This is a genomic window from Gluconacetobacter liquefaciens, assembly GCF_003350405.1.
In the GTDB taxonomy this organism is placed as follows: Bacteria; Pseudomonadota; Alphaproteobacteria; order Acetobacterales; family Acetobacteraceae; genus Gluconacetobacter; species Gluconacetobacter liquefaciens.
In genome coordinates, this window is the sequence record NZ_QQAW01000005.1 from 168,287 (window position 1) to 225,957 (window position 57,671).

At 64.9% G+C, this 57,671-nt stretch carries 48 protein-coding genes (1 of these 48 cut by a window edge); 23 read left to right on the forward strand and 25 right to left on the reverse strand.

Annotated elements, in window-relative coordinates; genetic code table 11:
* Positions 1 to 75: 75 nt before the first annotated feature.
* Complete coding sequence (locus C7453_RS10605) at positions 76 to 1,101, forward strand: isoaspartyl peptidase/L-asparaginase family protein (RefSeq protein ID WP_211311047.1); 1,026 nt, start codon at positions 76 to 78, stop codon at positions 1,099 to 1,101.
* Positions 1,102 to 1,147: 46 nt separating this feature from the next.
* On the opposite strand, the gene pgm is transcribed toward C7453_RS10605, so the two are convergent.
* Both pgm and C7453_RS10615 read right to left on the reverse strand, forming a co-directional pair.
* The gene (gene pgm, locus C7453_RS10610) at positions 1,148 to 2,806 is read right to left on the reverse strand and encodes a phosphoglucomutase (alpha-D-glucose-1,6-bisphosphate-dependent) (RefSeq protein ID WP_114727514.1); all 1,659 of its coding nucleotides are present in this window, start codon (positions 2,804 to 2,806) and stop codon (positions 1,148 to 1,150) included.
* A 296-nt stretch (positions 2,807 to 3,102) separates the two neighbouring features.
* Positions 3,103 to 3,768 carry a preprotein translocase subunit YajC gene (locus C7453_RS10615; protein WP_245948972.1) on the reverse strand — a complete coding sequence of 222 codons (666 nt, stop codon included), beginning with the start codon at positions 3,766 to 3,768 and terminating at the stop codon, positions 3,103 to 3,105.
* Positions 3,769 to 3,892: 124 nt separating this feature from the next.
* Between C7453_RS10615 and C7453_RS10620 the strand changes: the two genes are divergently transcribed.
* A complete protein-coding gene (locus C7453_RS10620; RefSeq protein WP_114727515.1) occupies positions 3,893 to 4,246 on the forward strand; it encodes an ArsC family reductase in 354 nt (117 codons plus the stop codon).
* 74 nt (positions 4,247 to 4,320) lie between these two features.
* On the opposite strand, the gene C7453_RS10625 is transcribed toward C7453_RS10620, so the two are convergent.
* Together C7453_RS10625 and hpnR are read right to left on the reverse strand one after the other, a co-directional pair.
* Positions 4,321 to 4,530 carry a heavy-metal-associated domain-containing protein gene (locus tag C7453_RS10625; protein ID WP_114727516.1) on the reverse strand — a complete coding sequence of 70 codons (210 nt, stop codon included), beginning with the start codon at positions 4,528 to 4,530 and terminating at the stop codon, positions 4,321 to 4,323.
* Positions 4,531 to 4,708: 178 nt separating this feature from the next.
* Positions 4,709 to 6,250, reverse strand: a complete 1,542-nt coding sequence (gene hpnR, locus C7453_RS10630) for a hopanoid C-3 methylase HpnR (RefSeq protein ID WP_114727517.1) — start codon at positions 6,248 to 6,250, stop codon at positions 4,709 to 4,711.
* A 444-nt stretch (positions 6,251 to 6,694) separates the two neighbouring features.
* Here hpnR and C7453_RS10635 point away from each other — a divergent pair, with 444 nt between their 5' ends.
* Positions 6,695 to 6,991, forward strand: a complete 297-nt coding sequence (locus C7453_RS10635; RefSeq protein WP_114727518.1) for a hypothetical protein — start codon at positions 6,695 to 6,697, stop codon at positions 6,989 to 6,991.
* Between the two features lie 50 nt (positions 6,992 to 7,041).
* Here C7453_RS10635 and C7453_RS10640 read toward each other — a convergent pair whose 3' ends face one another.
* Together C7453_RS10640 and C7453_RS10645 are read right to left on the reverse strand one after the other, a co-directional pair.
* Positions 7,042 to 8,859, reverse strand: coding sequence for a cation:proton antiporter domain-containing protein (locus C7453_RS10640; RefSeq protein WP_114727519.1), 1,818 nt, complete (start codon positions 8,857 to 8,859; stop codon positions 7,042 to 7,044).
* Positions 8,860 to 9,575: 716 nt separating this feature from the next.
* Entirely contained in the window at positions 9,576 to 10,616 is a 1,041-nt protein-coding gene (locus tag C7453_RS10645; RefSeq protein WP_114727520.1) for an L-idonate 5-dehydrogenase, read from the reverse strand.
* 142 nt (positions 10,617 to 10,758) lie between these two features.
* Between C7453_RS10645 and C7453_RS18955 the strand changes: the two genes are divergently transcribed.
* Positions 10,759 to 10,998: a hypothetical protein gene (locus C7453_RS18955; RefSeq protein WP_170143194.1), complete on the forward strand. Its 240-nt coding sequence runs from the start codon at positions 10,759 to 10,761 to the stop codon at positions 10,996 to 10,998.
* 136 nt (positions 10,999 to 11,134) lie between these two features.
* Entirely contained in the window at positions 11,135 to 13,552 is a 2,418-nt protein-coding gene (locus tag C7453_RS10650) for a TonB-dependent receptor (protein ID WP_170143195.1), read from the forward strand.
* Positions 13,553 to 13,606: 54 nt separating this feature from the next.
* Here C7453_RS10650 and C7453_RS10655 read toward each other — a convergent pair whose 3' ends face one another.
* The 5 genes from C7453_RS10655 to C7453_RS10675 are packed head-to-tail and all read right to left on the reverse strand — an operon-like array spanning position 13,607 to position 19,635.
* On the reverse strand, positions 13,607 to 14,584 hold the full coding sequence (locus C7453_RS10655; RefSeq protein WP_114727522.1) for an aldo/keto reductase: 978 nt from the start codon (positions 14,582 to 14,584) through the stop codon (positions 13,607 to 13,609).
* A 17-nt stretch (positions 14,585 to 14,601) separates the two neighbouring features.
* Complete coding sequence (locus C7453_RS10660; protein ID WP_245948973.1) at positions 14,602 to 16,131, reverse strand: dipeptide ABC transporter ATP-binding protein; 1,530 nt, start codon at positions 16,129 to 16,131, stop codon at positions 14,602 to 14,604.
* 53 nt (positions 16,132 to 16,184) lie between these two features.
* Positions 16,185 to 17,051 (reverse strand): ABC transporter permease, encoded by an 867-nt coding sequence (locus tag C7453_RS10665; RefSeq protein WP_114727524.1) that lies wholly within the window; start codon positions 17,049 to 17,051, stop codon positions 16,185 to 16,187.
* Positions 17,048 to 17,986 carry an ABC transporter permease gene (locus C7453_RS10670; RefSeq protein ID WP_211311048.1) on the reverse strand — a complete coding sequence of 313 codons (939 nt, stop codon included), beginning with the start codon at positions 17,984 to 17,986 and terminating at the stop codon, positions 17,048 to 17,050. The genes C7453_RS10665 and C7453_RS10670 overlap by 4 nt, the downstream gene beginning before the upstream one ends.
* Entirely contained in the window at positions 17,983 to 19,635 is a 1,653-nt protein-coding gene (locus C7453_RS10675) for an ABC transporter substrate-binding protein (RefSeq protein WP_114727646.1), read from the reverse strand. The genes C7453_RS10670 and C7453_RS10675 overlap by 4 nt, the downstream gene beginning before the upstream one ends.
* Before the next feature lie 406 nt (positions 19,636 to 20,041).
* On the opposite strand from C7453_RS10675, the gene C7453_RS10680 reads away from it, so the two are divergent.
* The 7 genes from C7453_RS10680 to C7453_RS10710 all read left to right on the forward strand — a co-directional run bounded on the left by C7453_RS10680 (position 20,042) and on the right by C7453_RS10710 (position 29,695).
* Positions 20,042 to 21,280, forward strand: a complete 1,239-nt coding sequence (locus tag C7453_RS10680; RefSeq protein WP_114727526.1) for an acyl-CoA dehydrogenase family protein — start codon at positions 20,042 to 20,044, stop codon at positions 21,278 to 21,280.
* Positions 21,277 to 22,716 carry an LLM class flavin-dependent oxidoreductase gene (locus C7453_RS10685; protein WP_114727527.1) on the forward strand — a complete coding sequence of 480 codons (1,440 nt, stop codon included), beginning with the start codon at positions 21,277 to 21,279 and terminating at the stop codon, positions 22,714 to 22,716. The genes C7453_RS10680 and C7453_RS10685 overlap by 4 nt, the downstream gene beginning before the upstream one ends.
* A 1-nt stretch (position 22,717) precedes the next feature.
* Positions 22,718 to 23,893, forward strand: a complete 1,176-nt coding sequence (gene ssuD, locus C7453_RS10690) for an FMNH2-dependent alkanesulfonate monooxygenase (protein WP_114727528.1) — start codon at positions 22,718 to 22,720, stop codon at positions 23,891 to 23,893.
* Positions 23,894 to 23,918: 25 nt separating this feature from the next.
* Positions 23,919 to 24,452, forward strand: a complete 534-nt coding sequence (locus tag C7453_RS10695) for a flavin reductase (protein WP_114727529.1) — start codon at positions 23,919 to 23,921, stop codon at positions 24,450 to 24,452.
* A 169-nt stretch (positions 24,453 to 24,621) separates the two neighbouring features.
* Positions 24,622 to 26,883 (forward strand): TonB-dependent receptor family protein, encoded by a 2,262-nt coding sequence (locus tag C7453_RS10700; RefSeq protein ID WP_245948974.1) that lies wholly within the window; start codon positions 24,622 to 24,624, stop codon positions 26,881 to 26,883.
* An 11-nt stretch (positions 26,884 to 26,894) separates the two neighbouring features.
* Complete coding sequence (locus C7453_RS10705; RefSeq protein WP_174787996.1) at positions 26,895 to 28,265, forward strand: LLM class flavin-dependent oxidoreductase; 1,371 nt, start codon at positions 26,895 to 26,897, stop codon at positions 28,263 to 28,265.
* Positions 28,262 to 29,695, forward strand: a complete 1,434-nt coding sequence (locus tag C7453_RS10710; RefSeq protein ID WP_114727530.1) for an FAD/NAD(P)-binding protein — start codon at positions 28,262 to 28,264, stop codon at positions 29,693 to 29,695. The genes C7453_RS10705 and C7453_RS10710 overlap by 4 nt, the downstream gene beginning before the upstream one ends.
* Before the next feature lie 43 nt (positions 29,696 to 29,738).
* On the opposite strand, the gene C7453_RS10715 is transcribed toward C7453_RS10710, so the two are convergent.
* The 4 genes from C7453_RS10715 to C7453_RS10730 all read right to left on the reverse strand — a co-directional run bounded on the left by C7453_RS10715 (position 29,739) and on the right by C7453_RS10730 (position 35,339).
* Positions 29,739 to 30,923 (reverse strand): PepSY-associated TM helix domain-containing protein, encoded by a 1,185-nt coding sequence (locus tag C7453_RS10715; RefSeq protein WP_114727531.1) that lies wholly within the window; start codon positions 30,921 to 30,923, stop codon positions 29,739 to 29,741.
* Positions 30,924 to 30,978: 55 nt separating this feature from the next.
* The gene (locus C7453_RS10720; protein WP_114727532.1) at positions 30,979 to 33,426 is read right to left on the reverse strand and encodes a TonB-dependent siderophore receptor; all 2,448 of its coding nucleotides are present in this window, start codon (positions 33,424 to 33,426) and stop codon (positions 30,979 to 30,981) included.
* 247 nt (positions 33,427 to 33,673) lie between these two features.
* On the reverse strand, positions 33,674 to 34,681 hold the full coding sequence (locus C7453_RS10725) for a FecR family protein (RefSeq protein ID WP_170143196.1): 1,008 nt from the start codon (positions 34,679 to 34,681) through the stop codon (positions 33,674 to 33,676).
* A 109-nt stretch (positions 34,682 to 34,790) separates the two neighbouring features.
* Positions 34,791 to 35,339, reverse strand: coding sequence for a sigma-70 family RNA polymerase sigma factor (locus C7453_RS10730; protein WP_245948992.1), 549 nt, complete (start codon positions 35,337 to 35,339; stop codon positions 34,791 to 34,793).
* Between the two features lie 377 nt (positions 35,340 to 35,716).
* Between C7453_RS10730 and C7453_RS10735 the strand changes: the two genes are divergently transcribed.
* The 4 genes from C7453_RS10735 to C7453_RS10750 all read left to right on the forward strand — a co-directional run bounded on the left by C7453_RS10735 (position 35,717) and on the right by C7453_RS10750 (position 39,323).
* A complete protein-coding gene (locus C7453_RS10735; protein WP_114727535.1) occupies positions 35,717 to 35,941 on the forward strand; it encodes a hypothetical protein in 225 nt (74 codons plus the stop codon).
* A gap of 381 nt (positions 35,942 to 36,322) precedes the next feature.
* Positions 36,323 to 37,042, forward strand: coding sequence for a response regulator (locus tag C7453_RS10740; protein WP_114727649.1), 720 nt, complete (start codon positions 36,323 to 36,325; stop codon positions 37,040 to 37,042).
* Complete coding sequence (locus tag C7453_RS10745; RefSeq protein ID WP_114727536.1) at positions 37,039 to 38,481, forward strand: sensor histidine kinase; 1,443 nt, start codon at positions 37,039 to 37,041, stop codon at positions 38,479 to 38,481. The genes C7453_RS10740 and C7453_RS10745 overlap by 4 nt, the downstream gene beginning before the upstream one ends.
* Before the next feature lie 92 nt (positions 38,482 to 38,573).
* Complete coding sequence (locus C7453_RS10750; RefSeq protein ID WP_245948975.1) at positions 38,574 to 39,323, forward strand: DUF3313 family protein; 750 nt, start codon at positions 38,574 to 38,576, stop codon at positions 39,321 to 39,323.
* A gap of 84 nt (positions 39,324 to 39,407) precedes the next feature.
* On the opposite strand, the gene C7453_RS10755 is transcribed toward C7453_RS10750, so the two are convergent.
* Positions 39,408 to 41,504 carry an AsmA family protein gene (locus C7453_RS10755; protein ID WP_114727537.1) on the reverse strand — a complete coding sequence of 699 codons (2,097 nt, stop codon included), beginning with the start codon at positions 41,502 to 41,504 and terminating at the stop codon, positions 39,408 to 39,410.
* A gap of 227 nt (positions 41,505 to 41,731) precedes the next feature.
* On the opposite strand from C7453_RS10755, the gene C7453_RS10760 reads away from it, so the two are divergent.
* Positions 41,732 to 42,301: an NADPH-dependent FMN reductase gene (locus C7453_RS10760; protein ID WP_114727651.1), complete on the forward strand. Its 570-nt coding sequence runs from the start codon at positions 41,732 to 41,734 to the stop codon at positions 42,299 to 42,301.
* A gap of 50 nt (positions 42,302 to 42,351) precedes the next feature.
* On the opposite strand, the gene C7453_RS10765 is transcribed toward C7453_RS10760, so the two are convergent.
* The 6 genes from C7453_RS10765 to pncA form a co-directional block, all read right to left on the reverse strand.
* A complete protein-coding gene (locus C7453_RS10765) occupies positions 42,352 to 43,224 on the reverse strand; it encodes an aromatic ring-hydroxylating oxygenase subunit alpha (RefSeq protein ID WP_114727538.1) in 873 nt (290 codons plus the stop codon).
* Between the two features lie 10 nt (positions 43,225 to 43,234).
* Positions 43,235 to 44,173 (reverse strand): ABC transporter permease, encoded by a 939-nt coding sequence (locus tag C7453_RS10770; RefSeq protein ID WP_114727539.1) that lies wholly within the window; start codon positions 44,171 to 44,173, stop codon positions 43,235 to 43,237.
* On the reverse strand, positions 44,170 to 45,255 hold the full coding sequence (locus tag C7453_RS10775) for an ABC transporter permease (protein WP_114727540.1): 1,086 nt from the start codon (positions 45,253 to 45,255) through the stop codon (positions 44,170 to 44,172). The genes C7453_RS10770 and C7453_RS10775 overlap by 4 nt, the downstream gene beginning before the upstream one ends.
* Positions 45,255 to 46,835 carry an ABC transporter ATP-binding protein gene (locus C7453_RS10780; protein ID WP_114727652.1) on the reverse strand — a complete coding sequence of 527 codons (1,581 nt, stop codon included), beginning with the start codon at positions 46,833 to 46,835 and terminating at the stop codon, positions 45,255 to 45,257. Before C7453_RS10780 ends, C7453_RS10775 begins: the two co-directional genes overlap by 1 nt.
* Before the next feature lie 34 nt (positions 46,836 to 46,869).
* On the reverse strand, positions 46,870 to 47,994 hold the full coding sequence (locus C7453_RS10785; protein WP_114727541.1) for a BMP family ABC transporter substrate-binding protein: 1,125 nt from the start codon (positions 47,992 to 47,994) through the stop codon (positions 46,870 to 46,872).
* Positions 47,995 to 48,099: 105 nt separating this feature from the next.
* Positions 48,100 to 48,702 carry a bifunctional nicotinamidase/pyrazinamidase gene (pncA, locus tag C7453_RS10790; protein ID WP_114727542.1) on the reverse strand — a complete coding sequence of 201 codons (603 nt, stop codon included), beginning with the start codon at positions 48,700 to 48,702 and terminating at the stop codon, positions 48,100 to 48,102.
* A 92-nt stretch (positions 48,703 to 48,794) separates the two neighbouring features.
* Between pncA and C7453_RS10795 the strand changes: the two genes are divergently transcribed.
* The 3 genes from C7453_RS10795 to C7453_RS10805 are packed head-to-tail and all read left to right on the forward strand — an operon-like array spanning position 48,795 to position 50,375.
* Positions 48,795 to 49,085, forward strand: coding sequence for a hypothetical protein (locus C7453_RS10795; protein WP_114727543.1), 291 nt, complete (start codon positions 48,795 to 48,797; stop codon positions 49,083 to 49,085).
* A complete protein-coding gene (locus C7453_RS19640) occupies positions 49,069 to 49,752 on the forward strand; it encodes a Rieske (2Fe-2S) protein (protein ID WP_114727544.1) in 684 nt (227 codons plus the stop codon). Before C7453_RS10795 ends, C7453_RS19640 begins: the two co-directional genes overlap by 17 nt.
* Positions 49,749 to 50,375, forward strand: a complete 627-nt coding sequence (locus C7453_RS10805) for a glutathione S-transferase family protein (RefSeq protein ID WP_114727545.1) — start codon at positions 49,749 to 49,751, stop codon at positions 50,373 to 50,375. Before C7453_RS19640 ends, C7453_RS10805 begins: the two co-directional genes overlap by 4 nt.
* Here C7453_RS10805 and C7453_RS10810 read toward each other — a convergent pair.
* Positions 50,366 to 51,712, reverse strand: a complete 1,347-nt coding sequence (locus C7453_RS10810; protein WP_114727546.1) for a hemolysin family protein — start codon at positions 51,710 to 51,712, stop codon at positions 50,366 to 50,368. The genes C7453_RS10805 and C7453_RS10810 overlap by 10 nt on opposite strands.
* A gap of 242 nt (positions 51,713 to 51,954) precedes the next feature.
* Between C7453_RS10810 and C7453_RS10815 the strand changes: the two genes are divergently transcribed.
* The 3 genes from C7453_RS10815 to C7453_RS10825 all read left to right on the forward strand — a co-directional run bounded on the left by C7453_RS10815 (position 51,955) and on the right by C7453_RS10825 (position 55,832).
* Positions 51,955 to 53,568 (forward strand): GH39 family glycosyl hydrolase, encoded by a 1,614-nt coding sequence (locus C7453_RS10815; RefSeq protein WP_114727547.1) that lies wholly within the window; start codon positions 51,955 to 51,957, stop codon positions 53,566 to 53,568.
* A 34-nt stretch (positions 53,569 to 53,602) separates the two neighbouring features.
* A complete protein-coding gene (locus tag C7453_RS10820) occupies positions 53,603 to 54,484 on the forward strand; it encodes an alpha/beta hydrolase family protein (RefSeq protein ID WP_114727548.1) in 882 nt (293 codons plus the stop codon).
* Between the two features lie 271 nt (positions 54,485 to 54,755).
* Complete coding sequence (locus C7453_RS10825) at positions 54,756 to 55,832, forward strand: Gfo/Idh/MocA family protein (RefSeq protein WP_211311049.1); 1,077 nt, start codon at positions 54,756 to 54,758, stop codon at positions 55,830 to 55,832.
* Positions 55,833 to 55,850: 18 nt separating this feature from the next.
* On the opposite strand, the gene C7453_RS10830 is transcribed toward C7453_RS10825, so the two are convergent.
* Both C7453_RS10830 and ligA read right to left on the reverse strand, forming a co-directional pair.
* On the reverse strand, positions 55,851 to 56,981 hold the full coding sequence (locus C7453_RS10830) for a Gfo/Idh/MocA family protein (RefSeq protein WP_114727550.1): 1,131 nt from the start codon (positions 56,979 to 56,981) through the stop codon (positions 55,851 to 55,853).
* 90 nt (positions 56,982 to 57,071) lie between these two features.
* On the reverse strand, positions 57,072 to 57,671 hold the end of the coding sequence (gene ligA, locus C7453_RS10835; RefSeq protein WP_114727551.1) for an NAD-dependent DNA ligase LigA. The gene runs 1,524 nt beyond the window's last position; only the last 600 of its 2,124 coding nucleotides appear in the window; the start codon falls outside the window, past its right edge; the stop codon is at positions 57,072 to 57,074.

Here is a 57,671-nt window from a genome sequence, read left to right on the forward strand (position 1 = left end):
CGTCTGTTAACGCCTTACGGTCTCTTGTTCGTTTCGCCCCCGATGGTACCGTGCCCCCAGATAGTGAGGTGACAGATGAACGGAAAAGGACACGGTTCAAAGGCTCTTGCGGCAGTCGGGATGCTGGCGGCGGCCTTGTGGTCCGGTAGCGGGGCGCGCGCCGATACGGTGCCGGTAATGGTCATTCACGGTGGTGCGGGAGTGATCAAGGCCGACATGTCGATCGAGCGTCAGCAGATCGTGAAGGCGGCGCTGGGACGCGCCTTGCAGGCAGGGTATGCGGTCCTGAAGGCCGGTCAACCGGCGAAAGATGCCGTGGTCGCCGCGATCCAGGTGCTGGAGGACGACCCGAACTTCAATGCCGGCAAGGGTGCCGTCTTTACGCATGATGGGCATAACGAGATGGATGCCGCGATCATGGACGGGGCAACGCTGCAGGCCGGCGCGGTTGCCGGCGTGTCGCATGTGCGCAACCCGATCACGCTGGCCCGCGCCGTCATGGAGCAATCCAAGCATGTGCTGCTGATCGGCGCGGGGGCGGAGGCATTCGCCCAGAGCCAGAAAATTCCGTTGGTGGATCCTTCCTATTTCTGGACCCAGCATCGGTGGGACCAGTTGCAGAAGGCGCTGAAGGAAGACGCGGCGCACACCCAGCATGCCGACGAGACGACCGACCGCCATTTCGGGACGGTCGGTGCGGTGGCGCTGGATCACGCGGGGCACCTGGCAGCCGGAACCTCGACTGGCGGCATGACCGACAAATTATGGGGTCGGGTGGGCGATTCGCCGCTGATCGGGGCCGGGACCTATGCCAATGCCGGCTGCGCGATGTCCGGTACCGGATGGGGCGAGTTCTATATCCGCACCGTCGCGGCGCACGAGATCTGTATGCGCGTGACCGCGATGCATGAAACTCTGAATCATGCGGCACAGGATGTCATCAACCGCGAAATTCCGGCGCTGGGCGGCGACGGCGGCGCAATCCTGGTCGATGCGCAGGGAAATATCGCGATGCCGTTCAACACCAGCGGCATGTATCGAGCCTGGGTAGGGCGCGACGGCGTGTCGCATGTCGAGATTTTCGGCAACGGCAAGACGTAGGAGGCGTGCCGGTCATTAAGGCCGGCACGCCCATGGTCGACGCTGCTTACGGTGCCGCGTTGGCCGCGAACAGGGCGGATATGGCGGTCGTCGCCTCGTCCTGAATGCGATGCAGATGGTCCTCGCTGACGAAGCTTTCGGCGTAGATCTTGTAGACTTCCTCGGTGCCCGAGGGACGGGCGGCGAACCAGCCATTCTCCGCCACCACCTTCAGCCCGCCGATTTCGGCATTGTTGCCGGGCGCGCGGGTCAGGGTGGCGCGGATTGGCTCGCCACCCAGTTCGTGCAGCCCGACCTGCTCGGGCGTCAGCGATTTCAGCAGCGCTTTCTGTGGTGCCGTGGCCGGGGCGTCGATCCGCGCGTAATAGGGCGTGCCGAGTTCGGCGGTCAGCTTGCGATAGGCGACACCGGGATGGTGGCCGGTGCGGGCAGTAATTTCGGCGGCAAGCAGACCGAGGATGATGCCGTCCTTGTCGGTGGTCCACGCGGTGCCGTCCTTGCGCAGGAACGACGCGCCGGCGCTTTCCTCACCTGCGAAGCCGAAGCCGCCGTCGATCAGTCCCTCGACGAACCATTTGAAGCCCACGGGAACTTCGACCAGTCGACGGCCCAGCCGGGCGGTGACGCGATCGATCAGGCTGCTGCTGACCACCGTCTTGCCCACCGCCGCCTGGCTGCTCCAGCCGGGGCGGTTGGCGAACAGATAGTCGATGGCGGTAGCCAGATAGTGGTTCGGGTTCATCAGCCCATCGGTGCCGGCGACGATGCCATGCCGGTCGGCATCGGTATCGTTGGCGAAAGCCACATCAAAGCGGCTGCCCAGCTCGATCAGGCGCGCCATGGCATAGGGCGAGGAGCAATCCATGCGGATCTGCCCGTCCCAGTCGGCCGTCATGAAAGAGAATGTGGGATCGACCACGGTGCTCACTACCGTGGCGTTGAGGCGATAGCGCTCGATGATCGGCTGCCAATAGGCCACCGCCGCCCCGCCCAGCGGGTCGATACCGATCGCGACATCGGCGGCGCGGATGGCCTCCATGTCCAGCACCGCCCCCAGATCCTCGATATAGGGGGTCATATAATCGTGCCGATGCACGCAGGCAGCCCGCAATGCCTGTTCATACGGAATGCGGCGCACGCCCGCGAGGCCGGCCGCAAGGTAATCGTTGGCCGCGCGTTCGACGATTTTGGTGATATCGGTATCGGCCGGGCCGCCATGGGGCGGGTTGTATTTATAGCCGCCATCTTCCGGCGGATTGTGGGACGGCGTCACGACCACGCCATCGGCCAGACCACTGGTGCGTCCCCTGTTGTAGGTCAGGATGGCGTGAGAGATCACCGGCGTTGGGGTATAGCCGCCCTGGGCGTCGATGAAGGTTTCCACCCCGTTGGCGGCGAAGACTTCCAGCGCCGATTCCAGCGCAGGCTTCGAGATCGCATGGGTGTCGATGCCGATAAAAAGCGGCCCGTTGATACCGGCGGAGGCGCGATAGTCGCACACGGCCTGGCTAACGGCGAGGATATGAGCTTCGTTGAGGCTGGTATGGAATGGCGAGCCCCGATGCCCGGAGGTGCCGAACGCGACGCGCTGGGCAGGGATGGCCGGGTCGGGTTTCAGATCGTAGTAGGCCGCAGTCAGTTTCGCGACGTCGATCAGGCGCGAGGGCGGAACCGGTTTGCCGGCCAATGGGCTGATCGTCACCATTCCTGTGTGTCCTTCCTGTATACGAGACCGTTCCGAGCGCATCGATTCCGGGCCAGACGACCCGAAGGGTCTCCGTCGGGCGCATTCCGGCACACCGACGAACAGGCTCCAGGGCCTGAACGTAGGCGAGCGGACGATGCGCACAGGGCCTGCACGGAAGCGCTGTTTCCGAAACCGTCTCTAAGTGTCGTGCCTCCGTCGCATGCTGGCGTGGCATCATTATGGAGCACGATCAAAACGCCTGCCGAAGCGTCGGGATGCGGCGCGTTACGGCAGGCGCTGGAAAAAACGCGCGATCAGTGGCCGGCGGGGGCGCCGGGCGCGCTGGACGTGCCCGTGCCTTCATGCACGGTGGTCGACGGCGTGATCACGCGGTTCAGCACTTCGAACGACACGGCATCCATCGTCGTCACGTCGACGGTGTCGCCGACCTTCAAGGTCGGCAGCAGGGCCTGCATCGCCTTGGTGTGGACCGTGATCGTCTGGGTTGCGTTGTCGGGGCCGACGGTGGTGACGACGTGATGCGCCGCGTCGACCGCCGCGATCCGCACCCGCTTGCGACGGAAGGAGACCATCATGCCGTGGGGATGGCGATTGGTCACGCCATGCGCCGAGGTCACGGTCGATTCCGGCTGCGGGCTGTCGGCGGGCACGACATCGGCGCCGATGGTCTGGAAGAAGCGGATCTTGATCCGGTCGCCCGGCTGAATATGGGGCAGGCTGTGGGCGGTGCGGGGAATATCGACGGTGATCAGGCTGCCATCGCTGTCGCGCAGCAGTACTTCGCCCGAAGAGGGATCGATCGTCTCCACGGTCGCCTGGGTCACCTGGTTTCCGGTAATCACCGAAGCCTGGGCGTGGGCGCGCAGCGGCATGGCCAGCGCCAGGGCGGCGACGGGCAGCAGCCGTGCCGACCGCGACAGGCGGTTGAGGAGGTGACGTGTGTTTGCGGGTGCCATCATGTCTGTTCCTGCTCTGTCATCCGATTTGGCGCGGCTTTGAAACTGATATTAAGAGACTGTTTTCAAAGTGTCGATGCCGGGCAGCAACCCGGCTCGGTTGCAGTTGGATGAAGAGGGAGGCGACATGGCGCGCTCGGTCACGATTTACGGCATCAAGGCCTGCGATACGATGAAGAAGGCGCGTGCGTGGCTGGACGCGCACGGCGTGGCCTACACGTTTCATGACTACAAGGCCGGCGGCATCGCGCGCCCGGTGCTGGAGGGCTGGGTCCGCCAGGCAGGATGGGAAATCCTGCTGAACCGTTCCGGCACCACGTTTCGCAAGCTGCCCGATTCCGACAAGGCCGACCTGAACGAGGCGCGGGCCGTCGATCTGATGCTGGCCCAGCCTTCGATGATCAAGCGCCCGGTATTGGATGTGGACGGCGCATTGACTGTGGGGTTCAAGCCCGAAATCTACGCCGCCCTATTCGCGTGACTGGAACGGCGCGCCGGAGAAAGTCGGACGTGCCATTCCAGTCAGAGGAGCAGGTTAAAGTGTCGCGGCAACCGTCAGGCCGCGATTTCGAACCCGGCATCCTCGATAGCCATGCGCAGGGCGGCGGGCGAGGTGAAGGCGGGGTCGTAGCTGACCGTGGCCCGGCCAGGCTCCAGCGTGACCTCGGCGGCGGAAACGCCGTCGGTCTGCTCCAGCGCTTTCTTGACCGAGTTGACGCAGCCATTGCAGGTCATGCCCGTGACGTTCAGCGAGAGCGTTTCCATCGTTCTGTCTCCTTGAAGGGGCGATATCGCCACCCTCTCTCAGCTATGCGCTGCCTCGGGCTCGCGCAAGGATGGTTTTCCGCGATCGAGCCCAGCGTTCAAGCCCACCGCGACCGAATGGGCGCGACTCGCAACAGAACGCCCTTGGCATGTCGTCGGTCGCCTGTTCGCAAACCTCTCATTCGGCCGGGGCCGTGCGGGACTCGTCCACGAAGGTCTCGGTCGCGTCGTCGATGGCCCGGCTGCGGCGTCCGGCGGGTGTGTGGATATACAGCGCCTTGCGGTCGATCCGGTCCTCGGCTTCGGGCTGCATGGGCATTTCGTAGCGCGGCTTGCGGCGATGATCGGCCAGTTGCAACTTGGGGTTGAAGACCGAATTGAACTTCCAGATCATGGTCAGGAAGTTGGTCTGCCCGCGCAGCGCCAGGCGCAGGGCGAGGCCCAGCGTATCCTTGATCGCGTTCCAGCCCAGATGTTTCTGGTTGAGCACCTGCTGGGTCTTGACCAGTTCTTCGTAGAATTCCGCCAGCGGCAGGGTGGTGGGCAGCACCGCGTGCTGGATGTCGAACAGGCGATAATCCCGCGTCGTCAGGCGCCGGGCCTCGCGATGCCAGATTTCCGTGCCCGGATAGGGCGTGGTGACCGAGATATTCACGATATCCGGAATTTCCAGGCACCATTGCCGGATAACTTCGAACCGCTGCCGGTCCCATGACGGATCGGCGATGATGTTGATCGCGACGATCAGACCCAGAGAGCGGGCGAATTCAAGGGCTTCGAAATTCCGGTCCAGCGACACCCGCTTGCGGAAATGCTTCAGCCCTTCTTCGTCCACTGCCTCCATGCCGATGAAGATGTAGCTCAGGCCCAGTTCCTTCCAGAACCGGAAGACCTCCTTGTTCCGCAACAGCACGTCGGCGCGGGTTTCCAGGTAATATTCCTTACGGATGCCGCGCCGCTTGATTTCCTCGCCGATTGCCATGCCATGTTCGGCGTGGACGAAAGCCACGTCGTCGACGATGAAGATGCCCGGTTCGCGGATCGCCTCCAGTTCGTCGGCAATCACGGCCGGGCTGGCGGTGCGGTAGGAGCGCCCGTAGAAGGTCCACGCGCTACAGAATGTGCAGTCCCACGGGCAGCCGCGCGCGAATTCAATCGACGCCGCCGGGTCGAGCGTGCCGATGAAGTATTTGCGGCGATGGCGCAACAGGTCGCGTGCCGGGCGGATCGTGTCCAGCGACGGCACAAAGATCGGCGGCGGCCCTTCGCCCGTCAACGTCACCACGCCCGGCACGGTGGTGATGTCACCGCCCTCCTGGCGGGTGTCGAGCAACCGCCCTACAGTGGCGTCGCCTTCACCCTTCAGGATGCAGTCGATCGCCCCCTCGGCCAGTTCCAGGATGTCACGGGCGATGAACGAAACCGAGTGGCCGCCGACGAACAGGAACACGGTGGGCATCCGCGCGCGGGTCTCACGGCACAGATCGACGATCTCCGGCACGTTGGCCAGGTAGTTTCCGGAAAAACAGACGGCGTGGGGGCGGAAATCCTCGATCATGCGCCAGTAGTCGCGGTGGGTTTCCACCTGCAGGTCGATGATCTTCACGTCATGTCCGGCCTGGCGGGCCGCACCCGCAACCAGTTCCAGCCCCAGCGGCTCCAGTCGCAGGAAGACCTTGGTGTACATCAGGGCGCTGGGATGGACGGCGAGTATTCTCATTCTGACACCTCGTTTTTCGCCACCGACGCGTGACGGAATGAAGTGGTGGCCATGTCGAAAGGATATGGCGGTGCGCAGGATAGGGTGTTTGTCGTGGACCGGAATATTTTGTCCCGATGGATCGCGTTTCGTCACCCTGATTGTGGGTAATGACACCTATGCATGAGAGGGATGAAGCCATAATCAGAGCCAGTCCGTCTTTGATTATTGTCGTATTCGCGCGGGAGAACGGTTGGATATTATTGCGTTATAAACGGATCGTCGGCGAATTCATGGAGGCGTGAACGAAGCATGCCGTTCTGTCATGCGCCCGGCGCCCTATCGCGGGCGGACGATCCATGGCAAGCTTATTGGAACAAGGTGTCCCGATATGCGGTCCAGTCAGGCCGTGTCGGACGCGACTCACGGTTATGGACGGTTCCGAAAGGAACAGCGGCGGTCGGAATGAAGCATAAGAACGGAACAGGTCTTGGTTGGGTTGCCGGTGCCGCGATCCTGCTGGCAGGATGTTCGTCGGAAATCGGGCGCCGCCCAACGGATTCCGATATCTCCTGCCTGCGGGCCCAGATGGGCGCCGAACTGAAGCTGAGCTTCCCGCTGGCGGCGAATACCTGCCAGCGCATGACGGACCATAATTTCGTCATCGGCACGAAGAATCCCAAGCCGATCCCGCTGAACCTGCACGGCGCCCCGGACCTTCAGACCCTGGCAGACCAGTACGGCTACAGCTACACCCGCTGACGGCCGGCAACTCCGGCCCTCCTGCGCAGCTTGAGAGAGCGGCAGGACACTCAGCTACCCGGTGAGGTTGCCGGCTGGAGAGCGACATCTGCCGGCAGAAGCGCCGGCGTGGCGTGGCGCAGCCGGTCGATCATCCCGCGGGCAATTTCACGCTCTCCCATAATGACGGTGTCGGCACCCAGCCGCGCAAGATGTTCGACTTCCGCGTCGGAGTGGGCACGCCCGACGATCAGGATCGACGGATTCAGCGCCCGGGCCTGCTCCACGACCTGCCCGGCTTCGAACGCTCCCGGAATGGCGACGACAATGCTCCGGGCTTGCGGGAGATTCGCAAGGCCAAGCACATCGGGCGACGCGGCATTGCCGACGATAACCTCAATTCCCTGGGCCTCCAGTTGCGCAATACTCTGGTCGGCGTCCTCGATGACCAGAAAGGGCGTGCGCGATGCCAGCAGCGCGGCGACGACGATCCCGCCCACCCGCCCGTATCCTACTACCACCACATGACCCGTCAGGGTGGTCGGCAAGACGTCGCCTTCCCTATGCGGTCCCGTCTTCTCCGGTTCGGAGAGCGCTGTTTCGACAGGGAGAACTGATGCGGGCGAGAGCGGCCCGGTCGCGGCCCGAATGAGCCGGGCTTCAAACGCAGGTTTGAGGATACGCTCGCAGAAAGCAAAGCTCAGCGGGTTCAGGATGATGGAAATGATGGCGGCTGCCAGCACCAAGCTACGCCCCTCTTCCGGCAGTAGCTTAAGCGTGACACCCATATCGGTGAGGATAAAGGAAAACTCGCCGATCTGTGCCAGACTGGCCGATATGGTAAGCGCGATCAGCGCCCCGCGCCGAAAGGCTATGACAATCAGAAACGCGGTAATCGACTTTGCGACCAGAATGATCGCAAGCGTTCCCAGCAGGGGGAGCGGGCTTTCGATGAGTGCCCTTGGATCGAACAGCATGCCGACCGATACGAAGAACAGGACGGAGAACGCATCGCGCAGCGGCAGGCTCTCCTCCGCCGCACGCTGGCTGAGTTCGCTCTCCGACAGGATCGTGCCGGCGAAAAAGGCGCCGAGCGCCAGCGAGACCCCGAACACTTTCGCCGCGCCGTAAGCCGTGCCGAGCGCGATGGCCAGCACGCCCAGACGAAACAACTCGCGGGAGCCGGTATACGCAATCCGATGCAGCAGCCATGGAATAAACCGGCGACCGATCAGCAGCATCACCGCCACGAAAGCCCCCAGTTTCAGCACCGTCAGCGCGAGCACGCCACCCAGTCCGGGATCGAAGCCCAGAAGACGCTCCATGAGCCGCACCAGCGGATCACGGACGCCGCCGCCATGCCCTGCGGTACTTGCAAGGGCAGGGATCAGCACCAGAGCCAGGACCGTAACCAGGTCCTCGACAATCAACCAGCCGACGGCAATCTGGCCGCGTTCCGTGTCGATCAGGCGCCGCTCCTGTAGCGCCTTCAGTAGCACGACGGTGGACGCGACCGAGATGGCCAGACCAAAGACGACGCCGCCAGCGGAAGACCACCCCATGGCAATGCCCAGCACCCAGCCGAGCACCGTGGCAACACCGATCTGCGCCAGCGCCCCCGGGATGGCGATAAAACGCACCGCCAGTAATTCTCTCATGGAGAAATGCAGGCCGACACCGAACATCAGCAGGATCACGCCCAGTTCAGCCAGTTCCGGCGCCAGGGATTGATCGGCCACGAAACCGGGCGTATGCGGCCCGACGAGAACCCCTGCGACGAGATAGCCGACAAGCGGCGGCATGCGCAGGCGGTTGGCGATAGCGCCGAAAATGAATGCAAGAACGAGCCCCGCCACGATCGTGGAAATCAGGGGGGTGTCATGCGGCATGGCTGATTTCTCCGGACGGATGTCGGAACAACGGCCCGCCCCCTACCTGGGATCGGGAAGAGAGAGTTTTTATTTTGAATGATTACTGCCGCGGTCAGATCCGGCTGGTGCCCACGGTCATGACGCGCTGAAAGGCGCAATCGGTATGGCGCAGGACGGCAACTCTACCGGGAAGATGAACTGTAGCGCCGTGAAACCCTCGCGCACTGGCAGGCTTTTCTCGGCCGGGACTGGCTCGTGGGCGAAGAAGGCGAGGAGCAGGCGATGTCAGGCCGGTGACCAGAATCGTGATCAGGGGGCTGACATATGGCATGGGCCGGGAACTCCTCTTTCAAGGTATGACAATGGCTTGTCCCCGTGTCGGGAGCACTCGATTTTTTAAGATGTTTTCGAGATGTTCGGTCCCCTGCCCCAGCGATATTTGTCGGACGAGCTGCCTAAAATATCAAAGTGTTAAAGCGCGTTGGCCTGCGGATGATAGGCGACAGGCCCGAAGACGGGCGTGCCGGGCGCGATGAAACACGCAGGTAGCGGAGAATAGGGCGGAGAAAAGAAAAATGACGTCAGGATAATAATTCTCAAAGAAGATGACTTTGGAATTGCGCTTATCGACGCAATGCTACCCGTGCCGGAGAGGGTGCTGCCTGCGGCCCGGCGGCGTATGGGCTTGGCAGTCGTCGTTTCAAAGCATGTCAACGGTCACGGGATTTTCATGTTTATCCGGCTATATCAAAAAGTACTTTCGAGGCATGTCGCCGGTCGATGGATGTCGTGAACGCCTCGTCGAATGCCGACAGCCCGAACCGATGGGTCACCAGCCCCTCCGCGATCCAGGGGTTGGTTGCCAGCAGGGCGAGCGCGGTGCCGAATTCCGCGTCGAAGCGGAATGACCCGCGATAATCCAGTTCCCGCGCGATGATCTGGCCGAGCGGAATGCCGACATCACCGGGCGGAAACATGCCGACCTGCACCAGAATGCCGCCCTTGGCGGTGCAGGCGATCGCCGTCGGCAACGCGCTGGCGGCTCCCGAGGCTTCGAACACAACGTCATGATCCGCCCGATAGGGCGTCGCAGCGGTGTTGATGACGGATGTGGCGCCCATCCGGCGGGCGATCGACAATGGAAAATCCTGAAGATCGGTGGCGACGATCGTCTCCGCGCCGGCGATCTTCAGCCCGGCCACGATCAGGGCGCCGATGGGACCGGCGCCCTGAACCAGTATGGTCCTGCCACGGACCTCTCCCGCGCGGGCAATGGCATGCAGCGCAACCGACAGTGGCTCGGCGAGGCAGGCGCTGCGAACGTCCAGGCCCGGCGGCAGCGGGTGGATCTGACTGGCGGCCACGGTCATCAGGCGCCGGAAGCCGCCATCCGTGTGGGGCAACATGGCGGCGCTGCCCAGAAAGCGCGTATCGCTGCACAGATGCCGCAGGCCACGCCGGCATTCGGGGCAGTCTCCACAGGGGCGGGCCGGATGAATTGCAACCGGCCCGCCCTGTACCAGCCCGCTTACGCCCGGACCCGTCCGTTCGACGAAGCCCGAGATTTCGTGGCCGAGAATCATGGGCTCGCGCAAAACGGAGGCACCCACTCCGCCATGTTTGAGATAATGCATGTCGGAGCCGCAGATCCCACCCCATGCGACCCGCACCGTCACCTCGCCGGTTCCAGGCGCAGTGACGGCTACCCTGTCCAGCCGCAGATCCTCCTTGGCATGGATCACCAGTGCTTCAGTTGTATATGCAGTGTCGGACATCGCGGCTGTACCCTGTTGTAAGAAAGGATTGCGTCCCTGTGCAGGAATGAGAAGGGTCGGGAAGTTCGAGGCAGGTCGGCCGTGTCGGGTGAATGATTTGCGGCCGGTCCGCCTGATTGCTAACGCCCGAACGGCTTGCCGGATGCCAGGCATCGGACCCCGCCTGGCCGTCCATGCGGAGGCGCGGGTGAAGCAGACCGTTCTGCCGGACAGCCCCGCGATCCACGGCGCCCATCTGCACAACCGGCGTCGCGCGCTGGTGACGGTCACGCCCGAACTGGAGCATGTGCGAAACCGCGATCTGCCGCGTCCGCATCGCCGGTGGCGCGGCGGCATCGAAGGTCGTGAGAGAGTGCCAGTGCGAAATGCGCACGGGGGCTGATTCGAAAGGTGTTTCCGGACGGACACAGAGCGGCAGATTCGCCTGCGGGTCGCGACGTGGTGACGCGCGGGGCGTTCATTTCGTCATAAATAGGCGCTTCGTGCGAATCTGCCGGGAAGCAGGGAAGGGGATAGGATTGTCGTCGAGGTTCGTTGTCTTTCTGTTCATGGCCGCTACGGCGCTTTCTACCGGTGAGGCCTCGCGCGCCTGGGCCCAGGCGGCGATAGGGCAGGCTCAGCCTGCGACCCACCCGGTGGCGGCAGCTTCACGTCCAAAGACGGAGAGCATTACCGTCACCGGCAGCAACCCGGTGGAAAGTGCCGATGGCGTGACAGGCCGGGCACCGGGCGGCGGGATGATGAGCGAGCAGACCGAAGCCAAGGCGATCACAACCGTGGGCCGTGACTTCATCGCCAAGCTGGCACCGATCACTTCGGCTGCGCAGATGATCCAGTTCGCGCCGGGCACCAATATCGCCTCGTCCGACCCGTTCGGTCTGTCGGATCAGACGTCGATCAATGTTCGCGGCATGAACCAGTCGGAACTCGGCTATCTGTATGACGGTGCGCCGATCGCCGACATCTCGGCCTACGACCCCTATACGTCGCAATGGGGCGATACCGAGAACTACCAGGAAGTGCAGCTCTCGCAGGGAACGTCGGACATCAATGCGCCACTGGTCAGCGCCACCGGCGGCCAGATGAATATCAGGACGGTCGATCCGTCGCATGCATTCGGCGGTCTGGTCGATTACTCTTACGGATCGCACAAGACCAACCGTGGATTCATCCGCGTGAACACGGGCGATATCCTCAATACCGGTGTGCGCGGCTATATCTCGTATTCCAATGCGACCTTTGGCACCTGGCGCGGCCCCGGCCGGGGGCAGCGGCGGCATATTGATTCCAAATTCATGAAGGAATGGGGGCAGGGAAACTCGATTTCCTTTGTCGAGGCTTATAACGAGAACAACCAGCCGACCTATGCCCCGGTAACCGCCCAGCAATGGCGGCAATCGGGCAACAGTTTCAATTACACAGCAAACCCGTTCGAAACGAACGAAGCCGGCAGCTATTGGCCGACCGAACTGGGCGCGTGGCGCAGCCTGATCCTGGTCGCGCCGATGCATTTCACGCTGACGCGCGACCTGTCGCTGCACATCACGCCCTATCTGTATTGGGGCAGTGGCGGCAGCGGCATGGGCCAATGGGACATGCCGGTCAATCAATATAATCCTTCGACCGGCCAGAATGAGAATCTGGTGCTGCCCTATCCCGGTCTCGCCTATGACGATTCGGGCACACAATCTTTCCATGGCGATGGTTATTACCTGATGCGGGAATATCATCCCGGCATCACCGGCCATCTGGATTACAAGGCAGGTCGGCATCAGACGATCAGCCTCGGGGCATTCTACGATTATTATGACGATGCCGAAGTCACCAATATCAGCCAGTTGGGGCCGAATGGCGATCCGCCGAACATATGGGGTTCCTACGGGCTGAAATTTCCCAACGGGTATGAATATAACCTGTTCCTGAACTACCACATGATTACGCAATCCATCGGATTATATGTCAGCGATTCCACATCGTGGCTAAACGATCGGCTGAAGCTGAACGCTGGATTCAAATATGTCATGATGAATCGGGCGGGTACCAATAATTACGACAACGCGGTGCCTTATGCCGTGGGTACGAACTACGCCACGCCGCTGCCGCGCCTTTCAGGCAGTTACCGGATCGACGATCATAATCAGGTCTTTTTCGACGTCGCGACGAATTTTCGCATGCCGACGACCAATTCCTATTTCTCGGGCGTGCCGGGGAACAGTATGGGCATCGGCGGGTCGGTCAAGCCGGAATTCGCGATTTCTGAGGAACTCGGCTACCGGCATTTCGGTCTGTACAATCTGACGATCAATCTGTTCAACTACAATTTCACCAATCGCAACATTACCACCAATACGATCGTCAACGGCAGTTCTTTCGGCGGGGTTTCGATGAATGCCGGCGGCCAGACGGTGCGGGGCGCGGATATCGAGTTCGGTCTGCGCCCGTGGCATCATTTCAGCCCTTATGTGTCGGGCGAATATCTCTATGCCCGCACCGACAACAACCTGCCGGCGATGGCGGATAACGGTGCGCTCGATTACCTGCCCTCTGCTGGCAAGCGGGCGCCGATGGCCCCCGAATGGACGACCAGCGCCGCCCTGAGTTACGATGATAGCCATCTCTTCGGCAATTTCATGTATCGCTGGATCGGCCGTCAATATTCCGATTTCATGGATCAGGAATCGCTCCCTGCCCACGGCCAGATCGACATGACGCTGGGCTATCGCCTGCCGGACATGTGGCACCTGAAGCATCCGCAGATCCAGCTCAACATGTATAACCTGGCTAGCTGGCATTACCGTTCGGGCATTCAGAGCCTGTCGAACAATACCAACCCGACCATGGGCGTGCGTGGCAACATGATCGATTCCTCCGGCGCCCCAGCCTATCTGATCGCCAGCACGTTCGCGATGATGGTAACGGCCACGACCGGATTTTAGGAAAGCGGGACATACGCGCCGAGATTGCCGCCGCGCGCATGTCCACGCTGCTTCTCAGAAGCCTGCGATGGGGTGCGGGATATAGGGTTCCTCCAACGCTGCGATCTCACCACGATCCAGTATCAGGTCCAGCGCCGCGAGCGCGTCGTCAAGGTGGCCGGGCTTCGAGGCTCCGACGATAGGGGCGGTGATGCCGGGCTTTTGCAGCAGCCATGCCAGCGCCACCTGGGCACGAGGTACGCTGCGCGCCTGTGCGATGCGGCCGACCGCATCAATCACCGTGCGGTCGGCGGACTGCGTCTGGTCATACAGATTATGCAGCACGTTGTCGGTTTCCTGCCTGTTGGTGCGCTCGCGCCAGTCGCGGGCCAGCAGGCCGCGCGCCAGCGGGCTCCAGGGTAGGATGCCGACACCCTGGTCGTGGCAGAAAGGCAGCATTTCGCGCTCTTCCTCGCGGTTCAGCAGGTTCAGATGGTCCTGCATGCTCACGAATTCGGTCCAGCCATGCTGGCGGGCGGTGTAGATCGCCTTGGCGAACTGCCAGGCGAACATCGACGATGCGCCGATATAGCGCGCCTTGCCGGCCTTCACGACGTCATGCAGGGCTTCCAGCGTTTCCTCGATCGGCGTGTGCGGGTCCCAACGATGGATCTGGTACAGATCGACGTAATCGGTGCCCAGCCGGCGCAGGCTGTTGTCGATCTCGGCCAGGATGGCGCGGCGCGAGAGGCCCGAGCCGTTCGGCCCCGGACGGGTGCGGAAAAACACCTTGGTCGCCAGAACCACATCTTCGCGGCGTGAAAAATCGCGGATCGCGCGGCCCACGATTTCCTCTGACGAGCCGTCGGAATAAATGTTGGCAGTGTCGAGGAAATTGATCCCGGCTTCCAGCGCCTGACGGATCAGGGGGCGGCTGTGTTCCTCGTCCAGGGTCCAGGAATGGTTGCCGCGATCGGGCTGGCCGTAGGTCATGCAGCCAAGACAGAGGCGCGAGACCTGGAGGCCGGTGCGGCCCAGTCGGATATAGTCCATGGAATGATCTCTTTCTCTCAGGCGGCCGAAAGGTCCTGTGCGGCGTCCAGCAGGGTGCGGGTAAAGGTGTGGCGGGGGGCGGTCAGAATCTCCGCCGCCGGACCGGCCTCGACGATCCGGCCAGACTGCATCACCAGCACATCGTCACACATCCGCCGGATGACGCCCAGATCGTGCGAGATGAACAGATAGGCCATGTTCAGTTCGCGCTGCAATTCTTCCAGCAGGTCCAGCACCTGGGCTTGCACGGAAACATCCAGCGCCGAAACCGGTTCGTCGCACACGATCAGCGCCGGCCGGACCGCGACCGCGCGCGCGATCGCCACCCGCTGCCGCTGGCCGCCTGAAAGACTGGCTGGTCGTCGCGCCGCGATCGACGCAGGCAGACGCACGCGGTCCAGCAGAGTGGCGATGGCGTGGTCGTGATTGCCGGCGACCGATAGTGCGTCCGCCAGGATTTCCCGCACCGTCCAGCGCGGATCGAATGAGCCCAGCGGGTCCTGGTAGATCATCGCGATTGCCCTGCGCCGCGGGCGGCGATCCCCTTCCGGCACTCCCTGCCGCCCGCCTCGCACCCATCGTTCACCCATGAAGATCACCTCGCCTGCATCGGGCTGCGTCAGGCCCATGACGATGCGCGCGGTGGTGGTCTTTCCCGAGCCCGATTCCCCGATCAGGCCGAGCGTGCGACCGGGATGGAGGCTGAATCCGACATCGGACAGGATGCGCCGCGCAACGCCGTCGGGGCCGCGCCGGTTGAGCGACAGGTCGCGGGCGGTCAGCAGTGGAGCCGTCTCAGTGCCATGTTGCGCGGTGGCGCGTGGCGGGTGGCGCACCGGGTCGGCGTCGAGCAGCGTCCGTGTATAAGCATGGACGGGGCGGCCAAGAACCTGCGCGGTCGCACCCTGTTCCACCACGGCCCCGTGATGCAAAACGATCACATGGTCGGCCAGACGGGCGACGAAGCCGAGATCGTGGCTGATCAGCAGCAGGCCGGTGCCATTGTCGCGCAGTCGCCCCAGCAGGCGCAGGATCTGGGCCTGCACGGAGGGGTCCAGCGCCGTGGTCGGCTCGTCCGCGATCAACAATGGGGGGGACAGCGCGATGGCGCTGGCGATCAGTGCGCGCTGGCGCAGGCCGCCGGAGAGTTCGTCAGGGCGCTGGCGAGCGCGGAGGACCGGATCGGGAATACCTACTTGTTCCAGCAGGTTATGCACGCGCTCGTTACGCCCGGCCCGCGTGCCCCATTTGTGGGCGGAAAGGGATTCGGCGATTTCCCGTCCTACGGGGCGTAGCGGGTCCAATGCCACGAGGGCATCCTGCAGGACCATGCCGATGTGGCGTCCGCGCAGCGCGCGCCAGTCGCGTGACGACAGGGTGCGGAGATCCTGCCCGCCAAGCGATAGCCGGCGGGCCGAGACGCAGGCCCGTGGTCCGGCGAGGCCGATCAGGCTGCGGGCGGTGACACTTTTACCCGACCCGGACTCTCCGACCAGCGCCACGACCCGGCCCGGTTGCAGGGTGAAGGACAGGTCCTGGACAGCCACGTGCTCGCCTGTCGGCGTAGGGAATGAAACCGAGAGATTTTCAACCTCCAGAATCATGATCCACGTCCCTCGATTGCACGTTGCAGGGCGCGGCCGGCGATCGTGGTGGAAAGCATGGTCACGACGATGGCGAGGCCGGGGAAAAAGGTCATCCACCACGCCTCGGCGATGAAATCGCGGCCCATCGACAGCATCGTGCCCCATTCCGCCGCCGGGGGCGGGGCACCCAGCCCGAGGAAAGAGAGTGCGGCCGACCATACGACGGTTTGCCCCACGCCCATGGTGGCGGTGACGACCAGAGGCCGGAAGGCATTGGGCAGGATGTGCCGGACGACGATGCGCGCCGGGCTGTGACCAAGAGCCCGCGCGGCCTCGACATAGCCCGCGTCGCGTACCGACAGCACCTGGCCGAACACCATGCGGGTATAGCCGGCGGCGCTGCCGACCCCGATCGCGACGATCAGCGGGCCGATGCCGCTTCCTAGCGTCGCGGTGCACAGCAGCGCCAGCACCAGCACGGGAAAGGCGAACAGGATATCGATCAGCCATCGCACGCCCTGTTCGGCGATGCGGCCGCCCAGACCGCCGATCAGCGCCAGAATGGTGGCGATGCTCAGCGACAGCGCGATGGCGCCGCAGCCCAGCGTCAGGGATTGCCGGGCGCCGTAGATCACCCGCGCCAGGATGTCGCGGCCGGATTGGTCGGTGCCGAACGGATGGGCCATCGATGGGGCGTGGAAGGCCTCACGCGGGGCGATGGCCAGCGGGTCGGTGTGGATGAGCAGGTGCGGGGCCAGTGCGGCTATGGTCAGCAGGACCAGAAACAGGACTGCTGCCGCTGGGCCGAGATGGCCGGGGCGCGGCAGACGGCGCCGAAAGGACAGGCGGTCCACAGAGGGGGCGAGGGACAGGCTGGTCATGGGCGCGTTCCCTTCAGTCTGGGATCGACGAGGGCGATGAGTGTGTCGGCGGCGAGGCCGGCCAGGATGTAGGTCAGCGCGATGAACAGGACGATGCCGGAGACCAGCGGCATGTCGTGCGTGGCGACGGAGAGGAACAGTTCGCGCCCCAGCCCCTGTCGCGAGAAGATGATTTCGATGGCCACAGCATTGCCGACCAGCGCGCCGACCGCCCACGTCGAGAGGCTGATGCAGGGCAGGAGCGCGTGTCGCAGGGCATGGCGCAGCCGGACCGCGCCATCGCCCAGACCGCGTGCGCGGGCGGTGAGGATAAAAGGCTGGTCCAGCGCCAGATCAAAGGATTCGCGCATCACCTGGGCGATGAAGCCGGCCAATGGAATGGCCAGCGACAGGGTGGGCAGCACCAGTGCCGGCACGCCGTGATTGCCGGCCGGTGGCAGCAGGCGCCACTCAAAGGCCAGACCCCACAGCAGCAGGATGCCGAGCCAGAATTGCGGCAGCCCGGCGCCGATCGTCTCCAGCGTCGAGGCAATGGCCCCGACCGTGCCGCGGCGGGCGGTCGGGACGACTGAGAGCAATGCCAACAGCCATGCCACCACCAGAGATGAGGCCATCAACGCCAGGGTCGGGGGGGCCTGTGCGCGCAGCACCGCGATGACCGGCATGTGCTGCGAGAAGGACTGGCCGAGATCGCCGCGTGCGATGCGGGCGATATAGAGGCCGTATTGCACCGCAAGCGGGCGATCGAGCCCGTATTCGTGGCGGGCGGCGGCGATGGCCTCTGGCGTGGGGTTGGCCGAGGCACCGCCGAGAATGGCGGTGACCGGATCGCCCGGTGTGAGGTGCAGGGCGGCGAAGGTCAGGCTGGCGGCTGCCAGCAGCACCAGCAGGCCACCCAGCAGGCGCCATGCGGCGCGGTGGAGAAGGTGGGTCATCGCGTCACCCATGCATCGTAAAGGCTGGTCACGTTCAGCGAGGGTTCGAGCCGCACGTCATGCACCGCGCGCGACAGGGCGAGGCGGGTGCTCTGCGGATAGGTCGTGATTTGCAGGAAGTTCTGTGCCGCAATCGTCTGGGCTTGCAGATACAGCGCGCGCCGTTTGTCCGGGTCGGTGGTCAGCAGGGCGTCGTTTACGATCTGGTCGAAGGTGGGATCGCTGAAACCCGCCTCGTTCTGGTGGTGGCCGCCGACGCCGGCGGCGCCGAGAAAAGCGGAGGAAAAGACGATGCGCAGCACGTCGGCGGTGTTGGTGTTCCAGTAGCCGATGCGGACGTCGTAATCCCAGTGGCCCTCGCGTTCCTGGATCGACGTGTCGTCGCCATTCTCCAGCCGAACGTCGAAACCGGTGGTGCGTGCCGTGGCCTGAACCTGTTCCCACAGCGTGCGTTCGGCGGCGGAAAGCGAGGCCTTGAGCGGGATGTGGACAACCAGTGCGTGCCCGTCTCGGGTGCGGATGCCGTCCTCTGTGCGGCCGGTCCAGCCGGCCTGGTCCAGCAGGGTGCGCGCCCGGTCGGGGTCGTAATCGGCGTGATGTTCGAAGGTTGGGCTATAGAAAGGAGTGGTCGGGCTGAGCGGTCCGCCGGCGCGGCGGTAGTGGTGGAAGAAGACGCTGGCCAGCGCGCCGTCGATGTCGGCGGAGCGGATGAAGGCCTCGCGCACCCGGATATCGTCGAAGGGCGCGCGCTTGATGTTCAGCGTGCCGTTTGTAGGATTGCCGGGACGGTCGGCCATCAGCAGCCATAGGTCGGGATTGCGCTGTGCCGGGGTTTCGGCCTCGGGCGGCAGGGAGTCGATGACATCGACCTCGCCGGCTTGCAGGGCGGCGAAGCGCACCGAGGCTTCGGGGATAATGCGCCATTCGATGCGGTCCAGGCGCGCCGGGCCGGTGTGGAGCGCTGTGGGCGGGCCCCAGCGATAGGCCGGATTGCGCTCCAGGACGATCTGGCTCTGGTGGTCCCAACGCACGATGCGGAACGGGCCAGATCCGACCGGATTCTGGCAGTTTTCGTCGCGCGGGCGGGCCAGGGCGCGGGGGGATTCGATGCCGAGGAAGCCCTGGGCCAGCACTTCGAGGAAGGCGGCATAGGGCGTTTTGAGATGCACCGCGGCCGTGTAGGCATCGATGATGTCGGTGCCGGCATATTGCTTGATGTAGCCGCCGGCGGTGCTGGATTGGGTGTGGGGATCGACCATGTGATCCAGGTTTGCGCGCACGGCCTCGGCGGTGAGTGGCGTGCCGTCGGTGAAGGTGACGTCGTGGCGCAGGTGGAAGATGTAGGTTCGTCCGTCCTCCGAGACCGTCCAGTCGGTGGCCAGCCAGGGCAGGATGTGGCCTGAACTGTCCATCGCCACCAGCGAATCGAGATATTGTTCGGCCAGGAAGACCTGCGGCATGTCGCCCTGCACGTGCGGGTCCAGGCAGATCGGTTCGCGGTCGGTCGCGTAGATCAGGGTGCCGCCCTGGACCGGTTCGTGCGCCTTGGCGTGGGAATCGTGGCGGCGGCACCCCGTTGTGGCCAGCAGCAACGCGGCGGCGCCCAGCCATAACGCGTGGCCCGAGATGCGGCGGAGGGGAGGAGGCATCGACATGCTTTCGGGGATGAACCGCTAAAAAATATCGTTAATTTCGTCCGGACTCTGACGATATTTATCGTGTTATTTTTCAATCTCAAGGCAAAATATATCATTCGGCGTTGTGTAATGTTCGGGTGCGCTCCTCCATGGGCTGGGAGTGGCATCCGACGATGAGGACATGTGTGGTGCCGCCGTGTATGCGTCAATCGCATGCAGCGTGATGTCGGGGCTGAGTAGAAAAGTGGGCTTGTAATTTTTATTATGTAATTCAATAAGATGACAAAAATTCCACGACTGAATTTTGGAGAATTGGTGATATCCTTATTGACTCAATGCGAATCGTTTATAATTCTCCAGAACACGTAAATTAATTACGTTAATTTTTGTTGTTTATGGCGGAAGGCCTCGGAAGACGATGGACGCATTGACACAGAATGCGCCGGCCTCAGCCCCTCTGACGGAGGGAGGTCTGCGAGGGGTGTTCGAGCGGATTGCCGAGGGTGCGGTGGCGCGCGAGCAGGGGCGGAACCTGCCCTATGAGGCGGTATCGTGGTTGCGTGAGGCGGGGTTCGGGAGGTTGCGCGTGCCGCGCGAGGCTGGGGGCGCGGGCGTGGGGCTGGTGGAGACGTTCCGCCTGCTGACCGAACTGGCTGCCGCGGATTCCAACCTGCCGCAGATCGTGCGTGCGCATTTTGCCTTCATCGAAGGACGGCGGCGGGACGCCGACCCGGCGCGATCCGCTGCCTGGTATGCCCGCATCGTGGATGGCGCGCTGTTTGGCGCGGCGATGGCCGAACTGACCGACAGCACCGGTACCAGCACCACGCTGACGCGGCAGGGCGATGGCTGGCGGCTGGACGGGACCAAATATTATTCGACCGGCACGCTCTATGCCGACTGGATCATCGTTGTGGCCGACGAGAACGGCGAGCGTGTGCATCTGGCGGTGCCTGCGACCGCGCCCGGCGTGACCCGGCAGGACGATTGGGACGGGTTCGGCCAACGGCTGACCGGAAGCGGGACGACGCGCTTCGACGGCGTGGCGATTGCGGAAGATCAGATCCTGGCGCGTTCGTCCTTCGACCATGTGCCGAGCAGCAGCTTCCTGACCGCCTATTATCAGTTGTTCCATCTGGCGGCGCTGGCGGGGATCACCCGTGCGGCCCTGCGTGACGCGGTGGCGTTCGTGCGGCCGCGCACCCGGACCTTCGGCGTGCCGGGCAAAGTCAGCCAGCGCCATGATCCGCTGGTGCAGCAGGTCGTAGGACGGCTGTCGGCGCTGGCTTATTCGACGTCCGCGCTTGTCGAGGATGTGGCGCGGGCGCTGGAGCGTGCATCCGAGGTTTGGGATTCGGGTGTGCTGGAACACCCGCTTTATGACGAGGCCGAGCGCATTGCCTTCCAGGCCCAGCAGATTGTGCTGGAGCAGGCGCTGGAGGCGACGACGCGGCTGTTCGAGGTCGGCGGGGCTTCGGCCACGTCGTCTTCGCTGGGGCTGGACCGACACTGGCGTAATGCGCGTGTGCTGGCCTCGCACAATCCGGCGGTGCAGCGCGCGCGGGCGCTGGGCGACCAGGAACTGAACGGCACGGCGCTGGATGCGATCTGGCGGCCTGCCGCCACCACCGCGCCGGGCACGGAGCAGTCGGCATGAGCACCCACGAGACCGCGCCGAGACAACTACACGTCAATCTGTTCGAGATGGCGTGCGTGGGCCACATCGTGCATGGCATGTGGCGGGCACCCGGCAATAACCGCCATCGGTTTTCCGAACTGTCCTACTGGACGGAGGTGGCGCAGCTTGCCGAGCGCGGGCTGTTCGATGCCGTATTTCTGGCCGATGTCGTGGGGACCTATGACCGGTTTGGCGATGGCACGGCGGCGGCGCTGAGGCAGGCGGTGCAGATTCCGAATCTGGACCCGCTGATGCTGGTGCCGGCGATGGCGGCAGTGACGAAACATGTTGGTTTCGGCGTGACCTTTTCGACCACCTATGAGCCGCCCTTTGCCTTCGCGCGGCGCATGGCGACGCTGGATGTGCTGACGAACGGGCGCGTGGGATGGAATGTCGTGACCTCCTACCTGCAATCCGCCGCGCGGAATTTCGGGCTGGAAGACGAGATTCCGCATGACGAGCGCTATGTGATCGCCGATGAATATATCGACGTTCTGTACAAGCTCTGGGAGGGAAGCTGGGACGACGAGGCGATTGTCGCCGATCGGGCGGCCGGCATCTTTACCGATCCGGCGCGGGTGCGGGCCATCGACCATCACGGCGCGCATTTCAAGGTTGCCGGCCCGCATCTGGTGCAGCCGACGCGGCAGCGCACACCGGTGCTCTTTCAGGCGACCGGGTCGGCTGCGGGGCTGGAATATGCTGCCCGCCATGCCGAAGTGGTGTTTATCGGCGGGCAGACGACCGAGGATGTGCGCCGCAATATCGCCGCGACCCGTCGCCGGGCACAGGCTTTCGGCCGTCGGCCCGACGATATCCGCTTTATTGTTCAGGCGGGCATCATCACCGGTTCGACCGAGCAGGCGGCGCAGGAAAAGCTGAAGGCTTACCGCGAATTTTACAGCCTTGAAGGTGCGTTGATCCATGCACAGTCGGAAGTGGATCTGCGCAGCTACGACCCGAACGATACGATCGCCAGCGTGCTGAAGCGTGAAGGTGCGCGCTTTGGCAATATGGGGCGGCGGTTCCGGCCCGAGCAGACGGTGGGCAGCGCGTTGGAGCAGATCGGCCGCTTCGACGAAGGACGCTATTTCATCGCCGGCGCGCCGGGGCGGGTGGCCGATGCGATCGAAGCCTGGCTGGATGTGGATGGCATCGACGGTATCAATCTGCGCCAGTACCATTCCTTTGATACCGCGCGGGACTTCATCGACCTGATCGTGCCGGAGTTGCAGGCGCGGGGGCGGTATCGCACCGCCTATGCGCCGGATGAAACCCTGCGCGAGCGGCTGTTCGGCGCCGGCCATGCCCGGCTGCCCGACCGGCATGCCGCCGCGCGCTATCGCGACCCGGCGGCGCTGGCCACGCCGACACCGCCGCTTTTTCCTGACCTGATCCAGAACAAGGCATCCTGACATGAGTGTCGCGATCCCCGAGAAAATCAATGTGCTGTGGTTTCTGCCGACCCATGGCGATTCCCGTTACCTGGGCACGCAGAAAGGCGGCCGGCCGGTCGACCTGCCTTATCTGCAGCAGGTGGCACGGGCGGCGGATGCGCTGGGCTATTACGGGGTACTGATCCCGACCGGGCGGAGCTGCGAGGATAGCTGGGTGGTGGCGTCGGCGCTGGCGCCGAGCACGGAGCGGCTGAAATTTCTGATCGCGGTGCGGCCGGGCCTGCAATCGCCCACGCTCTCCGCACGGATGACGGCGACGCTGGACCGGATTTCGCACGGGCGGCTGCTGATCAATATCGTGACCGGCGGCGACCCGAAGGAAAATGCCGGTGACGGGTTCTTTGCCGACCATGCCGAGCGTTATGCGATTACCGATGAATTCCTGGAGATCTATCGCGCCCTGCTGCGTGGCGAGACCGTGAACCATGAGGGGCCGCATTTCCGCATCGAGGACGGACGCTTGCTGTTCCCGACTTTTCAGGAAAATGGGCCGCCGCTCTATTTTGGCGGGTCGTCGCCGGCGGCGGTGGATGTCGCGGCCACGCATATCGATAAATATCTGACCTGGGGCGAGCCGCCGGCCCAGGTGGCGGAGAAGATCGCCACTGTGCGCCGCAAGGCCGAGGCGCAGGGGCGTGAAGTCTCGTTCGGTATCCGGCTGCATGTGATTGTGCGCGAGACCAACGAGGCGGCTTGGGCGGAGGCGGACCGGCTGATTTCGTATCTGGATGATTCGACCATTGCCGAGGCGCAGAAGGTGTTTGCGCGGATGGATTCCGTGGGGCAGGCGCGGATGAGCGCGCTGCATGGCGGACGGCGCGACAAGCTGGAAATCAGCCCCAATCTGTGGGCGGGTGTCGGGCTGGTGCGTGGCGGCGCGGGGACCGCGCTGGTGGGCGACCCGGCGACGGTGGCCGAGCGGATCGACGAATATCGCAGGTTGGGAATCGATAGTTTCATTTTCTCCGGCTATCCGCATCTGGAAGAGGCCTATCAGTTCGGTGAACTGGTGCTGCCGCTGCTGCCGACGGCGCATCCGGTGCGTGGGGCGGCCTCGATCAGCAATATGGGGCCGTTCGGCGAGACGATTGCCGGCGACCATCGGCCCGGCGATTCCGGCCATCGTGCCGCCTGATAAATGACCCGAAGGATCGGCTGACATGAATGTTTCCGTAAAAGCCCCTGTGCCCGACGTGCTTGCAGCCGAAGCCGGGCAGCGGTTTCGCGATGGCATGGCACTGCTGGCGGGTGCCGTGACCATCGTGACCACCGACGGCGAGAATGGCCGGCACGGCTTTACCGCAACCGCCGTGTGCAGTGTGTCGGATACGCCGCCGACCCTGCTGGTCTGCATCAATCGTACCACCAGCGCGCATCCGCATGTTCTCGATCATGGGGTGCTGGCGGTGAATGTGCTCGGCGGGGCGCAGCAGACGCTGTCCTCGGCTTTCGGCAGTCGGTCGAAGACGATGGATGAGCGTTTCGAGGGCGCGCGCTGGCGGCGGGGCGTGACCGGGGCGCCGCTGCTGGAAGAGGCGCTGGCGACCTTCGAATGCCGGGTCGAGCGCGTCGTGGAGGCGGGCACCCATACGGTGGTGTTCGCGCAGGTGCTGGATGTGCATCTGGCCGGGGAGCAGACGGATGGGCTGGTGTGGTTCGCGCGGCGCTACGCTGTGGTGCCGACATCCTGTTGACGGGAGGGAAGGCGCGTCTTTGGCGTGCCTATAATTCACGATAGAAATTGCAAATATAAAAAGAAACAAAGCGGAATTGTGCTTTTCGCTGCGCGGAAAATAACGACGACCAGCATTGCTGAATCGGATCGTCACCGCTTGTTTCATCAGAATCTGGAAATCGTGTGCCATGCCCCGTTCCTTTTCGCGTCGTCTTGCCCTGTCCAGGCGGGTGGGACCGTTTTCGCAATCTGCCCGGCTGCTTCTTGGCCCGTCGGCGCTGGCCCTGATGCAGGCAGGGCCGCTGGCGGCGAGTGCCTGGGCCGATGATGCGGCCGTGCGCCGGCCTGCCGAACATGTGGCCCATGCCGCACCTGCACCGAAGAAGTCCTCGGCCGTGGCGGCGCCGCGTGTGAAGGGCGAGGATATCGTGGTGGCGACCCATCGGCTGTCGCCGGCCGATCTGGCCCGGGCGCAACTGGACAGCCTGCCGGGGGCGGCGACGGTGATCGACGCCAAGCAGGTACTGCGCGGGCGTAACCTGACCAACGCCGATGCTCTGGCGTTTCAGCCCGGTGTGTTTGCGCAATCGTCTGGCGGGGGGGACGGGTTGCGGCTGTCGATCCGTGGATCGGGGATTCAGGTCGGCACCAATTATTTCCGCTCGGGCATCCTGATGATGTTCGACGGGTTGCCGGTAACGACGCCGGCCGGGACGCCCTATGAATTGTTCGAACCGCTGGGGCTGCGCTACACGGAAGTACTGCGGGGCGCGAATGCCTTCGATTATGGCGGGCTACAACTGGGCGGCGGCATCAATTACGTGACCCAGACCGGCTATGACGCCCAGACCTATCAGGCGCGCGTGGAAGCCGGCAGCTTCGGCTATACCAAGGAGCAGCTGAGTTCGGGCAAGGTGATCGGCAAGGCGGATTACTATATCAGCGTGACCAACTCCTATCGGGGTGGGTACCAGACCGAGACGCAGGCGAACAGTTTCGGCGTGAATGCCAATTTTGGCTATCGCTTCAATGACCGGGTTTCGACGCGCTTCTTCTTCCGCTATCGCCAGACGCGCAACGGGTATCCGGGATTTCTGACCCGGGACCAGATTCTGACGAACCCGAAGCAGGCGCAGTCGCCCTATCGGGCGTGGCATTCCGTGCGCATTCAGCCTGGTACGAAGTTTTACGGGAACACGACTTCGATCCGGATCGACGACCAGTCGAAGCTGGATCTGGGGTTCGATTACCAGGATGCGCCGATCGATATCCAGAACACCAGTTTCAGCCAGATCTGGGGTTACAAGACGGTTGCCGCGACGCTGAACTATACGCGCCATGACGTGTTGGCCGGGCACAAGAGCGACACGCAGTTCGGCTTCATGGATACGTCGGACCTGGAAGCCTGGCAGACCAACCGGGTGCGGGTGCAGACCGGGCATCTGGCCGGATTGCCGATGGGGCAGATCCTGCGCCATGTGACCTATGGCGGGACGGAAAACTACTTCCATCTTCGGAACAACACCGAACTGTTCCATGATTTCTGGCTGACGACGGCGGCGGCGGTGGCGTTTATCCAGAAATCGTCCGGCGTGCCGTATCCGTACACGGCGGCCGGAGCGAACTTCAAACAGTCTTCGGTCGATTTCGTGCCGCGCGGCGGGTTTCGCTATGTCATCAGCCCGCATGTGGAACTGTATGGCAATGTGAGCCGCAGCATCCAGCCGCCCAACGACTGGAACCTGAATTACGCAGGCCCCTATTTTACCGGCAATATTCCGCAATCGGGCATGAATTCGGGCGCGGGGAGACTGCGCAACCAGACGGCGACCACATATGAAATCGGCACCACCGGGCAAGCGTGGCGGAACAAGTGGAGCCTGACCTACTATTATTCCAATGTGCGGAACGAATTGCTGTCGGTGATGACACCGCAGTCGCAGGCGGTCGGGGCCTCGATCTATGGCAATGCGTCGCCGACCACGCATCAGGGTGTGGAAGCGTCTCTGGAGACCACGCTGTATGAATGGGCGGGGAACCGGTTGTCGCTACGGCAGGCCTATACCTGGCAGAACTTCCGCTTTCGCCATGATGCGGTGTTCGGCAGCAACCGGCTGCCGGGGATTCCGGAGCATTTCTATCAGGGCGAGATTCATCTGGACACCAAGGCCGGGTTTTATGCCGGTTTCAATGCCCAGGTGTCGTCGAAGGTCGGCGCCGCGTATGACGAAACCTATTTCGCGCCGTCCTATCACATCTATAATCTGAATGTCGGTTATGAATGGCCGGGCAAGCATCGGCAGGTGTTCCTGAGCGTCAACAATCTGGCCAATACGCATTATGCCGCCATCGTGGTGCCGGGTTATATCGCGGCGGGCAAGCAACTGGCGGTGATGCAGCCGGGTGATGGGCTGGGCGTGTTCGCCGGCGTGTCGCTGGGCTTCAACTGAGGGGCCGGGCGATGTCCGAGATTCGGCTGAATGCCTTTGACATGAATTGCGTGTCGCACCAGGCCAGCGGCCTGTGGCGGCATCCGCGCGACCGGTCGGGGACTTACAACACCATCCGCTACTGGACCGATCTGGCGCGGCTGCTGGAGCGTGGCCTGTTCGACGGGCTGTTCCTGGCCGATGTGCTGGGCGTGTATGACGTGTATGGCGGCAATGCGGATGCCGCCCTGCGCAATGCGTCGCAGGTGCCCGTCAACGATCCGGCGATGCTGATTTCGGCCATGGCGGCGGTGACGGAGAACCTGGGATTTGGCCTGACCTCTACGTTGTCTTTCGAGCCGCCCTATCCGTTCGCGCGGCGCATGTCGACGCTGGATCATCTGACGCAAGGGCGGATCGGCTGGAATATCGTGACCGGCTATCTGGACAGTGCGGCGCGGGGTACCGGGCAGGCGCGACAGGTGGCGCATGACACGCGCTATGACATTGCCGACGAATATCTGCATCTGGTCTATCGGCTGTGGGAAGAAAGCTGGCAGGACGATGCGGTTCTGCGCGATGCGGCGCGGGGGATCTTTACGGACCCGGCGAAGGTGCGGCGGATCGTGCATGAGGGCGAATATTTCAAGCTGGATGCGATCCATCTGTGCGAGCCTTCGGCGCAGCGGACGCCGGTTCTCTATCAGGCCGGGGCGTCTTCCCGTGGCCGGGCTTTCGCCGCGCGGCATGCGGAGTGTGTGTTCGTCGCCGGGCCTTCGGCGCCGGTGGTGGCGAACGCTGTCGCGGATCTGCGGGCGCGGGCCCGGCAGGAAGGGCGGCACGCGGGGGACCCGCTGATCTTCTCGCTGCTCACCATCATTACCGGATCGGATGACGAGGCCGCGCAGGCCAAATGGCAGGAATATCGGCGGTATGTGAGCCTGGAGGGGGCGCTGACGCTGCTGTCGGGGTGGACGGGGATTGATTTTGCGCAGTACGCGCCGGACGATCCGGTGCGGCATATCCGCAATGACGCGATCCATTCCGCTGTCGATGCGCTGACGGTAGAGGACCCTGGCCGGGTGTGGACGGTGCGGGAACTGGCGGAACATGCTGCGATCGGCGGCATGGGCACCACCATTGTCGGCGGGCCGGAGCGGGTTGCCGACCTGCTGGAGGAATGGATGGTGCGGACCGGTGTGGACGGGTTCAATCTGGCATATGCCGTGACGCCGGAAAGCTTTGCCGATGTAGTGGAGTATGTGGTGCCGGTGCTGCAACGGCGTGGCATCTACAAGCGGGATTATCGGCCCGGTACCCTGCGTGAGAAACTGTTCGGGCGTGGAGACCGGCTGGGTGTGGACCATCCGGCCAGCCGCGTGCGCCATACGGAGACGGCATGACGGATTCAGTGCCCAGGATTGCCATTATCGGCGGCGGTTTCAGCGGGGCGGCGATTGCGTGGCATCTGACGAACGGGGACGCTTCGCTACCGCCTGTAACGGTATTCGAGCCGCGTGAGGCTTTGGGGCAGGGGGTGGCGTATGGGGCGCGCGATCCGCGCCACCGCATCAATGTGCCGGCCGCGCGGATGAGCCTGACCACGGCCGTGCTGGACGATTTCGACGGCTGGTTGCGAGCGGATGGTGCGCTGGAGGCTGACCCCGACGCCGTGTTGCCCAACGGCGCGGCCTATCCCGCGCGGTCGGTGTTCGGGCGGTATGTGGCGGCGCGGCTGGCACCGCGCCTGGCCAGCGGGCAGGTGGTGCATCGGCGGGTGCGCGTGACGGAGGTGACGCCCCGGCCGGGAGGCGGGTGGTGGATCGCGACCGATGACGGCGAACGGACTGAGGCCGGGATCGTGGTGATTGCGACCTCGCACCCCGCCCCGGCACCGCCGGTGGCGCTGGCCGGGCTGGCTGGGGACGGGGGGCGGCTGGTTGTCGACCCGTGGGCTGTCGGGGCGCTGGAGGCGATCGGCACGGAGGACCGGGTGCTGATCGTGGGCACCGGGTTGAGCATGGCGGATGTGGTGGCGTCGTTGGATGCGGCCGGGCATCGGGGAGAGATCGTGGCCCTGTCGCGCCGGGGGCAGGTGTCGCAGGCGGATCTGAGCGACGTGACCGATGCTTGGGGGGATTTTTCCACCGACCCGGAGACGACCGCGCGCGGGGTGCTGGGCAGGGTGCGGCGCGCTTTGGGCGAGGACCCGGCGCGGCCGTGGCAGACGGTCTTCAATGCCGTGCGCCGGCAGGCCGGGGCGATCTGGGCGGCGTTGCCGGTGGTGGAGCGGCGGCGGCTGGTGCGGCATGCGCGCCCGTTCTGGGATACGCGGCGCTTTCGCATCGCGCCGCAGGTGGAGCAGGTGCTGCGGCGACGGATCGCGGAGGGCACGCTGCATGTGCTGGCCGCGCGGATCGATGCCGCCGCCCGTGACGGGGACGGGTTTGCCGTGACGCTGCGCCGGCGGGGTGGCGAGCAGGAGGTTGCCTCGTTCGATGCGGTGGTGACGACGACCGGGCCGGATCATGCGCGTATCCTGTCATCCCAGCCGTTTCTGGCCGGGTTGGCCCGGCGGGGGTTGCTGCGGGCCGACCCGGTGGGGCTGGGGGTGGACACCGATCGGGAGGGCCATGCGCTGTCGGCGGACGGTGTGGCCGAGGCGAGCCTGTTCGTCGCCGGGCCGCTGTCGCGCGGGACGTTCGGGGAACTGATGGGCCTGCCTGAAGTGACGGCGAATGCGGAGATGATCGCGGCGACCATCCTGCGGGCGGTGGTACCGGTGACGCCGCCGGGTGAGCGGGCGGTGGTGGGGCTGCCGTCCGGCGTGTAGGCGGTTTCGGACGCGGTGGGGAGGCGGCGCTGCCTATCCGGGCCTATCCGGTGGCGGTGGTCGTTTCGTCATCGGGTGCGCGGCCGAGGGCGCGCAGGCGTGGTTGGGCGGGAAGCCTGTGCTTTCCGACCCACAGAATGAGGCCGCTGACCAGGACCATGATGGTGCCGAGATCGAGCATGGCCCAGATGATTTTCAGGGGCATGGCGCCATAATCGCCGAAATGCAGGGGGCGGGAGATTTCGAGGGCCCGCAGATACCAGGGCATGGGCACGATCGCCGTGACCCGGCCGGTGCGTGCATCGACCAGGAGCGGGGTAAACAGGCGGGCGGTCAGGGGCGTGTTGCCTTTGGTCCATATGACATAATGATAGGGCGTGCCCATGCGCGAGCCGGGGAAGATCGCGCTGATGACCCGGCGATCCGGCAGAGCGGCCTGTGCGGCGCGGAAGGCGGCGTCGAGTGACGTGCGGTCGGCGGCGGCTATGGGTGGGCGGCCCCGCCAGGTGCGCAACATGGCCTGTACGTCCGATGCCTGCCAGACGGCGAACAGGGGCGTGGAAAGCTCGTTCAGCGTGCCTGTCAGCCCGACCACGCCCATCCATGCCGCGAGCACGATGCCGAGCAGGTTGTGCAAGTCCAGCCATGCCATGCGGGTGCCGCGATCGCGCCGCAGGGTGCCGAAGGGCAGGCGCTTCATGAACGGTCGGTACAGAACGATGCCGGACAGGATGGCGGCCGCGAGGAAGAGGGACATGAGACCCATGAACAGGTTGCCGGGCAAGCCTGTGAACAGGTCCGTATGCACATGCAGCATGAGGGGCAGAAAGCCGCTCCGCGCGCCGCTGAAGGCGGTGCTGTCGCGGAGAAGCATGCCGGTATGGGCATCGAATTTCAGGAAATGGGCGATGCGCGGGTCCTGGTTGTATGCGGGCCATGACGGCGCCATGCCGATCACGATCCGGGGGGCGTCGTCATCGACGAAGGCCGAGACGACGACCTGGTCCGGATTGTGCCGGCGTGCCGAATCCAGCACCGTTTCGACGGGCTGCGTGGGTGTGCCTGGCGCCACCTGCGCGTAGGGCTGCGACGTATCCAGCCAGTCGCTGATTTCCTCGCGGAAGATCAGCGGCAGGCCGGTGACGCAGATGAGCAGCAGGAACAGCGTGCTGACGAGGCTGGTCCATTTGTGAACGAGAAACCAGCAGCGCAACGTGTGGGCCTTCATCGTTCTGTCCCGTGGTCTGTTCCGGTGTCGGGCTGTCATGGGATGGCGTGTGTTTTCACCACCGGTATTTCAGTCCGCCGATGATCTGGCGGCCGGCGGCCCAGGTGCAGAAGGATGTGGAACTGCACGACGAAATATAGTGATTGTCGGCCAGGTTGGTCATGTTGAAGGACAGGGTGGTGCCCCTGAGCGTCGGGACGGCGTTGCCGAGTTCGTAGCGCACGGCGAGGTCGGCGACGACGGCTGACGGCACCTTGAGCGTGTTGTCGACGCTGCCGTAGGAACTGCCGACATAGCGGGCGCCACCGCTGAGTTGCAGGCCGGTGAAGGCCCCCCGGTCGACCGTATAGTCCAGCCATAGGGATGCGGCGTTGCGTGGGATGCCGACCGGGGATTTGTCGTGCGCGGTGTTGCTTCGGGTATTCAGAAGATCGGTGTATGTATAGGAGCCGATCAGTTGCAGGTTTTTCGTCAGGTCGGCATGGGCCTCGACCTCGAAGCCCTGCGAGCGGATCTGGCCTGTCAGGATGCTGAAGCCGGCATGGAGCGGATCGGTGGTGGCGACGTTGTTCTGCATCAGGTGAAAGGCCGAGGCCGTGACGAACGCATTCATGCCCCGTGGCTGGAACTTGATGCCGGCCTCGTACTGTTCACCCGTCGTCGGTTTGAAGACGTTGCCGCCATAGTCGGAACCCGTCTGCGGCTGGAAGGATGTCGCGTAGCTGAAATAGGGGGCCAGGCCGTTGTCGAACTGGTACACGCCGCCGGCGCGCCAGGTGAAGGCGCGGGTGAACTGGTCGTAGGTCGTCTTGCCGGTCTTGAAGGAGCGGAAATCGAGGCCGGCCCAGTCTTCGCGCAGACCGAGAAGGAAGGACCAGTGCCTTATGTCGATCTGGTCCTGGGCGTAGAGGCCGGCCTGCTGGAGGGAAAAGGCGCCCGATGTTGCCAGCATCGTCCCCAGCGCCGGCGAGGGAATCGATAATCCATAGACGGGATGAAGGATGTTCAGGGCCGGGGCGGACGATCCGGCATAGAAATCGTGATCGTAGGCCATGTTCTGGTAATCGACGCCGACCAGGATGTGCTGGGAAACCGGGCCCGTGCGGAACCTGGCGGAAAACTGGTTGTCCAGCGTGTGGGCGTTGACCGTGCCTTGGTTGAGATAGGGGATGCGGGCCAGGCTGGTCTGGTCGGCGGTGGCGTAGCCGTTGGTCTGCAGATACGCGATCTTGGCCGAATTATGCAGGAAGCGGTAACTCTGCCGGAACGAGAAGATATGGCTGAAGCGATGTTCGAAGATATAGCCGATCGATTCCTGCATCTTGTGAAGGCTGTCGAAGGACGGGTCGCTGGCGTCGAGCCGTCGTGGGATCGAAACCTTGCCGGGCAGGACGGTGCCGACCGCGGGGACCGAGTTGTAGCTGCCGGCATCCGGGTCGGCCTGATACTGGGCATAGACCGTCAGGCTGGTATCGGCCGTGGGACGCCAGGTGAGGCTGGGGGCGACGGCGAAACGTTCGTTGTGGATGTGGTCGATCGCGGTGCCGGTCCGAAAGGCGTCGAACGTCAGCCGATAGAGCCATTTCTGTTGCCGGTCGATGGCGCCGGCGAAATCCATGAAGCCCTGGACGCGGCCGTAATTGCCGGTTTCGACCCCGATTTCGTGCAATCGGGTGGCCGTCGGCATCTTGCTGACCAGGTTGATCGTGCCGCCGGGTGAGCCCTGGCCGTACAGGACCGAGGACGGGCCGTGCAGAAATTCGACCCGTTCGAGCAGGTAGGGATCGTAGGTCGTGACATTGTAGCCGAAGCCGCCCAGCGGGCCGGGGGTGTGCAGGCCGTTCCAGAATTCGTCGACGAGGAAGCCCCGCGCATAGAGATACTGGAGGGCGTTGTTGTTGGTGCCCCGGACTTCGGAATTGACGCCGGCCGTGTAGCGCAGGGCTTCGGCGACGCTCTGGACGTTCTGCAACCGCATCTGGTCGTTCGTGACCGAGGAGATGAATTGCGGGACCTTGATGAGCGGTGTGTCGGTCTTGGTGCCCGATATGCCGTCATGCGCCACCATGCCGGTAACGGGCCGGCCGAGTATCGCCGTGGTTGCGTCCTGGCGTTCGGGCGCCGCACCCTGGACCCGTACCGGGCCGAGGGTGATGGTGTCGGTGGCCTTGCCGACGATGAAATAGCCCGGGCGGCTCTGCCGTGCCGCCAGCCCGTGGCCGGCGAGGATCTGCCCCAGTGCCGAGGGAATGGAATACACTCCGTGCAGGCCGGGCGACGTCATGCCCTGTACCGCGTCGGCGTCGTATTGGAGTTTGGTGCCGGTGCTGGTTGCGAACTGTCGCAGGACACCGGCGAGCGGGCCTGCCGCGATGTCGAGCCTGACAAGCGGGGCCTGTGCGGCCGGCGTATCGGCGCATGCCGGACCGGCGATACCGGCGAGGACGCCGCATGTCACGACCACGGCCGCGCCGAAGCGGGCTGTGGAGCCAGAGATACCCATCCGTGAATCCTTCCCGGGCGTGCAGGCCCGGAATCGTCGTTAAGAAAAATTCGCAATTGCAACTGCTAGACGGGATCGGAAGGGCGAGAGTTAACAGGGGACGGCGATTTTTTTTGTCGTGCGCCGCATGCAGGCTTGGTGCCCGTGACGAGCGGCGAGGATGCGGAGGTAGCGAGGCATGGCGTGGGGATCGCCGGCCGCCAGCCGTGGCGCCTGTGCGGGACTGGCGCTATGGGCCATCAGGCCATCAGGGCGTGCGCGGCGTGTCTCGGAAGGACATGACGAGCAGATGGCCGCCAAATTCGCTGACCGATGCGCCGTGTGCCTCGCCCAGCATCCGCAGGGCATCGGCCGGGTGTCGCAGGTCGTAGACGCCGCCGACGCGCTGCATGGCGGGAAGGGGGCCGTGTACCACCACATATCCGGGATAATAGCGGCGGAACGTCGCGATCAGATCGGCCAGGGACGTGCTGTCGACGGACAGCAATCCGGAATGCCACGACCCGATGGTCGCGGGATCGACGTGCTGCCGGCCGATATGCGCCGAGCCTTCCGTCAGTTCGATCTGCTCGCCGGTGGCAAGACGTGTTTCTTCCGGCAGGCCCGCAGTGGGCGCCATGACGCCGACCATGCCTTCGCGAACCGCGACGCGGCGGCGGGGGCCGTTTCTTTCCACCTCGAAGATGGTGCCGATATCGCGGGTGGTCATGGAACCGGCGCGGACCAGGAAGGGGCGGCGGTCGTCGTGCCTGACCGTAAAAAGGGCCTCGCCCCGGATCAGCGTGACCTGGCGCCGGTCTGCCGCCATGCGGATGGAAATCGCGGTTTCCGCACTCAGCAGGATCTCGGACCCGTCCGCCAGCGTGAGCTGGCGGCTGCCCGCGACGCCGGTCGTGTAGTCGGCCCTGAACCGGTCATAGAGCGTGGGGCCCAGGGAGACGGCCATGACCAGTGTCGCCGCGATCGCCGTGGCGGCGGCGAGAGGCCGGCGGAAAGGCGGTCGGCGCGCGGAAATGGCCGGGATGGCGCGCGGGCGCGGAACTGAGTGGCGAGGGGCGGCGCCTTCCGCCCTGACGGCGGCACCTGCGAGCCGTCTGATACGCTCGGCCTTGCGCCAGGCCTGTCCGTTTTCCGGGCTGGCATCCTGCCATGCCTGGCAGGCAGCCCGTAGGGCCGGGTCGTCAGGCGCGTCCGTCAGGCGGATCTGCCAGGAAATGGCCTCATCCGTCGGGTCCGGTCCGGGATGCGTTGTCATCACGCTCGTTCGTATTCGCGTCGGGCCGGAAAAGGAAGGGGGCCGGAGCGGCCGTGCCGGTGGAGGCGGGCAGCCGTGGGCAGGGATGATGGCGGCATCGGAGCGATCGTCACGCCTCCGCGTCGAATGCGTCATTCAGGCGCCGGGCCGCCGTGCGGATCATGATGCTGACCCTGGGGCAGGATATGCCCAGTATTTCGGCGACCTCGCGCTGGGTGTGACCCTGGATCTGATGCAGTTCGAAGGCCTGACGCGTGCGGGGCGGCAGGGTTTGCAGGATGGCGATCACCTTGCGCAGTTCGTCGCGGCCCGCGACCTCCTGTTCGGGCGTGGTGACGCCGGTGAGCGTGTCGCCGGGAGGGGGTGAGGCGGCCGACTGGCCTTCGTCCTCATGACGGCTGCGGGGGGATGCGCGGCGATGTTCTTCCCGCGCGATGTCGCGCCGGGCGTCGAGGGCAAGGCGGTAGACGACGCTCCACAGATACTGGAAGGGACGGCGTACGACGGAGCCCGCGGCCTGGCCCTCTGCGGCCCGCATGCGGAAATAGGCGTCCTGGACGATGTCCTCGCCCTTCCAGCGGCAGCCGACCACGCGGGTTGCGAGCGAGAGCAGCCGGGAGCGATGCGTGAGATAGGCCTGCAGAAGCGGCTCATCCACATAGGTCAACGCTGGGCTCCTTTACCCGGAAACCTTCACGATCTCGGTTTCCCGCCATGTGCGGACCCTCTGGCCGCGCGGGTTCCGCAATGGCACGGGAAATTAGAGATTGCAAATAATTCTTAATACAGGCCCGGGCGAGGCAGGTGTGCCGTCCGTGGCCTTGAGTGGCCTCGATCCGCTGTCGTCGGTGATGTGGACCTGTGCGCAGGCCCGGGGGCCGTGAGGGAGCGACGTGCCCGTCGGGAACGGAGCGTGTTTCAGGCACGACATATTCAGGACATACGGCAGCAAAGAAGGCCGATTAGACACGGGTGGCGGGATCGTTCGGTGCAAAGCGTGGGTGCCCGGCGACCGGAACCGGAAGGAGAAAGACGATGACTGTTTATCCGTGCTGCACGACGCAAGCCGTCGCGCCGAGCGCCGACGCTGCCGCGATCAGGCCATCACGCATGAAAGCAGGGAGGATCATGACGGGAGTGATCCGATATGGCGTCGCATTCGTCTTTTCCGCCTTTCCTTGGATATTTATTGTCTTTTACATGGTGATATCCATATCTGCTTCGATTTCTTTCATGTATCTGACGCATTCGCAGAAGTGACCGACGATTTTCCTGGGAGCGTTCTTTCCGGAAACATGTGGAAATGACTGTCATCGTGACCTTCATAAAAAAGATAATATGGATTTCTTTGGTATTTTACATGACCCTGGAGAAGGTATCCGAGTCGGTCTGCCGCATGGGCTCGGCACAGGGACCGCGGTCGTGAGGAACGGGGCAATGCAGAGAGTCCACGATGCCTGGCGTGGCGGGGTGTCGGGTTCCGTGTTCATTCTGCCGATCGGGCCGCAGGTCCCGTCATGTTGATGGTGCAAACCGGGGAGAGCAGGTGGTGTGTGGGGGAAATTTCTTTTGTGTCCGGTCTGAAACAACGTTTCCTGCGCCGGACATCATCGGGGGCTTCGGTCGTGTTACGGAATGGCGATGACCACCATGCCCACGCTTCTCGTTGTCGATGATGACAGGGATATCCTCGATCTTCTGACCGGCTTTTTACAGAAGCACGGCTATCAGGTCTCGGTTGCCGAAGGCGGGCAGGACATGTTCGCGACCCTTGAGGCCGAGGCTATCGACCTTGTGATCCTCGATATCATGCTGCGCAAGGAAGACGGGTTCACCTTGTGCCAGAAGCTGCGCAGCACATCGAACATTCCTGTGATCATGCTTTCGGCGATGGCCGACCATACGGACCGCGTCGTGGGACTGGAAATCGGGGCCGACGATTATCTGACCAAGCCTTTCGACCAGCGGGAGTTGCTGGCCCGGGTCAAGGCGGTTCTGCGGCGGGTCAGGGACAAGGTGGCGGGAAATGGGGAACCGGCGCGCCCGGTCCTGTGCTTCGGGTCCTGGCGGCTGGATGTCACGCGGCGCGAGCTGCGATCGGCTGACCAGTCGCTGGTCCTGCTGTCGGGCGGCGAGTTCGAACTTCTGCTGGCCTTTGTCGAACATCCCCAGCGTGTGCTGACCCGCGACCAGTTGATGGACCTTGCGCGTGGACCGTCGCATGCGGCCTATGACCGCAGCATCGACGTTCAGGTGAGCCGGTTGCGCCACAAGCTGGAGGACGACCCCAAGAGTCCGGAGATTATCCGTACCGTTCGCAATGGCGGCTATATCTTCGCCTCGCCGGTAAGCAGGGCATGAGGCGCGTCCTGTTGCTGGAGGACACGATCGCCCGGCGACTGGTGATTGCGGTGGCGCTCGCCGCCGGTGTTACGCTGCTGCTGCTCCAGCTTTTCTTCACCTTCGGCGGAACATGGGCCAAGCCTGATATTCAGGCGACGGGGTTGGTGCAGCAGGTCGCGACCGTCATCCGTTTGGTGGATGCCGCCAGCCCGTCCGAGCGGGCGCGCATGGCGATGGCGGCCAGTACCGATACGATCCATTACGGGTGGTACGATGTGGGGAGCACCGTGTCCGGCGAACTGGAACATGGGCGGTATGTGGAGTTCCAGATTCAGCAGAGCCGTGCCTTCCTTGAGCCTTTCCTGGCCCGTAGGCCGGACAGGATCGTCGTCTTTCAGGAGGACAACCCCGTCTCGCGTGCCCCCGGGTTGCCCTATGACCGGATACGCAATCCCGATGCCTATTTCGTCGGCGTCCGCCTGTCGGACGGAAGCTGGATTCTGGGCATCGCATTGCAGAGGTTCTGGGGGTTCTATCCGTTCGAGCGTCTGCTGCTGCAGATCATGATGCTGACGCTCTGGGTGGTTGCCGTCTCAATGATCGCTTCGCGCCAGCTTTCCCGCCCGATCGAAGATCTGGCGGATTCCGTTCGGCAGCTCGGGCATCAGCCGCCGAGCGCCGCCATCGAAGAAGCCGGGCCGCGAGAGATAAGGCTGGTGGCCCGGACCATCAACGGCATGCAGGCGCAGATCCAGCGCTTCATCGCCTACCGCACGACGATGCTGGCGGCGATCTCGCATGATCTGCGCACGCCGCTGACGCGTATCCGCCTGCGTGGCGAGTATATCGACGACAGGAAGCAGCAGGCCGACCTGTTTCGCGATGTCGATGAAATGCAGGCCATGATCGACGGCGCGCTGGCGTTCTTTCGTGACGATGCGGCCGGGGAAGCCAGCACCATGTTCGATCTGCCCGGACTGCTTCAGACCATCGCTTATGACTACAATGATCAGGGACATGCGGTGGATTATCATGGACCGAACAAGGCCTGTTACGTCGGACGGCTTTATGCCCTGAAAAGGGTTTTTACGAATCTTGTTGAGAATTCGATCAAATACGGAACGCCGCCCACGATCGACCTCGAACAGCAGAAGGATGGCAGACTGATCGTTTATGTCCGCGATCGTGGCCCCGGCATTTCTCAGGAGGCGCTGCCGCGCGTGTTCGATCCGTATTTTCGCGTGGATACGTCACGCAACCGGCAGACGGGTGGCGTGGGGCTCGGGCTGACGTCGGCGCAGGCGATCGTCCGCTCGCATGGCGGCGAGATCGAGATGGAGAACCGTGAGGGTGGTGGCCTGGAAGTCCGCGTTCTGCTTCCGTCCATAAGGCAGAATGGTCGCAATGTTTCCGAGCCCACACATATGGGACACACGCGAGAAAAAACGGCTCTCTAGTCTGGCTCCATCGAAACACGACCGTATTGGAGGGCTCCGTCGCGGCTGGCAATGCCACGGCGGAGCCGTTCCTGCGGCAAGCGGAGCCATCCATGATTTCCACCTCTTCCTGCGGGGCCGGGACGCGCCGTCTCCGCCTGGTTGCAACCTCTCTGATCGCCTGCGCGGCGATCGCGACGCTTATGGGGTGTGCCGGGCAGAAACTGACCCGGACAGGCTTCATTCCGCCTGAAACCTATGCCCAGATGACCCCTACGAAAGATCACACCGACGATCTGATCTACGTTAATCCGAACATCGACGTTGTGCGGTATCATACCGTCATGATCGAACCGGTGATCTGGAAGCCGGTGGCCAAGGCGCCGAAGCTTCCCCCCAAGGCCGAAGCGCGCATGACGGCGGCCTTCCAGAAAGAGCTGGGCGAGGCTTTGGGGCATGACTTCCGGGTTCTGCCCGCCGGCGATTGCGGTGCCTGTACGGACGTGATCCGCGTTCGGGCTGCCATCACGAATATCCGGCGCAGCAAATGGTACTATAACGCGATACCGGTCGTTGCCGGGTTCGCGGCAGGAGCCGCGGGTGGCGGCATGCCGCCGATCCCGCCGCCGTTTCCAGGTGGCGCGAGCGAGGAACTTGTCGCGGCCGATGGTGTAACGGGTGAGGCGCTGGTTGCCGTTGCGACATATAATAACGGCATGCCGTGGAACCCGCTGGGACAGTGGTTGCCCTATGCCCATGCCCGGCGGGCTTTTCATCTTGCATCGTTACTGCTGGATGAGCAGTTCAAAAAAGAGAAGAAAAAGGAACTGGCGGCACAGGCCGTTGCATCGGCGGCGAACTGATACGGACGGAGCGGGTTCCCTCACGATCATGGAGACCGGGGCGGGATGCCGCCCGGTTGCCGAGCGGGGGAAGCCATCGACGGGTCATTGATGGTTGTGCTGCTGCTTTTTCTCCCATGCCGCGCGGACTTCGGCGGCGGATTTCCGTTCTTTGGCCCCGGACGTTCTGGCCCGGCCGGCCTTGGCGGCAGCCGAGGGGCGGGGGCCGGTGGTGGCGCCGGGGGCGATGCCGGCGGCGGGATGGGCGTAGGCCTGTTCCACTGCCTGTTCGCAGGCCGAGCCCTTGCCGACGCCAAACTGGATGGTGGGGATGATGGCGGCGGGGGGGAATACCGCCGCCAGCGCGCCCGTCGCGGCCAGGCGGCCGGCGATTTCCGCACCCGGCAGAATGGTCGGGCTGTGCAGCGGGCCGGTGATGTGGACCGCGCCAGGGAACGAGGCGATGGTGAAGTGGATGGCGCGGGTCGTGATGGCGTAATCCAGCGTGTTGTTGCGGAAGTTTATCGTGCCGTCGCCTGTCGTGCGGGTATCGCCGGTCTGGAGCAGGAAGGCGTTTGTGGAGAGGATGCCGTCCTTGAGCGGCATGTCTGCGATGAAGCATTGCAGCGGGGTCCGGTCGGGGAGGCCCAGTGCCGAAAGGAGGGCGTTGCCCAGTTGCAGCCCCAGCAGGTCTGGCAGGATGGCGGACAGGTGGCCGCCCTGATCGAGCACGAGCGTGATGCCGCCTGTACCGTTGGCGACCAGGTTGGCGACCGAATGGCCGGTGGAGGACAGCGTGACATGGCCGCCGATGGTGCCCTGGCCTTCGAGGGAGCCGGCGCCCTTCATCAGGCGCGTTACCGGGACGCGCGAGACATCCAGCTTGAAGCGCGTGCTGAAATCGTTGTTCGCGGCGGGGTTGAGGGTGGCGGTGGAGGCGAGGGTGCCGGTGCCGACGGCGAAGTTCAGCTTGCGGACGTCGATCGCGCCGTCCTGGACCGTGGCGTCGACGTCGATATTGTCCAGGGGGATGCGTTTGTTTTCGATATGATCGCCATGATAGGCGATGTGGGCATTGACCGCATTGAGCTTGGGCACGTTGATGCGCTGGTCGGGCAGGACGTTGGTGTCTGCCGTGTTTTCGGCTTTCGTATGGCCGGGTTCGCCGCCGACGAAGCCGGCGAGGTCGGCTAGGTCCACGAGGTGGGAGTGCAGGGCGGCGTCGACGAAGGGGACTTTCTGGTGCGGATCGACGATGATGTCGCCGCCGATATCCGAGCTGCCGAGGTGACCATCGAAACCGGTGAAGCGGATTTTTGCCGCCGTATAATCGAGTTTTCCTGCAATGGAATAACGCGGCGTCTGCGGGATGGGGATGCCGATCAGCGGATAGAGCAGCGACATGTCCGGGCCGGCGAGCTTGAGGTTGAGCTGCGCGCCGGCGAAATGGAGCGGGTCATCGACCGTGCCGCGCAGGGTGACCGATGTGGGGCCGTTGGCGATGGACAGATCGACCGGGTAGGGGTTCTGTGCATTGGCCAGCGTCAGGAGCGCGCCGCCGACGAAATGGCCGGTGATCGGCTGGGCGGCGTATCGGCCCTTGGCATCGGCGACGATGGTGCCCGGCTTGCCGTCCGCCGGAGGCGTGGTGTGGACCGCCAGACGGAAATCGCTGCGCAGTCGCGCCAGGGCGATGCGGATATCGCCGTCGGTGATGCGCAGTTCGTCGATATGGGGCAGGGAGGTGGGTGACCCGTCATCGGGGGCCGGCTTGCCGTCTGCCGTGAAGGTATAGTTGTTGCGTCCGTCCTTCAGGGCCACGATATCGCCGCGTGGGGTGTCGAGCGCGATCAGCGGGAACGTGAGGCCGTGGCCGACGAGATAGGGCCATGGCTTGATCGCGATGGTCAGGGACCTGGCGCTGGCGAACTCTTCCTTCTCTGACGTGAAGCCTTCGGGCTGCCCGATATGCGGATCGTCCAGCGTGATCGTGGTCGTCCAGCCAAGTTGGACATGCAGGTGGGCGACTGTTACCGGACGATGCAGGGCCGCAGAGGCCCTGCGGTTGATCGTGGGTACGAACCAGTCCCAGTTCCACAGCGCGATCAGCAGGATGATGGCCAGCGCGAACACGCCGGCCAGGATGGCCAGGGTCCGGCGGATCGGGGACGGGCGGGGAGGGGTACCGGGCTGTGGGGTCAAGAAGGGCTCTCCGTGCGGGCCCGCCGGGCGGGCGAGGGGCCGGAAGTGTAAAACCGGCCTTAACGCGATGATGTTCCACTCTTTACGGTTCAAGGCGGGTGAGGTTCCCCTTTATGGCCTGTGGGGACGGAAGGTGGCGGTCGTGCATTGTGATTGCATGGGCTGGTCCCGCCATGAGAGAGGATGGCAACGGGCGTGCGTGTTTCGTCCCTTGCCGGAGGTGCATGATGGCAGACCAGGTTCCGCTTCAGTTCGTGACGCTGGTGGGGAGCCTGCGCAGGGCTTCGCTCAATGCTGCCGTGGCGAAGGCCTTGCCCGCGCTGGCGCCCGAGGGGGTGAGCATCAGCGCGCTGGGCTCGGTCGGTGCGTTTCCGCTCTATGATGCCGACGTGCAGGATCAGGGGTTTCCGGCGCCCGTTCTGCTGATGGCGGAACAGATCCGCGCGGCGGATGGGGTGATCATCGTGACGCCCGAATATAATTACTCGATGCCCGGTGTGCTGAAGAATGCCATCGACTGGCTGTCACGGGTGACGCCGCAGCCGCTGGCGGGAAAGCCGGTGGCGATACAGACCGCTTCGCCGGGTGCGATCGGCGGGGCACGGGCGCAGTATCATCTGCGCCAGAGCCTGGTCTTTCTCGATGCCATGGTGCTCAACCGGCCTGAGGCGATGATAGGGCTGGCCGGACAGAAGATCGACGCGGAAGCGCAGGAACTGACCGATGGCGCGACACGCGATTTCCTGGCGCGGCAATTGGTGGCGCTGGCGGCTCTGGCACGGAAGCTGAAGGCGTAGGCGACTGGCCAAGGCGGTTGTGCCTTGGCCGGGTGTTCGGGCTGGTGGCGTCAGGCGGCAGGCAGGGCGCCAGTGGCGCCGTAGCGGACCTGTTTCTGCTTCAGCCAGCGGCGGTAGGTGACCGAGAGGGAATCCGCACGGGTCGGGATTTCGGCGCGGGCGTCCAGCGGCAGCAGGCGGGGGCGCTGGTTTTCGAGAATGATCCGGTCCTGCAGGAAGATCTTCTGCTGAAATTGGATCAGGTCGGCCTGGGTCGAGAAATCGTCGATCAGAAACATGACAGGGTGGGCGCGGCAGCGCTCGGGCTCGGTCGGCTGGACGAACAGGGCGATGACGTCGGGGCGCAGCGTGTCGTTGGGGCAGGTCTTGTACAGCAGGGTCACGAAGGGCGAGGCGACGCGGTAGATATAGCCCGTGTCCTGACCGCCCACGGCCGACAGCGCGGCCTGCGGCTGGTGGAAACGGCAGTCGGTGGCCCAGATTTCATCGACGTCGCGCCGCGATTCGGTGTGGTAGCGCAGGACTTCTGTCTGGGGTTCGGCGCCCAGGATGTTGGTGTGGACGAAGGGGAAATGTGCCATGTCGAGGAAGTTCTCGACCACGCGCAGGCCCGAGGCGTGGACGTCGATCGAGCCGCAGCAGACCAGGCGGCGGTCGGGCTCGTCGGCTTCCGGGATGGCGAGTGGGGTGGCTGGTGGGGTGCCGAGGCTGGTCCAGAGGCAGCCATAGCGCTCGGCGACCGGCAGGGGGGTGTCGTGTCCCTGGGCGCGGATGGTTATCTGGGCGTCCACGTTGCGCTGGATCGTCAGGTCGACGCCCAGCAGGCGGGTATGCGTGGGGGCTGTGCCCAGTGTTTCGAGAAAGCCGACCGCGTGCCAGGAATCCAGCACGGCGCAGTCGTTCTGGTCTGCGCGATGGGTCATGGGATTCTCCTTACCGGACGTCGCGGTGATAGGGGACGCCGAGTGCCGCCGGGGCGGCCATGATGCGGCGCATGCGATGCCAGACGACCACCGGCACGATGATGAATGCGATCGTGCCCAGATAGGGCAGCATGTTCAGGAAGGCGGGCGCGATCGGCCAGTTGCGGGCCTGCCCGACGAAGGAGAGCGCGGTGATGAGCCCGAACAGCAGGCCCGACAGGGTGGCGCCGAAGGGCCGGTAGCCGGCGAAGATGACCAGGGCCAGCGCGATCCAGCCCCGGCCTGCCACCAGCCCTTCCGACCAGACGGGGACGTAGGTGAGAGTGAGGTAGCCGCCGGCGGCTCCGGCGAGGCCGGCGCCCAGTGTGACGTACCAGAAGCGCAGGGCGGTGACCGGCAGGCCGGCGGCGTCGGCCGCCGCCGGGTTTTCGCCGACCGCGCGCATCGCCAGACCATGGCGGGTGTGGAACATGACCCAGTGTGCCAGGGCGGGCAGCACCAGATAGATGAGGTAGATCGGCAGGTTCTGTCCGAAGAAGGCCGGCCCGATGATCGGCAGGGAGGACAGGCCGGGGACGGGCACGCGGCCGAAGGTGGCGGGTGAGGGCACGCCCGCGTAATCATGGCCGATGCTGGCCGACAAGCCGAGGCCGAGAAAGGTGATGGCCAGGCCGCACAGCACCTGGTTGGCGCGGACGATGACGGTGGCGAAGGCGAAGAGCATGCCGCCGGTCGCCCCCGCCATGGTCGCGGCCAGCAGGCCCAGCCAGGGGTTGGGGGTGGCGACTACGGTGATGATGGCGATGACCGCGCCCAGCGACATCAGCCCCTCGACGCCGAGATTGGTGACGCCCACGCGCTCGGCCAGGACTTCGCCCAGGGCGGCCAGGGCCAGGACGCCGCCGGCGAGGACGGCGGTGGAGAGCATGCCGGTCAGGAGTGCGATCATGGCCGGGCCTCCTTGCCGACGGTGATGGGGCCGACAGTAGCGGGGCGGACCGTCACGGGTTGGTAGTGCGCCAGTTCGTCGGCGATGGCGATCATGAACAGTACCAGTCCGGTGATGGCCAGCACGGTCGAGCCGGTCAGTTGCTGGGTTTGCAGCACGATGCCGGCATTGAGGATAAAGGCCATCAGCAGGGCGGCGGGCAGCACGTTGAGGCAGGACCCGCGTGCCAGAACCGCGACCACGATACCGAAATAGCCGAAATTGTTGGCCAGCCCGCCTTGCAGCCGGTGCACGGTGCCGGCGACTTCGAACACGCCCGCCAGGGCGGCCAGGCCGCCGGACAGCAGCATGACGCCCAGGATGCGGGCGCGCACCGGGATGCCGGCGTAGCGGGCGGCCTGCTCGTTCGCGCCGCCGATGGTGATCTGGTAGCCCCAGCGCGTGCGGGTGGTCAGCCAGGCCAGGGCGAGCACGATGACCAGCGCGATCGGGAAGCCCCAATGGACCACGCCCCAGATTTCGGGAATGCGTACCGGCAGGCGCCCGGTCGAGGCCAGCGCGCCGGTGACGCGGTCATGCCACGGGCCGACCGCCAGGTAGGTGGTGAGCAGGCCTGCGACGAAATTGAGCAGCAGGGTGGTGATGATCTCGTTGACGCCGGCATAGGCGCGGGCCAGGGCGGGGACCAGAATCCAGCCCATGCCGCAGGCGATGCCGCTGGCCGCCATCAGTGGCAGCACCAGCCACGCGGGACCGGGCAGGAACAGGCCGACCGCCGTGGCGCCGATGGCGCCGGCGTAAAACTGGCCCTCGGCGCCGATATTCCATACGCCGATCCGCCCGGTGACGGTGACGGCCGCGCCGGTCAGCAGCAGGGGGGTGAGGAACAGGGCGAGGTCTTCCAGCCCGAAGCGCGAGCCCACGGTGGAACGGACCACCAGGTCGGCCAGCAGGCGGGGGTCACGGCCCGAGAGCGCGAGGAACAGGGTGGTGATCGCCAGCGCGGTGACGACGGCACCCGCGCGCCAGGCCAGCCGGCGGGCCGGCGTGACGGTGGGTTGGCGTTGCAGCGTGCCGGCCATCAGGCTTGTCCTCCGTCCTGTGTCGAGCCGCCATGTGGGGCGCCGTTATGGGCCGAGCGGCCGCCCATCAGCAGGCCGATCGTTTCCATGTCCGCCGTCGCGGCGTCGATCGTGGCCATCAGCCGGCCGTGGAACAGTACGCCGATGCGGTCGGCGACGTTCAGGAGTTCCTCCAGGTCCTCTGAGACCAGGACTACCGCCACGCCCTGGTCGCGCAGTTCTGTCAGGTAGCGCAGGACGGTGGCGATGGCGCCGATATCGAGCCCCCGGCTGGGGTAGGCTGCGACCAGCACCCGGCTGGCGATGCGGATCTCGCGCCTTGCCACCAGCCTTTGCTGGTTGCCGCCGGACAGGTTGCGGATGGGGGTGGCGAGGTCGGGCACCCTGACCTCGGCGGCTTCGACGATGGTCTGGGCCAGATGGTTGGCGGCGGTATGGTCGTAGAGGCCGTGGCGGCCGATCGGCGGGCGGTCATATTCGCGCAGCGCCATGTTGTCGGTGATGTCCAGCGCGGGGGCTAGGCCGCTGCGCAGGCGGTCTTCGGGGATGTGGCCGATGCCGGCGCGGGCGAAGGCGGCGGGGTCGGCCAGGGGGGCCGGGGTACCGTCGAGCAGGATTTCGCCCGCCGACAGGGGCATCATGCCGGTGAGGACCTGCGTGAGTTCGCGCTGGCCGTTGCCGGCGACGCCGGCGATGCCGAGGATTTCGCCACCATGCAGGTCCAGCGTGACGTCGCGCAGGGTTTCCACGCCGCGCGGGTCGCGGCAGGTGGCGCCGCGCAGGCTGAGGACCGGGGTGGGGGCGATGGGGGTGGCGCCGGGGGCACGGGCGCGCAGGTCGCGGCGGACGATCTCGCGTCCGACCATGGTGGTGGCGAGGCCGGCGGCGGTGCAGTCCGCCGTGCGGTAGGTGCCGACATTGCGGCCGGCGCGCAGGATGCTGATGCGGTCGGAGATGTCGATGACCTCGTCCAGCTTGTGGCTGATCAGGATCACGGCATTGCCCTGCGCGCGGAAGGCGCGCAGGGCGCGGAACAGGTCGCGCGTTTCGGCCGGGGTGAGCACCGCCGTCGGCTCGTCGAGGATCAGCAGGCGGGCCTGGCGGGCGAGGACGCGGAGGATTTCCACCCGCTGCTGCTCGCCGGCCGACAGGTCGGCCACGATGGCGTCGGGGCGGACGGAGAAGCCGAACCGCTCCGACAGCGCACGGGTGCGGGTTTCCAGCACCTTCGACGAGGCCAGGAAAGGGGTGTCGCGCCAGCCCAGATGGATGTTCTCGGCCACCGTGAAGGCCGGGACCAGCTTGAAGTGCTGGTGGACCATGCCGATGCCGGCGCGGATGGCGTCCTGCGGAGCCGCGAAAACCTGGCCGTAGCCGTCGAGGATGATCTCGCCGCCGTCGGGCTGGTAGATGCCGGTCACCACGTTCATCAGCGTGGACTTGCCGGCACCGTTTTCGCCCAGCAGGGCGTGGATCTCGCCCGGTGCGATGTCCAGGCTGACATCCTGATTGGCGATCACGCCGGGGAAATATTTGCAGATGCCCTGCAATTGCAGGATCGGGGGGGTGCCGGGGGGGATCGGCGGTGGCCCGTCGTTTCGGGCATGCAGCAGGTCAGTCAAGGCCGGTGACTCCTTCGACCGCCCAGTCCCACTGATAGATCCGGGCATCGTCCATGACCTCGCCCGCCGGCACGCGCAGGCGGCCGGCGGCGTCGCGGATCGGGCCGCGAAACGGGTTGTAGCCGGCCATGATCCGCGTGCGCATGGCATCGGCCTGGGCTGCGATTTCGGGCGGTACGGTGCGGCCCCACGGGGCGCGGTCCACGCCGTTGCCCAATGTGAGGAAGTGGCCCTGGGGCTGCCAGGTGCCGGCCAGACGGGCGCGGACCTGGGAGACGTAGTAATCGCGGAAATCGAGCGTGACGGAACTGACATAGGCTTCGGGGCCGTACTGGCGCATGTCGGTGTTCCACATCGCGGCCTTGATGCCGCGCTGTTCGGCCACGCGCAGATAGGCCGGTTCGTCCATGATGCCGCACAGGAAATCGCAGCCATTCTCGGCCAGCGCGGTGCCGGCCTGGGTGGCCGCCTGCGGGTCGAACCACGCGTTGATCGAAATCGCCTGCACCGTGACCGCCGGGTTGACCGAACGGGCGCCCAGCAGCACCGCGTTGGTGCCGGCATAGACCGACGGGATGGGGAACGAGCCGATGAAGCCGATCTTGTTGGTGCGCGTCATCAGTCCGGCCGCGATGCCGATGACGTAGCTGGCATACCAGTGGGTGATGTAATACCAGCCCAGATTGCCGCTGACGGCGTGGCCGTCGCATTCCATGAAGGCGACGTCGGGCGCGCGGTCGGAGACGTCGCGGATGAAATCGCCGTAGTTGGAGGTGGCGATGACCATCTGCGCGCCCTCGGCCACGAACTGGCGGAAGATGCGGGTGGCGTCGGCCGAGTAGGGCACGCTTTCGACATAGATCGTGCGCAGGTTGGGGAAGGCCTTGCGCACGGCCTGGACGCCCTGATTGTGCATCATCGTCCAGCCGCCGTCGGTGACCGGGCTGGTATGGCCGAAGGCGACCAGCGCGTCGGCCTCGGCGATCGGGGGCAGGAGACGGGGCTGTGCCCGCAGGCCGGGTGGACGCAGGAACCCGCTGCCGGCCGCTCCGGCGGCCAGGCCCAGCATATGTCGTCGTGATGTTAGAAGCCGTCTGTTCGGCGCGTGCGTGGTCATACCTGACCCGGAATGGTCATGATTCCGCTTTCCCCTCTCGATGCTCGCCCGCACCGGTCCCACCCGATGCTGGCGTTTCCCCCCGGAAACGGGTCGCCTCCTGTTCTACAGGCCGGCCAGTTCGCTGGCGTGGGCGCGGGTGATGCCGTGCCGGGCCAGGTCCTGCCATGTCGCCTGCGGATCGGAGCCGACCGCGCGGCATGCATCTTCGACCACGATCGTCTCGAAACCAAGGGCCTTTGCGTCGATGGCGGTGAAGCGCACGCAATAATCCAGGGCCAGTCCGGCGATGAAGACGCGGTTTATGCCCAGTCCCGCCAGCCACGAATCCAGGCCGGTGCGGGTGGCGCGGTCGTTGTCCATGAAGGCCGAATAGCTGTCGATATCCGGGTCTCGGCCCTTGCGAATCACCATGCTGATTCGCGACTGGTGCAGGGCGGCTGTTATTGCCGCGCCGTGGGTGCCTGCCACGCAATGGTCGGGCCAGTGATCGGTCGTGGCTTTCCGCCCGTGGGTGCTGGCGAAGGAGATGTGGCCGTGGGGATGCCAGTCCTGACTGGCGGCCTGCTGGCCGAAGGGCAGGAGGGTCAGGTGATTGATGACCGGGATGACCGCGTCGCCCTGCGGGACCGCCAGCGCGCCGCCGGGCAGGAAATCGTTCTGGAGGTCGATGATCAGCAGCGCATCGTGGGATGTGACATGGATCATGGCGTCTCTCCGTTCGGTACGGTTTCGGAACAGGGATGGCACGTTTCGGGCGGTCGGGCTATCGGGGATTCGGGGGCAGGACGGAGGGTGGCATGAGCCGGTGGGAGCGGATGCGCCTGGAACTGGATGGATGCGCCGCGGTGGAGGCCATCGTGGGCTTTGCCCATGAGCGCGCGGCGCTGATGGCGCTGGAGTGCGCGGTGGTGGAGAGAGGGCCGGCGCGGGTGGTGCTTGACGTGGCGGGGCCGGAGCCGCTGGTCGGCGCTTTCGAGATGGCATGCAGTCTGGGGCCGGCGGAGTGCCTGGTGCCGGTGGTGCGCTGCCTGCCGCTGGCGGGGGATGACGGGGTTCAGGGGGAGACGGGACATGAGCGTGACGGGTGATGGCGGGTGGTATCCGCTGATGTTGTCGGCGGATCTGGAGCCTGGCACGGCGGCCGGCAGCACCATGCTGGGGCGCGACCTGGCGGTGTGGCGCGACGGGCTGGGGCAGGCGCATGTGTGGGACGATCGGTGCCCGCATCGGGGGATGCGGTTGAGCCTGGGGTTCGTGCGTGAGGGGGCGCTTGCCTGCCTGTATCATGGCTGGCGCTTCGGGGCGGATGGACGTTGCGTGCATATTCCGGCGCACCCCGATCTGTCGCCTCCGGGGACGATCCGGGCGGCGCCGCTGCGGGTTGCGGAGTGTTGGGGGCTGATCTGGGCTGCCGCTACAGATGAGAGCGGTACGTTGCCGGAGGATGATCCGGCGCTGGCTGCTGTGCCGTGGGTGCCGGTACGGTCGTTGCGGATCGAGGCGCCGTGGCAGGGTGTGGCGGGTGCGATCGGGCTGCCGGAGGGGGAACTGGCTGCGGTGCTGGACCGTGATGTGGACGGGCGGGTACTGGCGGCGCTGCTGCCGGTTGGCGAGGGCGCGTGCATGCTGCACCTGCTGGCGGCGGAACCGGCGGAGGTGGCGCGCCTGCATGATCTGGCCGATTGGGGGCAGGATGTGCGGGCGCGGGCGGAGGAGCGGGCCGGGCAGGTCTTTCTGTCGGGAGCAGTGGCATGAGCGCGTTGGTGCTGTACGACGACGAACTGGACGAGGATTGCTATCGGGCCCGGCTGTTTCTGTCGTTTCTGGGGTTGCAGGCGCGTCGGGTCGTGGTCGATGTCGTGCCCGGTGGCGAGCAGGACAGCGCGGCTTTTCGGGCGGTTTCGCCGGCCGGGGTGCTGCCGGTGCTGCGCATCGAGGGACAGGCGGTCTGCGGCGCGGAGGCCGTGTTGCTGGCGCTGGCGCATGGACGGGCGGAATGGTTGCCTGAGGGGGCTGTCGATTTTGCGCGGGTTGCGCACTGGTTGCAGTTTGCCGGTGGGCCATTGCGCGCGGCCGTGCTGATGCGGCGGGCCAGTCTGTTCGCAGGGGCAGGAGACGAACAGTCCGCCCGGCGGCGGGCGGCGGTGGCGGCGTTGCGGATCGTGGAGGACCATCTGGCCCATCGGCGGCTGGATGGGGGACTGTGGGTGGTGGGCGAGGGGCCCACGGTGGCCGATATCGCGTTGTTCCCCACCGTCGCGCTGTGTCGCGACTGGGGAGAGGAGCATTCCGCCTACCCGGCGCTGCGGCGCTGGGTGCGGGCGGTGCGGGCGCTGCCGGGCTTCGTGACCATGCCCGGCATTCCCGATTACGGCTGATCGGTTTCCGGGCGGCGGGGACGGCGCGTGACCAGGAGCTGGTTGATGCGGAAGCCTTCGACGTCCACGACCTCGAATAGGAAGTTGGCGGCTTCGACCTTGTCGGCCTTGCGCGCCATGCGGCGCAGGCGGTGCATGACGAAGCCGCCGATCGTATCGAAATTGTGGCTGTCGGGCAGGTCCGGGACGCCGAGTTCGCGGATCACGTCGCCGATCGGGGCGGCGCCGTCGATCAGCCAGGAGTTTTCGTCGCGGCGGACGATGGCCTGTTCCTCGAACGGGTTGGCCAGGCCGTCCATCAGCGCGCCCATGATGTCCTTGAAGGTGATCAGCCCGACCACAAGGCCGTATTCGTTGACGATCAGGGCGAAACCGGCGCCGTGGGTGTCGAACTGGGCCAGCGTATCCCACAGGTTGAGCGTATCGGGGAGCGAAAGCACGTCGCGCCGCATGCGGGTGATCTGCTTGGCCACCGGCAGGATGGTTGCCGTGGGGTCCACGTCCTCGGGCTTTTCCACCACGGCGGCCAGGACGTCCTCGGCGCGGATCGAGCCGATGACGTTGTCCAGCCCGCCATTGCAGAGCGGATAGCGGGAATAGGGCTTGGCCCGCACCTTGTCGCGCTGGCTTTCGGCACTTTCCTGCATGTCGAGGAACACGATCTCGTCGCGCGGGGTCATGGCCGAGGTGACCGAACGGTCCTGCAGGCCGAGGACGTTCTGGATCATCTGGTGTTCCTGCTCCAGCAGGACGCCCGAGGCGGTGCCGGCGGCGAGGATGGCGCGCAAATCTTCCGGTGTTACCGGCTCGACGGCCGAGGCGGCCGGGATTTTGAGTGCGCGCAGGATGACGTCGGACATCTTGGAGAAGATCCAGACGAACGGGTACAGCACCTTCAGCGCGATGGCGGGGAACCAGCCGATGCTGAGTGCCACGCGGTCGGGCGCGTTCATGGCGATGCGCTTGGGCAGCAGGTCGGCGAACAGCACGAACAGGCCCGTGATCAGCACGAACGACAGGGTGGAGGCGACATGTCCGGCGACAGCCTCTTCCAGCCCGGCGTGGCGCAGGATGTCGGCAAGCGGCGGGGTGACCATGTCGCTGCTGATCACGCCGCCCAGCACGCCGACGGCGTTGAGGCAGATCTGGAGCACTGTGACCACCTGGCCGCTGTTGCGGCGCAGGCGGAGGAAATTGACCGCCCGGCTGTCGCCGGCCTCGGCCCGCGTGCGCAGGCGCACCTCGCGTGCCGCTGCGAACGAGATCTCGGACAGGGCGATCAGGATGCTGAACCCGATCAGGATGACGACCGCGACCAGTCCGGCCAGCAGCATCATGGCCGTGCCTCCGCCCGTGCGGCGAGGCCGGGGCAGGGTGCGGGGAGGGCTGCGGGACGGCGGATGGGGGCCGGGTGCCCCTGGGCGGGATGGGTCATGAGGCGGGCAATCTAGCGCATCCGCGCGCCTTTCGGCCAGCCGGATGAATATTGGGGGTATCTGCGGGGTGAAGATCACGAATTTGACAAGTCGACATTCACTGCGATGCTGTCGCGCTTCCTCAACTTGGAGTGTCGGTGTTGATGAAGAGGGTGGTGGCGGTTCGGATTGTGCGGGTCTGTTCGGCGGTGATCGGCCTGTTGGCCTGCGGTGTGTCGGGGGCGGCATGGGCCGGGGCGCCCGATGCCGTGTCTTCGATAGAGGTCGATGCGTCCGTGGGCGGAACGCCGTTCCGCCATAGCTGGGAGCAGGCGTTCGGTTCGGACCGTGCCGACATGGCGCTGACGGAGAGTTACCTGCGGAACGCGGACCGGACGCGGGAGGCGACCGGTTTCCGGTATGTGCGGTTCCACGGCATCTTCGACGACACGATGGCCATCATGGCGCCGGATGGGGCGGGCCGTATGCATTACAATTTCCGCAAGGTCGATGCCGTGTATGACGGCCTGCTGGCACATCATATCCGGCCGCTGGTCGAGCTGTCGTTCATGCCCAGCGCCATCGGCAGTGACGTTCTGCGTCGCGACGGGGGGCTGGAGCCGCTGGTGAAGTGGAAGGCGGACGATCCGGCGAAACCCATTACGGACTATAGCGGCGGGACGCTGTGGTATCGGGCCAATGTGACGCCTCCGGCGCATATGGCGGACTGGAATGCGCTGATCCGCGCCTTCGTGGAGCATCTGGAACAGCGTTATGGCGCCGAGGAAGTTCGGCAATGGCCTTTCGAAGTCTGGAACGAACCCGATCAGGCAACCTGGGTGGGGCAGCCCCGGATGGAGAGCTATTTCGCGCTTTATGACAATACCGCCCGGACCATCAAGGCGGTCGACCCGGCGTTGCGGGTCGGTGGGCCTGCGACGGGGGCCATCCACTGGGTCGGGGATTTCGTCGAGCATGTCACGCGGGAGCATGTGCCGGTCGATTTCGTCTCGACGCATATCTATGCCAACGATCCGCCCGATCTGCTCCGGTTGCCGAAATCGCCGGACAATACGGGGAATACTGTCTGCGACGCGACGCGGACGGCGCGGCGGGTGATCGATCGGTCGGGGCACCGGGACCTGCCGCTGTATATCACCGAATTCGGGGCGGATTGGGATATTCATAACGGCAGCGCGGACCGCCCATGGATCGCACCGTGGATTGCGCAGACGGTGCATGATTGTGACGGGCTGGCACCGATCATGTCCTACTGGACGTTCTCGGACGATTTCGAGGAGCAGGGGGTGATCGCCAACGAATTGCCAGGTGCATATGGGCTGCTGACGACCCACGGCATTGCCAAGCCGGCGTTCAATGCCTTTGCGCTGCTGCATCGTCTGGGAGAGCGGCGGTTGCCGGCCGGATCAGGCGGTGACGATGTGCTGGCGACGCGCCGGAAGGATGGGGCGATTGCTGTCGCGCTGTGGAACGGCGATCGGGAGCAGGGGCGGGAGCGTCATCTGGCCTTCAAGGGTGTGGGGTCGGTCAAAGGGGCGACGGTGGTCGTGATCGATCGCAGCCATGGCACGCCTGCCGCGTTGTTCGAAGCCATGGGGCGGCCGGTTTCGCCCACGCGCCAGCAGGCTGATGCGTTGATTGCCGCCGCCCGTCTGCCCGCGCCGCAGCCGGCGATTTGTGCGCAGGCGAACCGGTGTGACATCCGGCTGCCGCCCGAAAGTCTGGCTTTGTTGCTGGTGCCGGGTTCGCCCCAATGACATGGGGCGGGTGCCGTAAGACAGGATGGTGTTGATGCGCTCTTTTCTTTTCCCGTTGTTCCTGACCGTTCCCGTTGCCGCGTTGGCGGCACCGCCTCCGGTTGCGGTGATTGCCGATCCGCCTGCTGACAGGCTGCATCCGGCGGCGATGGCGGCATTCGTGATCCCTGCGCAGGATGGCGCGCTGAATGCCGTGATGTATCGCGCGGCCGGGGTGGGGCCGCATCCGACGCTTCTGCTGCTTCATGGCTTTCCGGGGAACGAGCAGAATCTCGATCTGGCGCAGGCGGCGCGGCGGGCGGGGTGGAATGTGCTGACATTCCATTATCGTGGTTCGTGGGGAAGCCCGGGTCGCTTCTCGTTCGCCAATTGCCTGCAGGATGGGGCGACCGCGCTGGCTTATCTGCGTCGGCCGGACGTGGTGGCCCGGTTCGGGATCGATCCGTCCCGTATCGCGGTGGCCGGACATAGCATGGGCGGCATGGTGGCGGCGCGGGTCGGTGCGGATGATGCGGGTGTGATCGGGACGTTCCTGATCGATCCTGCTGATTTTGCTGCGATCGGGCGTGGGTTTGTCGATCCGAAGAAGCGGGAGGCGTTTCTGCTGGGCGAGGTGCGTGGCGACATGCCGCCGCTGGCCGGCACCAGCGAAGAGGCGATCATGACCGAGACGGCGCATGCCGGGCGGCCGCTGGACCTGGTCGCCGCCATGCCGGCGCTGGCGGCGCGGCCGCTGGCGTTGATCGGGGCGACGCGGGGGATCGGGGCGATGGCCGAGGCGGCCGCGCGCCGGGCACGGGAGGCCGGTGCCCGGCATCTCGATGCCGAGACGTTCGAGACCGATCATAGTTTTTCCGATGCGCGGATTGCTCTGGCCGGCAGGTTGGTGACGTGGCTGGCGCAGTTCCGGCAGTGACGTCCGTTGTCCCCCACGCAGTGCGTGGATCGGGACGGGTGGTCTACGCTTCCTGTTCTCGCTCGCCGGGTTTGTCGAATGTGCTGTAGCCGAGTTGGGGCGTTTTGCGGGCTTGCGAGCCGCTGTTCACGATGCTCCGGCCGGTCTTATCGCGACCCTGAGTGAACTATGACCGTGAATGTATTTTTTGCCTGTTGTGCCATTATGGCTGATCGTTTGGTCTGGGTGCGAGGTTCATGATGTGTTGGCAGGTCGGCCTATGAGAGAAGGCGTGCGGGGGGCTGCCGGGGTGGCGGGGGCAGGGCAACTGCCGGCCGTTGGGTGGGGGATCGTGGGAACCGGTACGATTGCCGGGCATTTTGCCGAGGATATAGGCCACGCGCGCGGGGCGTATCTGGCGGCGGTTTCGTCACGTTCGGTCGAGAGGGCCGCGGCATTCACGGCGCGTCATGGCGGCAGGCCGTTTGGCGATATCGAGGCGCTGGTGCGGGAACCGGCGGTGCAGGCTGTTTATATCGCCTCCCCCAACGCCACGCATTTCGACATGGCACGGGCCGTCATGGCGGCGGGCAAGGCCGTGCTGGTTGAAAAGCCCCTTGTCTGCACAGCCGAAGATGCGGAACGCCTGGCGGCGTTGGCGGTGCAACACGGTACGTTCTGCATGGAGGGCATGTGGTCGCGCTTTCTGCCGGTTGTGGACCTGGCAGAGGAGAAGATTCGCTCGGGATCGATCGGAACCGTAAAGCGCATCCGTGCCGAACTGGCCTTTGCCCACCCGTATGATCCTGACAGCCGGTTTTTCGATCCCGCACAGGGTGGGGGGGCGTTGCTGGACCTGGGGGTGTATCTGGTCTCGCTCTCCCAGGCGCTGATGGGGCGTCCGGACCGGGTGCAGGGGGGCTGGCGGGCCGCGCCGAGCGGCGTGGACATGACGGCTGAGATCGTGCTGGGGTTTGGTGCGGTGGAAGCGCATCTGGCCTGCGGATTCGATCGTGACGGCACCAATCTGTTCATGATCGAAGGCAGCAGGGGGACGCTGGTGTTGCAGCCCCATTTCATTTCCAGCCGGCAGCTTCTGGCGGTGGGGCGTATTCCTGCGTGGGGGCTGTCCATGCTGCCGGGCGGGTCCGCGCCGTTGCGGCTGTTTTCGAAAGTGGCCAAGAGGAGCTGGCTGCCGGGCGTGCGCCGGTATGATTGTGCTTTTGACGGTTATGGCCTGCAATTTGAAATCGAAGCGGCAAGCCGGGTCGTGGCCCAGGGACAGACGGCATCTTCCGTCATGCCGCTGGCGGACAGTATCGAGACCTTGCGGATCATCGAGCAGGTACGTGCCCGTCCCCCGGCCTGAAGGGGACGGCCCGCAGCATCAGGGCAGGTTCTTGACGGTATGATCGTGCAGCCCGCTGCTGAGGGCCAGGATGACTTCCGTCAGATGCAGGGAGACCCGACCCGAGAACAGGGGAGTCTGGCCTGAACGGATGGCTTCCGCCTGAACCTGGATGCCGCGTGCGAAGTCGATTTTGGACGGGTAGGGGGGAACCTGCGTGGCCGGCTTGCCCTTGGGGTAACGGATGGTCTGCCCGCGATAGAAGCGAATGGGCAGCTTGTGGCCCAGCTTGTTTTCCAGACCGTCGGTCAGGATATCCAGCAGGCCGCGGCGGTAGTTGCGTAGCAGGTGGATGGCCGAGCGGTTATCCCACAGATCGCGCACGGTCAGGCTGCCATTTTCCCCGAGGATGGTCAGGGAGCGATCTCGGGGGGCGGCGAGACCGCTTGTGAGGCGTGCGACCATACCGGAGCGGAAGGTGAGGCAGCCGACGGAAAAATCCGGCCCCAGCGGATGGTTGCCGATGCCCTTGTCGCGGAAGGTGAGGGCGGAATATGCCGCGACATGTTCGATCGGGCCGAAAAGCCCATACAGCCAACTGAGTGCGTAGCCCGCATGTTCGAGCGTGCAGCCCACTTCGAATTCATGCAGGCCGGGCCATGGTGCGCCCGAACGGCTGCGCCATTGCTGCCAGTTGCCGCGGAAGACCGGGCCGTCGTCCATTTCGGCATAGACCAGGTTGGGACGGCCGATCTCGCCCTTTTCCATCAGGCTGCGTGCCAGGGTGAAGGCGTCGCTCAGGCCGTTGGCGGGGGCGCCGCAGAGGATGAGATTTTTCTGTTCGGCAAGATGGGCCAGTGTCTCGGCCTCTTCCACGGACAGGGCCATGGGCTTTTCGCAATAGACGTGCTTGCCTGCGTTCAGTGCGGCCTGATTGACGGTGAAATGACTTTCGGGTGTCGTGAGATTGACGACAATATCCACCGTCTTGTCGTTGAGCAGTTCATCCAGCCCGTCGTAGGCCGTGACCGTATAGAAGGAGCAGAACTGGCGTAACCTTTTCGGGTCGCGATCCCATACGCCTTTCAGGCGCAGTTCGGGATAGTTCTGCAAGGTGGTCATATAATAATCAGCGACGTACCCTGTTCCGACAAAGGCGATGTTGGTCATGATGTTCCTGCTGGCCATGGTGAAGCGGTATCGGGCTGGTATTTGCAATGAATACCAGACGAAAACCGCTTCGCCTACGGTTGTACTTGCCTAGGCCTGTGGCAGGCCGGCGAGTTCGCGCCAGCCGGGTTCGTCGAGCGTGTCCAGGCCGAGTTCGGCGGCCTTGCGGGCCTTGGAGCCGGCGTCGGTGCCCAGGACGACGAGGTCGGTCTTCTTCGAGACGCTGTCGGTGACGCGGGCGCCCAGGCGTTCGGCGATGGCCTTGGCTTCGGGGCGGGTCATGGTCGTCAGCGTGCCGGTGAAGACGATTGTCTTGCCTGACAGGGTGCCTTCGCTCTGCGGGGCCTCGTCCTCGATCGTCGTGAGCATGGCCGTGAGATCGTCGAGGGTGGCGAGATTGTGGGATTCCACGAAGAACGATGCGAGTTCGTCGGCGATCGCGCTGCCGATGCCGGTGATGGAGCCCAGTGCGAGGCGGGCGTCGGAGCCGATGGTGGTGGCGGCCAGCATCTGCGCGCGCCAGTTGGCGTAGGAGCCGTAATGGCGGGCCAGCAGGCGGGCGTTGCTGGAGCCGATGCGGCGGATGCCCAGCGCATAGATGAAGCGGGCCAGCGGGACGGTCTGGCGGGCGCGGATGGCGGCGGTGAGGTTGCGGGCGGAAAGCTCGCCCCAGCCTTCGCGCCTGGCGAT

Coding starts and splice junctions, on each gene's coding strand:
- C7453_RS10745 (WP_114727536.1), top strand. CDS start 37,039: ATGAGGCGCGTCCTGTTGCTGGAGGACACGATCGCCCGGCGACTGGTG.
- C7453_RS10675 (WP_114727646.1), bottom strand. CDS start 19,635: ATGCCTCCTCCCCTCCGCCGCATCTCGGGCCACGCGTTATGGCTGGGC.
- pncA (WP_114727542.1), bottom strand. CDS start 48,702: ATGATCCATGTCACATCCCACGATGCGCTGCTGATCATCGACCTCCAG.
- C7453_RS10635 (WP_114727518.1), top strand. CDS start 6,695: ATGAAGCATAAGAACGGAACAGGTCTTGGTTGGGTTGCCGGTGCCGCG.
- C7453_RS10760 (WP_114727651.1), top strand. CDS start 41,732: ATGGCAGACCAGGTTCCGCTTCAGTTCGTGACGCTGGTGGGGAGCCTG.
- C7453_RS10775 (WP_114727540.1), bottom strand. CDS start 45,255: ATGGCCGGCACGCTGCAACGCCAACCCACCGTCACGCCGGCCCGCCGG.
- C7453_RS10740 (WP_114727649.1), top strand. CDS start 36,323: ATGACCACCATGCCCACGCTTCTCGTTGTCGATGATGACAGGGATATC.
- C7453_RS10620 (WP_114727515.1), top strand. CDS start 3,893: ATGGCGCGCTCGGTCACGATTTACGGCATCAAGGCCTGCGATACGATG.
- C7453_RS18955 (WP_170143194.1), top strand. CDS start 10,759: ATGCCAGGCATCGGACCCCGCCTGGCCGTCCATGCGGAGGCGCGGGTG.
- C7453_RS10645 (WP_114727520.1), bottom strand. CDS start 10,616: ATGTCCGACACTGCATATACAACTGAAGCACTGGTGATCCATGCCAAG.
- C7453_RS10770 (WP_114727539.1), bottom strand. CDS start 44,173: ATGATCGCACTCCTGACCGGCATGCTCTCCACCGCCGTCCTCGCCGGC.
- C7453_RS10685 (WP_114727527.1), top strand. CDS start 21,277: ATGAGCACCCACGAGACCGCGCCGAGACAACTACACGTCAATCTGTTC.
- C7453_RS10720 (WP_114727532.1), bottom strand. CDS start 33,426: ATGGGTATCTCTGGCTCCACAGCCCGCTTCGGCGCGGCCGTGGTCGTG.
- C7453_RS10625 (WP_114727516.1), bottom strand. CDS start 4,530: ATGGAAACGCTCTCGCTGAACGTCACGGGCATGACCTGCAATGGCTGC.
- C7453_RS10810 (WP_114727546.1), bottom strand. CDS start 51,712: ATGATGCTGCTGGCCGGACTGGTCGCGGTCGTCATCCTGATCGGGTTC.
- C7453_RS10750 (WP_245948975.1), top strand. CDS start 38,574: ATGATTTCCACCTCTTCCTGCGGGGCCGGGACGCGCCGTCTCCGCCTG.
- C7453_RS10640 (WP_114727519.1), bottom strand. CDS start 8,859: ATGCCGCATGACACCCCCCTGATTTCCACGATCGTGGCGGGGCTCGTT.
- C7453_RS10680 (WP_114727526.1), top strand. CDS start 20,042: ATGGACGCATTGACACAGAATGCGCCGGCCTCAGCCCCTCTGACGGAG.
- pgm (WP_114727514.1), bottom strand. CDS start 2,806: ATGGTGACGATCAGCCCATTGGCCGGCAAACCGGTTCCGCCCTCGCGC.
- C7453_RS10795 (WP_114727543.1), top strand. CDS start 48,795: ATGAGCCGGTGGGAGCGGATGCGCCTGGAACTGGATGGATGCGCCGCG.
- C7453_RS10710 (WP_114727530.1), top strand. CDS start 28,262: ATGACGGATTCAGTGCCCAGGATTGCCATTATCGGCGGCGGTTTCAGC.
- C7453_RS10655 (WP_114727522.1), bottom strand. CDS start 14,584: ATGGACTATATCCGACTGGGCCGCACCGGCCTCCAGGTCTCGCGCCTC.
- C7453_RS10830 (WP_114727550.1), bottom strand. CDS start 56,981: ATGACCAACATCGCCTTTGTCGGAACAGGGTACGTCGCTGATTATTAT.
- C7453_RS10805 (WP_114727545.1), top strand. CDS start 49,749: ATGAGCGCGTTGGTGCTGTACGACGACGAACTGGACGAGGATTGCTAT.
- C7453_RS10785 (WP_114727541.1), bottom strand. CDS start 47,994: ATGACCACGCACGCGCCGAACAGACGGCTTCTAACATCACGACGACAT.
- hpnR (WP_114727517.1), bottom strand. CDS start 6,250: ATGAGAATACTCGCCGTCCATCCCAGCGCCCTGATGTACACCAAGGTC.
- C7453_RS10765 (WP_114727538.1), bottom strand. CDS start 43,224: ATGACCCATCGCGCAGACCAGAACGACTGCGCCGTGCTGGATTCCTGG.
- ssuD (WP_114727528.1), top strand. CDS start 22,718: ATGAGTGTCGCGATCCCCGAGAAAATCAATGTGCTGTGGTTTCTGCCG.
- C7453_RS10815 (WP_114727547.1), top strand. CDS start 51,955: ATGAAGAGGGTGGTGGCGGTTCGGATTGTGCGGGTCTGTTCGGCGGTG.
- C7453_RS10695 (WP_114727529.1), top strand. CDS start 23,919: ATGAATGTTTCCGTAAAAGCCCCTGTGCCCGACGTGCTTGCAGCCGAA.
- C7453_RS10725 (WP_170143196.1), bottom strand. CDS start 34,681: ATGACAACGCATCCCGGACCGGACCCGACGGATGAGGCCATTTCCTGG.
- C7453_RS10670 (WP_211311048.1), bottom strand. CDS start 17,986: ATGACCCACCTTCTCCACCGCGCCGCATGGCGCCTGCTGGGTGGCCTG.
- C7453_RS19640 (WP_114727544.1), top strand. CDS start 49,069: ATGAGCGTGACGGGTGATGGCGGGTGGTATCCGCTGATGTTGTCGGCG.
- C7453_RS10735 (WP_114727535.1), top strand. CDS start 35,717: ATGACTGTTTATCCGTGCTGCACGACGCAAGCCGTCGCGCCGAGCGCC.
- C7453_RS10665 (WP_114727524.1), bottom strand. CDS start 17,051: ATGACCAGCCTGTCCCTCGCCCCCTCTGTGGACCGCCTGTCCTTTCGG.
- C7453_RS10615 (WP_245948972.1), bottom strand. CDS start 3,768: ATGATGGCACCCGCAAACACACGTCACCTCCTCAACCGCCTGTCGCGG.
- C7453_RS10605 (WP_211311047.1), top strand. CDS start 76: ATGAACGGAAAAGGACACGGTTCAAAGGCTCTTGCGGCAGTCGGGATG.
- C7453_RS10820 (WP_114727548.1), top strand. CDS start 53,603: ATGCGCTCTTTTCTTTTCCCGTTGTTCCTGACCGTTCCCGTTGCCGCG.
- C7453_RS10700 (WP_245948974.1), top strand. CDS start 24,622: ATGCCCCGTTCCTTTTCGCGTCGTCTTGCCCTGTCCAGGCGGGTGGGA.
- C7453_RS10715 (WP_114727531.1), bottom strand. CDS start 30,923: ATGAAGGCCCACACGTTGCGCTGCTGGTTTCTCGTTCACAAATGGACC.
- C7453_RS10705 (WP_174787996.1), top strand. CDS start 26,895: ATGTCCGAGATTCGGCTGAATGCCTTTGACATGAATTGCGTGTCGCAC.